Annotated in this window: 47 protein-coding genes (2 of these 47 running past the window's edge); 17 read left to right on the forward strand and 30 right to left on the reverse strand. The window is 67.9% G+C overall.

The features are described from left to right. The 3 genes from ABIC78_RS15890 to ABIC78_RS15900 all read left to right on the forward strand — a co-directional run. Positions 1–2,517, forward strand: the 3' portion of a protein-coding gene (locus ABIC78_RS15890; protein WP_354490731.1) for a glycoside hydrolase family 3 C-terminal domain-containing protein. It extends 81 nt beyond the left edge of the window; only the last 2,517 of its 2,598 coding nucleotides appear in the window; the start codon falls outside the window, past its left edge; the stop codon is at positions 2,515–2,517. 125 nt (positions 2,518–2,642) lie between these two features. Continuing rightward, positions 2,643–4,070 (forward strand): glycoside hydrolase family 125 protein, encoded by a 1,428-nt coding sequence (locus tag ABIC78_RS15895; protein ID WP_502915686.1) that lies wholly within the window; start codon positions 2,643–2,645, stop codon positions 4,068–4,070. Between the two features lie 48 nt (positions 4,071–4,118). Next, the gene (locus ABIC78_RS15900) at positions 4,119–6,062 is read left to right on the forward strand and encodes an alpha-L-fucosidase (RefSeq protein WP_354490733.1); all 1,944 of its coding nucleotides are present in this window, start codon (positions 4,119–4,121) and stop codon (positions 6,060–6,062) included. Here the strand turns inward: ABIC78_RS15900 and ABIC78_RS15905 are convergent. The 3 genes from ABIC78_RS15905 to acs form a co-directional block, all read right to left on the reverse strand. Continuing rightward, positions 6,040–7,590: a carboxylesterase/lipase family protein gene (locus ABIC78_RS15905; RefSeq protein WP_354490735.1), complete on the reverse strand. Its 1,551-nt coding sequence runs from the start codon at positions 7,588–7,590 to the stop codon at positions 6,040–6,042. The genes ABIC78_RS15900 and ABIC78_RS15905 overlap by 23 nt on opposite strands. Positions 7,591–7,728: 138 nt before the next feature. Beyond that, entirely contained in the window at positions 7,729–8,916 is a 1,188-nt protein-coding gene (locus ABIC78_RS15910; protein WP_354490737.1) for a carbohydrate porin, read from the reverse strand. Positions 8,917–9,478: 562 nt separating this feature from the next. Continuing rightward, positions 9,479–11,428, reverse strand: coding sequence for an acetate--CoA ligase (gene acs, locus ABIC78_RS15915; protein ID WP_354490739.1), 1,950 nt, complete (start codon positions 11,426–11,428; stop codon positions 9,479–9,481). 276 nt (positions 11,429–11,704) lie between these two features. Between acs and ABIC78_RS15920 the strand changes: the two genes are divergently transcribed. The 3 genes from ABIC78_RS15920 to acpA all read left to right on the forward strand — a co-directional run bounded on the left by ABIC78_RS15920 (position 11,705) and on the right by acpA (position 15,538). Next, positions 11,705–12,352, forward strand: a complete 648-nt coding sequence (locus ABIC78_RS15920; protein WP_169041743.1) for a DUF3237 family protein — start codon at positions 11,705–11,707, stop codon at positions 12,350–12,352. A 47-nt stretch (positions 12,353–12,399) separates the two neighbouring features. Then, the gene (locus ABIC78_RS15925) at positions 12,400–13,701 is read left to right on the forward strand and encodes a Xaa-Pro dipeptidase (protein ID WP_354490741.1); all 1,302 of its coding nucleotides are present in this window, start codon (positions 12,400–12,402) and stop codon (positions 13,699–13,701) included. Positions 13,702–13,894: 193 nt separating this feature from the next. Next, a complete protein-coding gene (acpA, locus tag ABIC78_RS15930) occupies positions 13,895–15,538 on the forward strand; it encodes an acid phosphatase (RefSeq protein WP_354490743.1) in 1,644 nt (547 codons plus the stop codon). 24 nt (positions 15,539–15,562) lie between these two features. On the opposite strand, the gene ABIC78_RS15935 is transcribed toward acpA, so the two are convergent. The 3 genes from ABIC78_RS15935 to hemC form a co-directional block, all read right to left on the reverse strand. Continuing rightward, positions 15,563–16,435, reverse strand: coding sequence for a hypothetical protein (locus tag ABIC78_RS15935; RefSeq protein WP_354490745.1), 873 nt, complete (start codon positions 16,433–16,435; stop codon positions 15,563–15,565). Between the two features lie 94 nt (positions 16,436–16,529). Then, positions 16,530–17,207 carry a uroporphyrinogen-III synthase gene (locus tag ABIC78_RS15940; RefSeq protein WP_354490747.1) on the reverse strand — a complete coding sequence of 226 codons (678 nt, stop codon included), beginning with the start codon at positions 17,205–17,207 and terminating at the stop codon, positions 16,530–16,532. Then, the gene (hemC, locus tag ABIC78_RS15945; protein WP_309806079.1) at positions 17,207–18,160 is read right to left on the reverse strand and encodes a hydroxymethylbilane synthase; all 954 of its coding nucleotides are present in this window, start codon (positions 18,158–18,160) and stop codon (positions 17,207–17,209) included. Before hemC ends, ABIC78_RS15940 begins: the two co-directional genes overlap by 1 nt. A gap of 45 nt (positions 18,161–18,205) precedes the next feature. On the opposite strand from hemC, the gene tsaD reads away from it, so the two are divergent. From tsaD to ABIC78_RS15960, 3 genes are read left to right on the forward strand one after another with little or no spacing between them, the layout of a single operon-like run. After that, positions 18,206–19,258 carry a tRNA (adenosine(37)-N6)-threonylcarbamoyltransferase complex transferase subunit TsaD gene (tsaD, locus tag ABIC78_RS15950; protein WP_354490750.1) on the forward strand — a complete coding sequence of 351 codons (1,053 nt, stop codon included), beginning with the start codon at positions 18,206–18,208 and terminating at the stop codon, positions 19,256–19,258. Then, positions 19,255–20,268 (forward strand): NAD(P)H-dependent glycerol-3-phosphate dehydrogenase, encoded by a 1,014-nt coding sequence (locus tag ABIC78_RS15955; protein ID WP_354490752.1) that lies wholly within the window; start codon positions 19,255–19,257, stop codon positions 20,266–20,268. The genes tsaD and ABIC78_RS15955 overlap by 4 nt, the downstream gene beginning before the upstream one ends. Continuing rightward, on the forward strand, positions 20,261–21,781 hold the full coding sequence (locus tag ABIC78_RS15960) for a lipopolysaccharide biosynthesis protein (RefSeq protein ID WP_354490753.1): 1,521 nt from the start codon (positions 20,261–20,263) through the stop codon (positions 21,779–21,781). The genes ABIC78_RS15955 and ABIC78_RS15960 overlap by 8 nt, the downstream gene beginning before the upstream one ends. A gap of 19 nt (positions 21,782–21,800) precedes the next feature. Here the strand turns inward: ABIC78_RS15960 and rsmA are convergent, their stop codons facing one another. The 13 genes from rsmA to ABIC78_RS16025 form a co-directional block, all read right to left on the reverse strand. Next, positions 21,801–22,655 (reverse strand): 16S rRNA (adenine(1518)-N(6)/adenine(1519)-N(6))-dimethyltransferase RsmA, encoded by an 855-nt coding sequence (gene rsmA, locus ABIC78_RS15965; RefSeq protein ID WP_354490755.1) that lies wholly within the window; start codon positions 22,653–22,655, stop codon positions 21,801–21,803. After that, positions 22,622–23,626 carry a 4-hydroxythreonine-4-phosphate dehydrogenase PdxA gene (gene pdxA, locus ABIC78_RS15970; RefSeq protein ID WP_354490757.1) on the reverse strand — a complete coding sequence of 335 codons (1,005 nt, stop codon included), beginning with the start codon at positions 23,624–23,626 and terminating at the stop codon, positions 22,622–22,624. Before pdxA ends, rsmA begins: the two co-directional genes overlap by 34 nt. Positions 23,627–23,807: 181 nt before the next feature. Continuing rightward, positions 23,808–25,166, reverse strand: a complete 1,359-nt coding sequence (locus ABIC78_RS15975) for a peptidylprolyl isomerase (RefSeq protein ID WP_043611039.1) — start codon at positions 25,164–25,166, stop codon at positions 23,808–23,810. 246 nt (positions 25,167–25,412) lie between these two features. Next, positions 25,413–26,480 (reverse strand): polyamine ABC transporter substrate-binding protein, encoded by a 1,068-nt coding sequence (locus ABIC78_RS15980; RefSeq protein WP_062787271.1) that lies wholly within the window; start codon positions 26,478–26,480, stop codon positions 25,413–25,415. Between the two features lie 53 nt (positions 26,481–26,533). Continuing rightward, the gene (locus ABIC78_RS15985) at positions 26,534–27,877 is read right to left on the reverse strand and encodes a glutamine synthetase family protein (protein WP_022678250.1); all 1,344 of its coding nucleotides are present in this window, start codon (positions 27,875–27,877) and stop codon (positions 26,534–26,536) included. Positions 27,878–27,903: 26 nt separating this feature from the next. Beyond that, on the reverse strand, positions 27,904–29,247 hold the full coding sequence (locus ABIC78_RS15990) for an NAD(P)/FAD-dependent oxidoreductase (protein WP_354490760.1): 1,344 nt from the start codon (positions 29,245–29,247) through the stop codon (positions 27,904–27,906). A 103-nt stretch (positions 29,248–29,350) separates the two neighbouring features. After that, positions 29,351–29,881 carry a nuclear transport factor 2 family protein gene (locus ABIC78_RS15995; protein ID WP_171797774.1) on the reverse strand — a complete coding sequence of 177 codons (531 nt, stop codon included), beginning with the start codon at positions 29,879–29,881 and terminating at the stop codon, positions 29,351–29,353. 28 nt (positions 29,882–29,909) lie between these two features. After that, positions 29,910–30,260 carry a DUF3147 family protein gene (locus ABIC78_RS16000; protein ID WP_022678247.1) on the reverse strand — a complete coding sequence of 117 codons (351 nt, stop codon included), beginning with the start codon at positions 30,258–30,260 and terminating at the stop codon, positions 29,910–29,912. 380 nt (positions 30,261–30,640) lie between these two features. Further along, positions 30,641–31,756, reverse strand: coding sequence for an ABC transporter ATP-binding protein (locus tag ABIC78_RS16005; RefSeq protein ID WP_054130778.1), 1,116 nt, complete (start codon positions 31,754–31,756; stop codon positions 30,641–30,643). Positions 31,757–31,775: 19 nt separating this feature from the next. Then, positions 31,776–32,627, reverse strand: coding sequence for an ABC transporter permease (locus ABIC78_RS16010; RefSeq protein ID WP_062787285.1), 852 nt, complete (start codon positions 32,625–32,627; stop codon positions 31,776–31,778). After that, positions 32,627–33,496 (reverse strand): ABC transporter permease, encoded by an 870-nt coding sequence (locus ABIC78_RS16015; RefSeq protein WP_028658376.1) that lies wholly within the window; start codon positions 33,494–33,496, stop codon positions 32,627–32,629. Before ABIC78_RS16015 ends, ABIC78_RS16010 begins: the two co-directional genes overlap by 1 nt. A gap of 293 nt (positions 33,497–33,789) precedes the next feature. Further along, positions 33,790–34,512 (reverse strand): gamma-glutamyl-gamma-aminobutyrate hydrolase family protein, encoded by a 723-nt coding sequence (locus ABIC78_RS16020; RefSeq protein ID WP_354490764.1) that lies wholly within the window; start codon positions 34,510–34,512, stop codon positions 33,790–33,792. After that, positions 34,509–36,017, reverse strand: a complete 1,509-nt coding sequence (locus tag ABIC78_RS16025; RefSeq protein WP_354490766.1) for an aldehyde dehydrogenase — start codon at positions 36,015–36,017, stop codon at positions 34,509–34,511. The genes ABIC78_RS16020 and ABIC78_RS16025 overlap by 4 nt, the downstream gene beginning before the upstream one ends. 188 nt (positions 36,018–36,205) lie before the next feature. Between ABIC78_RS16025 and ABIC78_RS16030 the strand changes: the two genes are divergently transcribed. The 5 genes from ABIC78_RS16030 to ABIC78_RS16050 all read left to right on the forward strand — a co-directional run bounded on the left by ABIC78_RS16030 (position 36,206) and on the right by ABIC78_RS16050 (position 42,202). Beyond that, a complete protein-coding gene (locus ABIC78_RS16030) occupies positions 36,206–37,546 on the forward strand; it encodes a glutamine synthetase family protein (protein ID WP_354490768.1) in 1,341 nt (446 codons plus the stop codon). Continuing rightward, entirely contained in the window at positions 37,546–38,859 is a 1,314-nt protein-coding gene (locus tag ABIC78_RS16035; protein ID WP_354490770.1) for an NAD(P)/FAD-dependent oxidoreductase, read from the forward strand. The genes ABIC78_RS16030 and ABIC78_RS16035 overlap by 1 nt, the downstream gene beginning before the upstream one ends. Positions 38,860–39,058: 199 nt before the next feature. Then, complete coding sequence (locus ABIC78_RS16040) at positions 39,059–39,436, forward strand: c-type cytochrome (protein WP_054130773.1); 378 nt, start codon at positions 39,059–39,061, stop codon at positions 39,434–39,436. A 167-nt stretch (positions 39,437–39,603) separates the two neighbouring features. After that, complete coding sequence (locus ABIC78_RS16045) at positions 39,604–40,068, forward strand: (2Fe-2S)-binding protein (protein ID WP_054130772.1); 465 nt, start codon at positions 39,604–39,606, stop codon at positions 40,066–40,068. A 13-nt stretch (positions 40,069–40,081) separates the two neighbouring features. Continuing rightward, entirely contained in the window at positions 40,082–42,202 is a 2,121-nt protein-coding gene (locus ABIC78_RS16050) for a xanthine dehydrogenase family protein molybdopterin-binding subunit (protein WP_354490772.1), read from the forward strand. A gap of 106 nt (positions 42,203–42,308) precedes the next feature. Here ABIC78_RS16050 and ABIC78_RS16055 read toward each other — a convergent pair whose 3' ends face one another. From ABIC78_RS16055 to ABIC78_RS16080, 6 genes are read right to left on the reverse strand one after another with little or no spacing between them, the layout of a single operon-like run. Further along, positions 42,309–43,715 carry an efflux transporter outer membrane subunit gene (locus tag ABIC78_RS16055; RefSeq protein ID WP_354490774.1) on the reverse strand — a complete coding sequence of 469 codons (1,407 nt, stop codon included), beginning with the start codon at positions 43,713–43,715 and terminating at the stop codon, positions 42,309–42,311. Beyond that, positions 43,712–44,650, reverse strand: coding sequence for an efflux RND transporter periplasmic adaptor subunit (locus tag ABIC78_RS16060; RefSeq protein ID WP_354490776.1), 939 nt, complete (start codon positions 44,648–44,650; stop codon positions 43,712–43,714). The genes ABIC78_RS16055 and ABIC78_RS16060 overlap by 4 nt, the downstream gene beginning before the upstream one ends. Beyond that, positions 44,650–44,883 carry a DUF1656 domain-containing protein gene (locus ABIC78_RS16065; RefSeq protein WP_231627534.1) on the reverse strand — a complete coding sequence of 78 codons (234 nt, stop codon included), beginning with the start codon at positions 44,881–44,883 and terminating at the stop codon, positions 44,650–44,652. Before ABIC78_RS16065 ends, ABIC78_RS16060 begins: the two co-directional genes overlap by 1 nt. Next, positions 44,880–46,967: an FUSC family protein gene (locus ABIC78_RS16070; protein ID WP_354490778.1), complete on the reverse strand. Its 2,088-nt coding sequence runs from the start codon at positions 46,965–46,967 to the stop codon at positions 44,880–44,882. Before ABIC78_RS16070 ends, ABIC78_RS16065 begins: the two co-directional genes overlap by 4 nt. Before the next feature lie 19 nt (positions 46,968–46,986). Continuing rightward, positions 46,987–47,670: a type 1 glutamine amidotransferase domain-containing protein gene (locus ABIC78_RS16075; protein ID WP_354490780.1), complete on the reverse strand. Its 684-nt coding sequence runs from the start codon at positions 47,668–47,670 to the stop codon at positions 46,987–46,989. Positions 47,671–47,705: 35 nt separating this feature from the next. Then, positions 47,706–48,128 (reverse strand): organic hydroperoxide resistance protein, encoded by a 423-nt coding sequence (locus ABIC78_RS16080; RefSeq protein ID WP_022677311.1) that lies wholly within the window; start codon positions 48,126–48,128, stop codon positions 47,706–47,708. A 125-nt stretch (positions 48,129–48,253) separates the two neighbouring features. Here ABIC78_RS16080 and ABIC78_RS16085 point away from each other — a divergent pair, with 125 nt between their 5' ends. The 3 genes from ABIC78_RS16085 (at position 48,254) to ABIC78_RS16095 (ending at position 51,576) form a co-directional block, all read left to right on the forward strand. Next, on the forward strand, positions 48,254–49,156 hold the full coding sequence (locus tag ABIC78_RS16085) for a LysR family transcriptional regulator (RefSeq protein ID WP_062787298.1): 903 nt from the start codon (positions 48,254–48,256) through the stop codon (positions 49,154–49,156). 64 nt (positions 49,157–49,220) lie between these two features. After that, positions 49,221–50,252, forward strand: coding sequence for a histone deacetylase family protein (locus ABIC78_RS16090; RefSeq protein ID WP_354490782.1), 1,032 nt, complete (start codon positions 49,221–49,223; stop codon positions 50,250–50,252). Next, positions 50,245–51,576, forward strand: a complete 1,332-nt coding sequence (locus ABIC78_RS16095; protein WP_354490784.1) for an APC family permease — start codon at positions 50,245–50,247, stop codon at positions 51,574–51,576. The genes ABIC78_RS16090 and ABIC78_RS16095 overlap by 8 nt, the downstream gene beginning before the upstream one ends. On the opposite strand, the gene ABIC78_RS16100 is transcribed toward ABIC78_RS16095, so the two are convergent. The 5 genes from ABIC78_RS16100 to ABIC78_RS16120 form a co-directional block, all read right to left on the reverse strand. Then, positions 51,564–52,643: a tyrosine-protein phosphatase gene (locus tag ABIC78_RS16100; protein ID WP_354490786.1), complete on the reverse strand. Its 1,080-nt coding sequence runs from the start codon at positions 52,641–52,643 to the stop codon at positions 51,564–51,566. The genes ABIC78_RS16095 and ABIC78_RS16100 overlap by 13 nt on opposite strands. After that, positions 52,643–55,069 carry a TonB-dependent receptor gene (locus tag ABIC78_RS16105; RefSeq protein WP_354490788.1) on the reverse strand — a complete coding sequence of 809 codons (2,427 nt, stop codon included), beginning with the start codon at positions 55,067–55,069 and terminating at the stop codon, positions 52,643–52,645. Before ABIC78_RS16105 ends, ABIC78_RS16100 begins: the two co-directional genes overlap by 1 nt. A 153-nt stretch (positions 55,070–55,222) precedes the next feature. Then, positions 55,223–55,651, reverse strand: a complete 429-nt coding sequence (locus ABIC78_RS16110; protein WP_171792810.1) for a hypothetical protein — start codon at positions 55,649–55,651, stop codon at positions 55,223–55,225. A 126-nt stretch (positions 55,652–55,777) separates the two neighbouring features. Then, complete coding sequence (locus tag ABIC78_RS16115; protein WP_171792809.1) at positions 55,778–57,061, reverse strand: TolC family protein; 1,284 nt, start codon at positions 57,059–57,061, stop codon at positions 55,778–55,780. Then, positions 57,061–57,087 carry the final stretch of a DUF3240 family protein gene (locus ABIC78_RS16120; protein WP_054130760.1) on the reverse strand. 273 nt of this gene lie beyond the right edge of the window, so only the last 27 of its 300 coding nucleotides appear in the window; its start codon lies beyond the right edge, outside the window — the gene reads right to left on this strand; it ends in the stop codon at positions 57,061–57,063. The genes ABIC78_RS16115 and ABIC78_RS16120 overlap by 1 nt, the downstream gene beginning before the upstream one ends.

Genomic DNA, 57,087 nt, shown 5'->3' on the forward strand with positions numbered 1-57,087 from the left:
GTTGAGCAGCAAGTGGCCGCCGCGCTCAAGGGCGTGAGCCTGGAACGCAAGGCGGCGCAGTTGCAAAGCACGGCGCCAGCCGATCCGGGCCTGGGCCTGCCGGCTTATGACTGGTGGAACGAAGGGCTGCATGGCCTGGCGCGCAATGGCGTGGCCACGGTGTTTCCCCAGGCGATTGGCCTCGCCGCCACCTGGGACCCGGCGCTGATGGAGCGGGTGGGCACGGTGGTTTCGACCGAGGCGCGGGCGCGGTTCAATGCGCAGCCGGCCAGCGCCGATCGCCGCATCTACCAGGGCCTCACCATCTGGTCGCCCAATATCAACATCTTCCGCGATCCGCGCTGGGGCCGGGGCCAGGAGACCTATGGCGAAGACCCGCTGCTGACCGGCAGCCTGGCGGTGGGCTTCATCCACGGTTTGCAAGGGCCAGACCTCGCGCATCCGCGCGTGATTGCCACGGCCAAGCACCTGGCAGTCCATTCCGGGCCTGAAGCCGGGCGCGACAGTTTCGATGTCGATCCTTCCCCTCAAGACCTGGAATGGACCTATCTGCCGCAATTCCGCATGGCCGTAACCCAGGGTCATGCGTTGTCGCTGATGTGTGCCTACAATTCCCTTGCCGGCATGCCGGCCTGCGCCAACGATGCGCTGCTCAATCAGCGCGTGCGCAAGGACTGGGGCTTTACCGGTTTCATCGTGTCGGATTGCGATGCCATCGGCAATATCTGGCAGTTCCACCACCATGCCTATGACGCGGCAGAGGCATCGGCAGCAGCGATCCGGGGCGGCACCGATTTCAACTGCGGCACGGCCTATTCCGCCTTGCCCGACGCAGTGCGGCGCGGCCTGGTGAGCGAGGCCGAGGTCGACCGCGCGCTGGTGCGTTCGCTCAGCGCGCGCGCACGGCTGGGCATTGCTTTCAACCAGCCCGATCCCTGGCGCGCGATCAAGCCCGATCAGGTCGATACGGCCGATCACCGCGCCCTGGCCCTGGAAGCGGCGCGCAAGGCCATGGTCCTGGTGCAGAACAACGGCGGCGTCCTGCCGCTGAAACCGGGGGTGAAGCTGGCGGTGATCGGCGCCAATGCCGATGACCTGGGCTTGCTCGAGGCCAATTACCACGGCACCGCCGCCGCGCCCGTGACCCCGCTCGAAGGGCTGCGCGCGCGCTTTGGCGCCGATCACGTGGTCTATGCGCAAGGCTCGGTCCTGGCCGAAGGCGCGCCGGTGGTCCTGCCCGAAACCGCGCTTGCTGCCGATGGCAAGCCGGGGCTGGCGGCCGAATACCGCGATGCGATGGGCAAGCTGGTGCTGGCCCGCCAGGATCGCCGCATCGATTTCAACCTCACCCGCGCCGCGCCGGCCGGCCTCGATCCGGCGCGGTTCAGCGCGCGCTGGCAAGGCATGCTGGTGCCGCCGGGGCCGGGTGCCTGGCGCCTGGCGATCGATGCGCCGCAATGCTGGAAGGATTGCCACCGCCACGATGACGTGGCGCTGTGGGTGGGCGGCAAGCAACTGCACGCCGGCCCGCTGGGCAAGGCGCGCGTGGAATTTGCGCTGACCAGCGATGGCACGCCGCAGCCGATCCGGCTGGAGCTGGAACACTATGGCGACGATGAAGGCCTGCGCCTGATGTGGGTGCCGCCTGCCGGCGCGGAAGAGGCCAAGGCCGTGGCCGTGGCCAAGGATGCTGACGTGATCGTGGCGGTGCTGGGCCTGTCCCCCGATCTTGAGGGAGAGGCGCTGCAGGTGCAGGTGCCCGGCTTTGTCGGCGGTGACCGGTCAGAGATCGAACTGCCCGAGCCGCAGGCGAGGTTGCTGGCAAACTTGCGCGCCACGGGCAAGCCGGTGGTCGCCGTATTGGCCACCGGCAGCGCCATCGCCATGGATGAAACCCTGGCCGATGCCGTGCTGGTGGCGTGGTATCCGGGGCAAGCCGGCGGCACGGCGCTCGCCGATATCCTGTCGGGCGCCAGCAATCCTTCGGGGCGGCTGCCGGTCACGTTCTATCGCCACACCACCGATCTGCCCGCCTTCGTCGACTATGGCATGAAAGAGCGGACCTATCGCTTTTTCTCCGGCACGCCGCTGTGGGGCTTTGGCCATGGCCTGTCCTATACCCGCTTTGCCTATGCCAACCCGGCCGTGAAGGCGGCCGATACGAAGAGCCCGGTCACCCTCTCGGTGCGCCTTGCCAACCAGGGCAACCGCGCGGGCGAAGACGTGGTGCAGGCCTATGTCGTGCCGCCGATCCCTGCGCACGAGGCCGTGCTGACCGAGCCCGTGCTGCAACATCAGCTGGCCGGTTTCGCCCGTGTTAACCTGGCACCGGGCAAGATGCAGACGGTGACGCTGACGCTCGATCCGCGCAGCCTGTCGGTGGTTGATCGCCGGGGCACCCGCCGGGTTCTTCCCGGCGCGTACAAGGCGTGGATCGGCGATGGCCAGCCGGGAGACGGGCCGGGCACCTGGGTGGAATTCACCCTGGCCGGCCAAGCGCAGGAGATGCCGAAGTGACCAAAGCCACCAACCCCCATGCCGCAGCGCTGGATCGCCGCTCGCTGGTCAAGGGTGCGGCGGCGCTGGCCACGGCCGGCTTCGTGGCCAGCCAGCCGGCGCGGGGCGCCGTGGCGGCGCAGGCCATTCCGCCGATCGCCGCGCCGCCCACTCCCGCCGCCCAGGCGCCCGCCGCCGCAGCCCCGGGCACGGCACCGGCCCCGCTGGGCTTTGCCGCGCGCCCGCCCAAAGTGCAGCGCCGCTTCACCAGCCCGGCGGTGGAGGAAGAGATCACGCGCGTTTCGGCGATGATCGCCGATCCCAAGCTGCGCGCGATGTTTGCCGCCTGCTATCCCAACACGCTCGATACCACGGTGGAACTGGGCCTGGTCGATGGCCGGGTCGATGCCTTTGTCATTACCGGCGATATTCCGTGCATGTGGCTGCGCGACAGCAGCGCGCAGCTGCTGTCCTACATCCACCTCGTGCGCAAGGACGCGCACCTGGCCACGCTTTTTCGCGGCGCCATTGCCCGCCAGGCGCGTTCGGTCCTGCTCGATCCCTATGCCAATGCGTTTATGCGCGATGCCACGGCCAAGACCAACCTGCCCTGGGCCCTGGAAGACCAGACGCAGATGAAAACCGGCGTGGCCGAACGCAAGTGGGAGGTCGATTCGCTGTGCTGGCCGATGCGCCTCGCCTATCGCTATTGGCAGGCCAGCGGCGATACGGCCCCGTTCGACAACATCTGGGTTTCGGCGCAGCAGGCGATCGTGCGCACGTTCCGTGAACAGCAGCGCAAGGACGGGCGCGGGCCCTACAGCTTCCGCCGCACCAGCGATCGGCCCACCGAAACGCTCGGCCTTGATGGCTATGGCGCGCCGACGCGGCCGGTCGGGCTGATCCACAGCGGCTTCCGCCCGTCTGACGATGCCTGCATCTATCCGTTCCTGATCCCGTCCAACCACTTTGCCGTCACCACCCTGCGCGAGATGGCGCTCGTCGCCGAAGGCGCGGCGGGCAATGCCGCGCTCGCGGCCGATGCGCGCGCGCTGGCCGATGAAGTGGCTGCTGCGCTCGCCAAGTGGGGCACCATGCGCCTGCCCGATGGGCGGCAGGTCTGGGCCTATGAAGTCGATGGTTTTGGCAACGCGGTGTTCATGGACGATGCCAACGTGCCCTCGCTGCTCGGCCTGGCCTATACCGGTTGTGTCACAGCCGATGATCCGCTGTGGCAGGCCACGGCGGCGGCCTGCTGGTCAGACGCCAATCCCTATTTCTTCAAGGGTTCGGCGATCGAGGGGATCGGCGGCCCGCACGTCGGCCTGGGCCAGGTCTGGCCGATGAGCCTGATCGTGCGCGCCATGTCGTCCAGCGATCCGGCGGTGATCGCACCGCTGCTGCGCCAGCTGCGCGATACCGACGCTGGCACCGGCTTCATGCACGAGGCGGTCGATTCCAACAATCCGGCCCAGTTCACCCGCAGCTGGTTTGCCTGGGCCAATGGCCTGTTCGGCGAAATGATCGTGGGCCTGGCCGATCGCCTGCCGGCGGTGCTGGCCAACCCGCTCTGACCTTTCGCGCGGCGCTCCGCGCGCCGCGCCTTTCCCCAAGGATTGCCCATGGACCTGTCCCGCCGTCGCTTCCTGTCGCGCTCTGCTGCCGCGGGCGCGGTTGCCCCCACGCTGGCCGCTGCGCCGGCACTGGCTGCCACCCCGGCGGCCACGGCACCCACACCCTGGGGCGCCACGCCGTCGCCGCGCCAGTGGAAGTGGCACCAGCGCGGCATGTATGCCTTCGTCCATTTCTCCATGAACACCTTCACCGGCAAGGAATGGGGCTATGGCGATGAAAAACCGGAATGGTTCAACCCCACCGATTTCAGCGCCGACCAGATCGTGCTGGCCGCCAAGTCTGCCGGGATGACCGGGGTGATCCTTACCGCCAAGCACCATGATGGCTTCTGTCTGTGGCAGACGCAGCTGACCGAGCATTCGATCCGCAACAGCCCCTACAAGGGCGGCAAGGGTGATATCGTTGCCGAAATGGGCGAGGCGGCGCGCCGCCATGGCCTGTCCTATGGCCTCTATCTCTCGCCGTGGGATCGCAACCATCCCGAATATGGCCGGCCCGCCTATGTCGATTACTACCGCGCGCAACTGACCGAGCTGTGCACCCGCTATGGCAAGCTGTTCGAGGTGTGGTTCGACGGTGCCAATGGCGGCGATGGCTATTACGGTGGCGCGCGCGAAACCCGGCACATCGATGCCCCGCGTTATTACAACTGGCCTTCGATCATCGCTCTGGTGCACCAGATGCAGCCCGATGCCTGCACGTTCGATCCGCTCGGCGCCGATATCCGCTGGGTGGGCAACGAGGATGGCGTGGCCGGCGATCCCTGCTGGCCGACGATGCCCAACAAGCCCTATGAACAGGACGTGGGCAATTCCGGCCTGCGTGGCGGCGAAATCTGGTGGCCGGCCGAAACCGACGTGTCGATCCGCCCCGGCTGGTTCTATCACCCCGATGAAGACACCAAGGTGAAAAGCCCCGAGCGGCTGGTGCGCCTGTTCGACGAATCCGTGGGGCGCGGCACCAATCTCAACCTCAACCTGCCGCCCGACCAGCGCGGGCGCCTCGCTGATCATGACGTGGCGGTGCTCGCCTCGTTCGGCGATGCCATGCGCGCCACCTTTGCCCGCGATCTGGCCAAGGGCGCGGTGGCCCATGCCAGCGCGGTGCGCGGTCCCCGCTTTGCCCCGGCCGCCGTGCTCGATGGCCGGGCCGAAACCTATTGGTCCACGCCCGATCGCGTGCACACCCCCACGCTCACGCTCGATCTGGCGCCGGGGACGCGGTTCGATGTGGTGCGCGTGGCCGAATACCTGCCGCTCGGCGTGCGCGTCACCCGCTTTGCCATCGAGGCCGAAATCGGCGGGCAGTGGCAGCGGCTGGCGGAAAAGGAATGCATCGGCGCGCAACGCGTGGTGCGCCTGCCCGCGCCGATTGCGCCCCGCCGCGTGCGCCTGGTGATCCTCGATGCGCCGGCATGCCCCGCCATCCGCGAGTTTGCCCTGTTCAAAAGCGTGGCGCCGGTGCCGGTGGCCGCGCCTGCGCCGCGCAGCAGCGATGTGCTCAGCACGCTGGGCTGGCGCGTGGTCGATGCCAGCGCGCCGGGCGCGCAGGCGCTGCTCGATGGCGAGGTCGAAACGCTGTGGACTCAGCCGGTGCCCACCGCCGGCCACCCGGCCACGGTCACGCTCGATATCGGCCGCGCCGTCACGCTGGGCGGATTCAGCCTGACCCCGCCGCGCCATCTGGCACCCGATGCGACGCCGCCGCGCGGCTATCGTGTGGAGACCAGCCTGGACGGGCAGGCCTGGCAGGCGCAGGGCGAGGGCGAGTTTTCCAATATCGCCTATGCCCTGGCGACGCAGCGCATCGGCTTTGCCGCCCCGGTCCAGGCGCGCTATTTGCGCCTGGCGTTTGCCCAGCCGGCGCTGCCCGATCGCGCCGTGCTGGCGATTGCCGGAGTGGGCGGGTTCAGCGGCGCCTTGCCCCGCTGACCGGCTCCATCGGCGTTTGCAGCCACAGCATGCGTTCGGCGCCGTCGGGATCGTTCTCGACGGTGCTGATGCGGTCGAACACCATGGTGGCGCGGGTGGTGGCGTCAAAGCGCGGCCAGGCCGGCATGCCCGATGATCCGGGCGCCCCGCCTTTGACAAAGGCGACCATCGCCTCGTGCCAGGCTTCGGCAATCGGCTGGTCCGCCGCCGAAAGGCCAAACATCTGCGCCATCGATGGCAGTGTCACGTGGTCGAACGTCAGCGGCAGGTCGAGCACGTGGGGACTGTGTCCCTTGTAGGGGCCACCCGGCGCCGGCAAGGCCAGGCGATAGCGCCACACCGGCGCGCCGCGTGCGGCATGGGCCTCGGCCAGGCGCAGCGTGGGCATGCCATATTCCTCGGCCGTCAGCAGGCGCCAGTGGCGCTGGGCGTCGGTCCATTCGGGAAAGGCGCGGGCATAGGCGCGGTTGAGCGCGGTCATCCGCGGCATCGGCTCGGTCGATACGCTTTGCGACCAGATCGGCCGGCTGGCCTGCACCTCGTTCAGGAACAGGCGGCTTTCGTTGGCATTCGATCCGGTCAGCAGTGGCACGCGCGGCGCGCGCCCCTCGATCACGCGGGCCAGCGGCGCCTGGGGCAGGAACGCGCCATCCACCGTCGGTCGGAACGGCAGGCCCTGTGGCCAGCCCTTGCGCGCGGCCACTTGCGCTTCGACCAGCGCGGGGAAGGGCGCCACCAGCAACCGCTCCACCCCGCCCAGGCGCGCCACCACGGCATTGGCAAAGATCGCGGCGGTGGCGGGGATATGCACGGTCTGCGCCCCGCCGCTGAACACCATGGCGCGGGCATAGAGCCCATCGGCCGCCGGCGTGCCGAGCAGCGCGCAGACATTGCGCGCGCCCGATGATTCGCCCGCCAGCGTTACCGCGCGCGGGTTGCCGCCGAATGCGGCGATATTGTCCTGCACCCAGCGCAGGCCCAGCACCAGGTCACGCAAGCCGTTGTTGCCGCTGCCGGCATAGGCGCGGCCCAAAAGATGGCCCAGTTCCATGAAGCCCAGCGCGCCGAGGCGATAGTTCAGCGTCACGCAGACCACGCCATGCGCGGCAAAGCGGTTGCCGGCGATCACCTCCCACCCGCTCCATCCGGTTTCGTTGCTGCCGCCGTGCACGAAGACCATCACCGGATAGCGCCCCGGTGCCGCCGGCGCCCAGATGTTGAGCTGAAGGCAATCTTCCGCCTGGACGGCGGGCAGCGGGTCCATTCCGGCCGGCTGCGGCGCGGCGCGCGCCGGGCGGGTGGCATCCCATTCGCCTTGCCAGGGCCGGGCCGGGCGCGGCGCGGCAAAGCGGGCGGCGGTGCCATAGGGGATCCCGGTGAACACGCGCATGCCATCGGCCATGCGGCCACGCACCACGCCGCTGCGGGTGGTCACGCGCAGGGTGTCGCGGGCGGCATGCGCCAGTTGGGGCAGGGCCAGCGTGGCGGCCATGCCGCCCAGCGCCCGGCGCCGCGTCATCAGGGGCATGCGTCGATCAATCCCTTGTCCGTTCAGGCTATCATGCCTCTTACCCGAAAGGATCGGAAACGTTCCACCCCGGCCGGCGCAGGCGCACCCGCTTTTGCTCGCCCTTGCCCCATGCGCAAGGGGCAGGGCGAGTTTTGCCTAGCGCGCCCAGGCGAGCTTGAACCGCATGCCCCAGACCAGGGCAGAGCGCAGTGCCGGATTCCAGCCGGGGTGGATCACGTATTGCAGTTCCGGTTGCAGCGTCAGCCAGCGCGCCACTGGCCGCGCCGCCGTCAGCTCCAGCGCGGTTTCATGGGCCCGCGCCACCACGGCATCGGGCAGCAGCGCGGCGCGCGCGCGGCTGCCGAGCCGGGCATGGGCCATGGCCACCCCCAGTTGCCAGGCGCCCGCCTCGCGCACCACGCCGGTGCCAAGATAGCAGCTGATCGGATTGCTGCGCGCATCCGCCAGCCCCAGCCGCACCCAGCCGTGCCAGCGCGGTGCCAGCAGCCCTTCGATCAATACATAGCCGCCCTGCGAGTGGGCGCTGTGCCCTGCATCGTCCACGCGCGGCAGCGGCCGGGTATAGCGCCACACGCCCACCTGCACTTCGCCCTGGCCCAGCGGAAACTCCACCTCGCCGATCAGCAGCGCGCCGGTCGTGCCGGGCAGGCGCAGGGCGGGTACATGGTCGTTGGCCACGCTGCCAGCCTGCGCGTCGAACGCGCCCAGGCGCAGCGTGGTCTTGCCTGCGGTGCTGGCGGTAACCAGCGCGCCGCTCACCGTCATGGGAAAGATGCCGGGGCCGTTGGGGCCGCTTTGCGCCAGTTCGGCGCCAGTGCCGTGACTGGCGTGGACGAAGAGGGCGCCCACGCTCTGCACGTCGAACTCGGTGTTCACATCGATCAGGCCCACCTTGGTGGCAATCGCCAGCGGCGCGGCATTGTCGCTCGCCTGCCAGCGCACCCAGGCTTCATACAGGTGATGGCGCCCTGGCGCCTGGATGCTGCTGATGCCCTGCGCATCGCCCACCCACGAATCGGAAAAGACCGGCCCATGCACGGCGATCATGTCGATATGCGCGGTCAGCCGCGACACACCCAGCGCACCGCCATCCACGTCCACCCAGGCATCGGCCCGCGCCGCCAGCCCGCCACCGCGCGCCACACCGCCATCGGCAATATCCAGGGCATCGGCCACATAGCTGGCGCCCAGGCCAATCAGCCGCGCCGGTGGCGTATCTGCTGCCCAAGCCGTCTGCGGCAGGGCCAGCATCAGGCCAAGCAGCGCGGTGGCGCGGGACAGCCGGTGGCGCCTGGGCCGCGCCGGGGGAAGGGATCTGCACATGCCGCACAGTCTGCGGCATTGCCGGCCAAGCCTGGATGGATGCCGGGCTGCGCAGAAACGCGCATCGCGGCAATGCGGAAGGCGGCATTAAGCTGCCGTTGACCGGCAAGCCCATGCCGCCACCACAACAGCCGCTGCCGCCCCGCTGAAAATTTCAGCCTGCTGAAGTGTTGCAACCCTGCATCAGATCTTGTCAAAGAATAGGTATGCACTTTTGGGCTAGCACGTCTGGCTTGAGCCGCTATGATGACAAGGCATAAGACGGGACAAGCCCGGCGCGGCGGTGGGAGAGGACGCCGTAAAAAATCCCTGCGCCGGGTGAACCTGCCATCAAGCCGCGATTGCCATATAGTGGCGCGAAAATCGGGCTTTTTACGCAAAATCTACGGTTTACCGCACGCCCCGCGCTTCATGCTTCGGGGCGTTTGCGCTGTGCGAATCGGCGTCGCGTCGACCGTGCCAATCGCGTCAGGCCATATGCCAGCGCCCCCGTCACTGCCCGGCCCGTTGGGGGCACCGTGCAGTGGCGGGGGCGCGGCAAACGCGGCGCTAACCGGCGGGCTTAGGCCGTGGCCAGCACCGGGCGATTGGCGATGAGGTTGTCCACCACCGAAGGATCGGCCAGCGTGGAGGTATCGCCCAGCGAGCCCAGGTCATTCTCGGCGATCTTGCGCAGGATGCGGCGCATGATCTTGCCCGAACGCGTCTTGGGCAGGCCGGGGGCGAACTGGATCACGTCGGGCGTGGCGATCGGGCCGATCTCGTGCCGCACCCAGGCCACCAGTTCGCGGCGCAGCGCCTCGTCGGGCTCCACCTCGGCATTGCAGGTGACATAGGCATAGATGCCCTGGCCCTTGATCGCGTGGGGCATGCCCACCACGGCGGCTTCGGCCACCTTGGCATGGGCCACCAGCGCGCTTTCGATCTCGGCCGTGCCCATGCGATGGCCCGATACGTTGATCACGTCGTCGATGCGGCCGGTGATCCAGTAATAGCCGTCCTCGTCGCGGCGGCAGCCGTCGCCGGTGAAGTACCAGCCCTTGAACGTGGTGAAATAGGTCTGGAAAAAGCGCTCGTGATCGCCCCACACCGTGCGCATCTGGCCCGGCCAGCTGTCGCCGATCACCAGGCAGCCATCGGTTGCACCTTCCAGCACCTGGCCATCGTTGTCGAGCAGGGCGGGCTGCACGCCGAACATCGGCTTGCTGGCAGAGCCCGGCTTCAACGCCGTGGCGCCGGGCAGGGGGGTGATCATCGCGCCGCCAGTCTCGGTCTGCCACCAGGTGTCGACGATCGGGCAGCGGCCTTCACCCACCACCTTGTGATACCATTCCCAGGCTTCGGGGTTGATCGGCTCACCCACGCTGCCGAGCAGGCGCAGCGATTGGCGGCTGGTCTTGTGCACCCATTCGTCACCCTCGCGCATCAGGGCGCGCAGGGCGGTGGGGGCGCCATAAAAGATTTCCACGCCGAACTTGTCCACCACCTGCCAGAACCGGCTGGGATCGGGAAAGTTGGGCACGCCTTCGAACATCACCGTGGTCGCGCCATTGGCCAGCGGGCCATAGACGACATAGGAATGGCCCGTGACCCAGCCGATATCGGCCGCGCACCAATAGATCTGCCCCGGGCGATAATCGAACACGTACTGGTGCGTCATCGCGGCCCACACGGCATAGCCGCCGGTGGTGTGCAGCACGCCCTTGGGCTTGCCGGTGGAGCCGGAAGTGTAGAGGATGAACAGCGGATCTTCCGCGTTCATTTCCACCGGCGCACAATCTGCGCTCTGCTCTGCTACGGCCCGCGCCCAGGGCAGATCGCGGCCTTCCTGCATCGGCACATCGGCGCCGGTGCGGGCCAGGACCACTACGGTATCGACCGCAGGGCAATGCGTCAGCGCTTCGTCGACGTTCTTCTTGAGCGGCACGCGCTTGCCGCCGCGCAGGCCTTCATCGGCGGTCAGCACCACGCGGCTGTCGCAATCCTCGATCCGCCCGGCCAGGGCATCGGGCGAAAAGCCGGCAAAGACGATCGAATGGATCGCACCGATCCGCGCGCAGGCCAGCATCGCCACGGCCGCTTCGGGCACCATCGGCAGGTAGATCGTCACCCGGTCACCGGCGTTGACCCCGCGCGCCTTGAGCAGGTTGGCCAGGCGGCACACATCGGCGTGCAGTTCGCGATAGGTGATCGCGCGCGATGCATCGGTCGGGCTGTCGGGCTCCCACAGGATCGCCACGGTATCGCCGCGCTCTGCCAGGTGGCGATCGAGGCAATTGGCCGAAAGGTTGAGCGTGCCATCCTCGAACCAGCGAATGCCGAAATCTTCCTCGTGGAAGCTGGTGTTCTTCACTTTGGTGAACGGCTTGATCCAGTCGATCCGCTGCGCTTCCTCCGCCCAGAACGCATCGGGTTCCTCTACCGAGCGACGGTGCATTTCCAGATAGCGCGCTTCGTCGATCAGGGCGTTCTGGGCCCAGTCGGCGGGAACGGGATAAATGGCTTCGGCCATATGCGGAACCCTCTCGATGTGTTTGTCGTGCGCTGTGCGGGCGACGTGATGCTTGCCTCACGCTAGCCGCTTGGGCGCCTCTGTGCCAGTTGGATATAAGTCTACCATGCCGCAGGCGCGAGATGGCCGGGCGCGCTTGCACGCACGTGCCGTGTGCCGGGTGTCGCAACATCGAAACAATCCGCCGCGCATCTCCCAAATGGAAGGTGCGTAGGCAGCGTCCATGGGTGCACCACTTGGCCCAAGGCCTGTGGGGATCGCAGGCCAAGGAGGATCATGATGACGCTTTCCCGCCGCAATGCCCTGGGTGCGATCGGTGCCGGCCTGCCGCTGGCAGCTGCGGCCACGCGCGCGCTGGCTGCCCCCGTGGTGCCGCCCGCGCCCTTGCCGGTGCCGGCGGGCGCGGCCGGCCACGAACCATCGGCCCCGCCGCTGCCACCGGGCGGCGCGCCGCCGATCTATGACAAGGTCGGCATGGAATGGGTGATGGATATCCTGCCGTTCTGTTCGCAGCCCGAATACATGGGCAGCGCCCAGGACCAGGTGGCGTCAGACGGCTATCGCAACGATGTCTGGCCGATCATCGGCGGCGTGTTCCAGGGCCGGGGGATTAAGGGAACGGTGATCCCCGGCGGTGGCGATTTCCCGGTGGTGCGCCCCGATGGCGTAGTGGTGGTCGATGCGCTCTATCGCCTGAAAACCGACGATGGGCAGCAGATCATCATCCACAACAAGGGCTTGGGCTATACCGAGCAGAAGTATCGCCTGCTGCCAACCTTCGAAGTGCCGGGCGCCAAGTATGCCTGGCTGCGCGAATCCGTGTTCGTCGCCACGCTGACCTTTCCCATTCCGCCATCGATCAAGGCGCCCGATTTCGGCCCCAATGCCAATGGCCGTCTGATCCAGGTTTTCCGCATGACCTGACGCGAAAGGCACTCCCGCTGCGATGCCAGAGGCGCTAGGCACAGACCATGCTCGTCCGCTCGCTTCTGCTCGCCGCGCTTTGCGCCTCTGCCACTCCCGCGCTGGCGCAAGCGGCACCAGACAGCACCGTTTATGTGCGCGCCGGGCGCCTGGTCGATCCGGAAACCGGCCAGGTTCTGACCAGCCGCCTGATCCGGGTGGAGCAGGGCCGGGTGGCGGCGATCACTGCCGATGGCCCCGGCGCGGCGGCGATCCCGGCGGGCGCGCGGGTGGTGGACTGGAGCGGCTATACCGTGCTGCCCGGCCTGATCGACATGCACGTGCACCTGGCCGACATGGACCAGTCGGACAACGTGGCCGAGCCGCTGCTGCATTCGGCCATGGAAATCGCCTATGTCGGCGCGCGCAATGCCCGCACCACGCTGATGGCCGGCTTCACGACGGTGCACAATTGCGGCAATTTTCGCGCCTACGCCGATGTGGAACTGCGCAATGCGATCAACCGCGGCGATGTGATCGGTCCGCGCATCAGCGCGGTGGGCGCCTATGTGACGATTCCCGGCGGCGGCGGCGAAGTGACCGGCTTTGCCCCCGATGTGGAAGTGCCGGCCGACATGCGTGCCGGCGTGGTGGCTGATGCCGCCGATACCACGCGCAAGGTCAACGCGCTGTTCCAGCATGGCGCGGATTCGATCAAGCTGATCGCGACGGGTGCCGTGCTCGCCCAGGGGACGGAGCCGGGCCAGCAGGAACTGAGCGAGGACGAGATGCGTGCCGCGGTCACCGTGGCCAAGGCGCGCGGATCGTGGGTTACCGCCCATGCCCACGGTGCCGCCGGCATCAAATCGGCCATGCGCGCCGGGGTCAAGGCGATCGAGCATGCCAGCCTGATCGATGACGAGGGCATTGCCATGGCCAAGGCCAAGGGCGTGTGGCTCGACATGGATATCTATGATGGCGACTATATCGCCGACTATGGCCGGGCCCACCACTGGCCGGCCGACATGCTGCGCAAGAACGACGATACCACGCAGGCCCAGCGCGATGGCTTTGCCAAGGCGGTCAAGGCCGGGGTCAAGCTGTCGTTCGGCACCGATGCCGGGGTCTATCCCCACGGCCTCAACGCCCGCCAGTTCAAGTACATGGTGCGCTATGGCATGACCCCGATGCAGGCGATCCAGGCCGCCACCACGGTTTCGGCCGATCTGCTCGGGTGGAGCAAGGACGTGGGCGCGCTGTCGCCCGGCCACTATGCCGACATGATCGCGGTCAAGGGTGATCCCCTGGCCGACATTTCGGTGCTGGAGCATGTCGATCACGTGATCAAGGGTGGTGATGTGGTGAAGTGAGCGCGCGGCTTCCACCCCCGGCCCCTCTCCTCTGAAGAGGAGGGGCGGAATTACAATATCTTATGCCCCCTCCTCTTCAGAGGAGGGGGTTTGGGGGTGGTGGAAACCTGGCCCCAAGCTATGCTTGGACAGACGCTGCCCAAGTCTCTATTCCAGCGGCCGATTCCTTCCCCCAACGGAAAAAAGCCCCAGCATGAGCGACCAATCCGACAAGCCCGCCGGCCCCGCCCTCGATCGCCGCAGCCTTTTGGCCGGGCTTGCCATTACCGGCGCTGCCGCAGGGGTTGATGCCGCGGCTGCCGCCCCGCGCGCCGGGGCCGGAAGCCGCGCCAAGGTCGATGCCGCGCTGCGCGCCAAGATCGATACGGTCGTGGTGATCTATGCCGAAAACCGCAGCTTCAACAATCTCTTCCCTGATTTTCCGGGGCTGCAGCAGCCGCTTGCCGCCGTGCCGGTGGAGCGCACCCGGCAGCGCGATCGCGATGGCCGCGTGCTGGAAACCCTGCCCAAGGTCTGGGAAGGCATGGTGCCTGACAAGCAGGTGGTGGAGCACGCCGAGTTCCATATCGACGAAGACGCCATCACCGGCCTGGCCAATGCGCCCTTTGCGCTCAAGACGCCCGAAGGCGATCCGCTGCCCCATGGCGTGGTGACGCGTGACCTGATCCACAGCTTCTACAACAACCAGTGGCAGATCAACGGCGGGCGCAACGATGGCTTCGTCGCTTGGGGCGATAGCGGCGCTTTGGTCATGGGCCATTATGGCGATGTTCGAGCCAACCTGCGGCTGTGGCAGGTGGCGCGCGAATTCACCCTATGCGACAATTTCTTCATGGGCGCTTTCGGCGGCTCGTTCCTCAACCACCAATACCTGGTTGCCGCCACGCCGCCCTATTACCCGGACGCTGACAAGAGCCCGGCGAAAGATCGCGTGGTCAAGCTTGATCCGGCCTACAGCGATCCGCCGCGCCCGCTGCTCAAGCCCGGTACGCCAGCCAGCGCGATGGATGGCCCGGTGCGCTTTGTTGCCGATTCGATCACGCCCGATCACCGCGCGGTCAACACCATGCTGCCGCCCTATCTGCCCACCTACCAGGCCGATCCGGCCCGGCCGGGGATGGCCCTGGTCACTTCGCAGACCCTGCCGCCGCAGACCCATGCCCATATCGGCGATCGGCTGACCGAAGCTGGCGTGGAGTGGGCGTGGTACGCCGGTGGCTGGGACGAGGCGATGGCAGGGCGCGCCAATAGCGCGGCGTTTCCCTCCCGCCCCAATTTCCAGCCGCATCACCAGCCGCTCAACTATTTCGCCAACCTGGCGCCGGGCACGGCGGCGCGCGAACGCCATCTGCGCGATGGCGGCATGGGCGAAACCGCGCGCACCAACCTGTTTCTGGCCGATGCCGCGGCGGGCAAGCTGCCGGCCGTCACGTTCTACAAGCCGCAGGGCAACCTCAACATGCACGCCGGCTATTCCGACGTGGATGCCGGCGATCGCCATATCGCCGGGGTTGTCGATGCGCTGCGCCGCTCGCCGCAGTGGGACAAGATGCTGGTTATCATCACCTTCGATGAAAACGGCGGCTGGTGGGACCATGTCGCTCCGCCCAAGGGCGATCGCTGGGGGCCGGGGACGCGTATTCCCGCGCTGATCGTCTCGCCCCACGCGCGGCGCGGCCACGTCGATCACACTGTCTATGATACCGGCTCGATCGCGCGCTTCCTGGTGCGGCGCTTTGGCCTCAAGACCCTGCCGGGCCTGGTCGAGCGGGACAAGGCGATGATCGCCGCAGGCGGACCGCCGCCGGGCGACCTGACCGGCGCGCTGATCGTCTGATCAGCGCTGCCGGCGCCGCGCCGCTCAGGCGGCGGTGTCGGTCTGCGCGGCCTGCGGTGCTGGGCTGGGCGTTGGCGTGGGCTGCGGCGCGGCTTGCGCCGGGGCCTGGCCGACAGGGGCTGCCACCGGCGGCAAGGCCTGCGGCGCGGGCAGCACCATCGCGGCGGTTTCCAACTGGTCGAGCGCATGCTGCGCGGCCACCCAGTCGCGGGCATGGGCCAGCCACTCGGTGGCGGCATCCTTGCCCGGCATGCGCTCCACATCGCTGATCGCGGCGTCGACACGGCCACCGGCCAGCGCCAGGCGGGCATGATCGGCCCGCGCCTCGGGCGTGGCGTTGGGGCCTTCGTCGTGGCGGATCACGAACAGGCCGGCGATCTGGCCCGAAATCCAGTCCCAGGTATTGCCGCGCGGGGTCTTGCCCATCAGCTGCGGCTCGATCCCCGCCAGCTCTTCCGACAGGTTGCCCAGCGTGACCGGATGCGCGGCGGCGGCAATGACGCGGTCCACCGCGCCCGGCTGGCTGGCGCCAAAGCGCACGCGCAGCTGGTTTTCCAGGATGCCCAGCGGCTGGCCGCGCTCGATGGCGCGGCGCGCGGCAAAGGCCACCAGCAGCGCTTCGGCGCGGCTGGCCTGGCCGGCCGCGGCATTGGCCTGCTGGTTTAGTTCGGCCAAACGTTGCTCCAGCGCGGAAACCTTGGCCGATGTGCTGGCGAGCACGGCATCGCTCGCCGCGCTGCTGGCAGCGGCCACGACCGCTTCGGAGGCAACGGCGGCGGGTACATCGCCACTGGAACTGGCCATCGGGCCCAGGTCAAGCCGCAGCCAGCCTTCGCGCGCGGCGAGCCAGGCACCGGCGCCGCCCAGGGCGAGGATCACGATCAGCACCAACCCCACCAGCAACCGTCCCCCGCCACGGCGGCGCGGCGGATTTGTTTGTGCGTATGGCGTATCCTGCATCAATCTTTTTCGCTTGTTCGTGGCCCCGAAGTCACAGGTTCTGGCACATTTGCCGGGCCAGCGCCAGCAATGGTTGATCGCGCCGCATTGCGGAAATTTCAACGGCTTGCCAGCCCACGCCGGCCATCTGCGCGATTCGTGGCGCCAGGCAGGCCAGGCCCACATGGCCGCGCGCCAGGCCGAGCCGGCTGCATTCCTCGGCAAAATGGCGCGCCGCTTCGCCCGAATGCAGCGCCACCACGCAAGGGTCGCGCAGCAGTGCTTGGGCTGCGGGCGCCAGGGGCAGCGGCTGCGCGGCATAGAGCGTGACGGTATCCACCACTACGCCCTCGGGCAGGGCGAGCGGCACTGGGTCAGCGCCCGACAGCCGCAGATAGCGCCCTGGCGCCAAGCCCCGCGCCACGTCGGCCAGGCCGCCTTCGCCGGTCTGCGCCACGGCAAAGCCTGCACCTTGCGCTTCGCGCGCGGTTTCCGCGCCCACGGCCAGCACGGGCAGGGCGCGAAGGGTGGCCAGGTCTGGCCCGCCCAGGCGAAAGAGATTGGCGCTGCCCGCCAGGATCGCGGCATAGCCGGCCGGATCGGGCGCCTGCCACGCTACCGCCTGCATCGCGAACAGCGGCGCACCCAGTGCCTCCAGCCCCAGCGCCTGCGCAGCGGCCACGCTCGCGGCGTTGCCGGGCTGCGGCCGCAGGACCAGCAGCGGACGCATCAGCCGCCGTGGAAAAAGGCGGTGATGCCCTCGGGCGCGCTGGCGAGCAGGCGGCGGGCGAGTTCGAGCGGCGTGGCGGTGTCGCTGGCGGCAAAGCGCGCGCTGTCTTCCACGCGCAGCGCGCCATCGGGGCTGAACAGCGCGGCGCGCAGTACCAGGTCATCGCCCTCGGCCGTGGTCAGCACCGCGATCGGGCTGTGGCATGTGCCGCCAAGGCCGGTCAGCAGCGCGCGTTCGGCGCGGATCGCGGCATGGGTCGGGCCATGGTCGATCGCGGCGAGCAGCGCGCGCACGTCCTCGCGCGCGGCCAGGCATTCGATGCCGATCGCGCCTTGCGCCGGGGCGGGCAACCATTCCTCAGCCGGCAGCACATGGCCCACGCCGGTTTCGCCCAGGCGTTGCAACCCCGCCGCCGCCAGCAGCGTGACATCAGCCTCACCCACCTGCAGCTTGGCGAGGCGCGTGGCGACGTTGCCGCGAAACGACACGATTTCCAGATCAGGCCGGGCGTGCAGCATCTGCGCGGCGCGGCGCGGCGCGCTGGTGCCCACCTTGGCGCCGGGCGGGATGGCGGCAATGCTCGCCGCCCCCACCAAGACATCGCGCACATCGGCGCGCGGCAGCACGGCGGCGATGGTGATTTCTTCTGGCCGGATGGTTTCCACATCCTTCATCGAATGGACCGCGAAATCGATCTCGCCGTGCAGCAGCGCGGCGTCGAGTTCCTTGGTCCACAGCGCCTTGCCGCCGATTTCGGCCAGCGGGCGATCCTGGATGCGATCGCCACTGGCCACCTGCGGGCACAGCTCCACCGCACTTTCGGGCCAGCCGTGCGCCGCGCACAACCTGGCGCGGGTTTCCTCGGCCTGGGCCATGGCCAAGGGCGAGCGGCGGGTGCCAAGGCGCAACGGTTTGTCGGGCGCCTGCGACGGGTTGTGAGACGGGTTGATCATGCTTGGCTTGCCGTAAACGGGATTATCTCTAAGGGAAAGCTCCGCATGGCCCTGATCCTTGGCATAGAATCCTCGTGTGACGAAACCGCCGTTGCCGTTATCGACGGCAGCGCCACCACGCTTGCCGCCCGTATCGTGGCCCAGCGCATCGCCTCGCAGGATGACGCGCATCGGCCCTATGGCGGGGTTGTGCCCGAAATTGCCGCCCGTGCCCATGCCGATGTTATCGCCCCGATGGTGGCCGCCACGCTGGCCGATGCCGGGCTGACGCTGGACGACATGGACGCCATTGCCGCCACGGCCGGGCCGGGCCTGATCGGCGGGGTCATGGTTGGGCTGGTCACGGGCAAGGCGCTGGCCATGGCCAGTGGCAAGCCACTGATCGGTATCAATCATCTCGAAGGCCACGCGCTCTCGCCGCGCCTGGCAGAGCCCGCCTTGGCCTATCCCTATTGCCTGTTGCTGGTCTCGGGCGGGCATTGCCAGATCCTGGAAGTCATGGGGCTGGGCCGCTATCGCCGCCTGGCGACGACGATCGACGATGCGCTGGGCGAGGCGTTCGACAAGACGGCGAAGGTGCTGGGCCTAGGTTATCCCGGTGGCCCGGCGGTAGAGCGGCTGGCGCGAGAGGGCGATCCCCGCGCCGTGCCGCTGCCGCGTCCGCTGGTGGGCAGTGGCGAACCCCATTTCTCGTTCGCCGGCCTCAAGAGCGCGGTGCTGCGCGCGCGCGATTCGGGCGCTTATGCCCCGGCCGATCTCGCCGCCTCGTTCCAGCAGGCGGCGATCGATTGCGTGATCGATCGCACGCGCGGCGCCTTGGCGCAGTGCGTGCCGGGGATGACCGCGCTGGTCGTGGCCGGTGGCGTTGCTGCCAATGCCGCCTTGCGCGCCGCGCTGGAAGGGCTGGCGGCGCAGGCCGGCCTGCCGCTCGTGGCGCCCCCGGTAAAGCTGTGCACCGACAATGCCGCGATGATCGGCTGGGCCGGGGCAGAACGCTTCGCCCTGGGGCAGGCCGATCCGCTCGACCTGCCGGCCCGGCCGCGCTGGCCGCTTGACGATAACGCCGCACCCGTGCGCGGCGCCGGGGTCAAGGCATGAGCGGCGGCCCTGGCGCGGCACCGGCAATCGGCGTGATCGGCGCGGGCGCCTGGGGTACGGCCCTGGCGCAAATGCTGGCCAGCGACGGACGCCACGTGGCGCTGTGGGCGCGCGAGGCAAGCCTGGTCGCCACGATCAACCGCGAGCGCCGCAACCCCACCTATCTGCCCGGCGCGGAACTGGCCGAAACGATCACCGCCACCAGCGATCTGGCCGCGATGGCCACGCTGCCGGTGCTGCTGTGGGTTACCCCAGCGCAGTTCCTGGGCCAGGTGCTGTCTGGCCTGCCCGATTATGCCGGCGATCTGGTGCTGTGCGCCAAGGGGATCGAGGCGGGCAGCGGCCGGCTGATGGCCGAAGTGGCGCACGCCGCCGCGCCTGCCGCGCATGTCGCGGTGCTGTCTGGCCCGACCTTTGCCCACGAGGTAGCCGCCGGCCTGCCCACGGCGGTGACGCTGGCCTGTTCCGGTGGGGAGGCGCAATGGCAGCGGCTGGCCCCGGCCGTGGCGCGGCCCACGTTCCGCCCCTATTATTCGGCTGACGTGATTGGCGCCGAAATCGGCGGCGCGGTCAAGAACGTGCTGGCGATCGCCTGTGGCGTGGTCGATGGGCTCGGCCTGGGGCAGAATGCCCGTGCCGCGCTGATCAGCCGCGGCTTTGCCGAAATGCAGCGCTTTGGCCTGGCCATGGGTGCGCAGGCCGAAACGTTGGCCGGGCTATCCGGGCTGGGCGATCTCGTGCTGACCTGTTCATCGGCATCGAGCCGGAATTTTTCGCTGGGCAAGGCGCTGGGCGAGGGCCAAAGCGCGTCTGAGGCGTTGTCAGGCCGCAACACCGTGGCCGAAGGGGCGTACACCGCGCCCGTGCTCGCCGATCTTGCCCGCCAGAAGGGAATTGCCATGCCGCTCGTCGATGCGGTCGTTACCCTGGTGCGTGGCCAGGCGCCTGCCCGGGATGTCGTCGCCAGCCTGCTGGCGCGGCCCTTGCGTGCGGAACGCCCGCTTGGCTGATCCGGCTCTTCCCGCAAACCCGACCGACGCGCAGGCCGAACAGGCCGATATTGCCGCGCTGGCCAAGGGTGGGCGGACCAATTTCTTTGGCTTCGTGCTGCGCCTGGCGGCCAGTGTGCCGTTCCTGTTCATCGCTGGGCGCCTCTATGGCGCGGCCACGCTCGGGCGCTATGCCTCGGCCACGCTGGTGGTGGAACTGGCGGCGCAGCTCGCCACGCTCGGGCAAAAGCGCGGCCTGGCCCAGCAGCTGGCCAAGGAAGATCGCGCCAGTGCCACCACCGTGGCTGATGCCCTGCTGCTGACCACGCTGGTGTCGGTGCTGTGCGGGCTGCTGTTGTGGCTGGTGCCGATCATGATGTTTCCCAGCGGGGACTATACCCCGGTGGAACGCCTGCTGCCGGTGGCGATCCTGCCGCGCGCGCTGGGCGATGTGGCGCTGGCCGCGCTGGCCTATCGCTTTGACGTGGGCGCCACCGTGCGTGCCCGCGCCGTGGTGGAGCCGTGGACGCAGTCGCTGGCCGCTGGTGGCCTGTGGCTGGCCGGCGCCTGGTGGCTGCCACTGCGCGAAAGCGGGCTGATCCTGGCCTATGCCGCCGCGATGCTGGCGGCGATGATCACTGCTTTCGTGCCCCTGGTCAAAAGCTATGGCCTGCCGCGCCAATGGGCACCACGCCCCGGTGCTCTGCTGCGCCTGGCCAACCGCAACCTGCCGCTGGCCGGGGCCGACGCGGTGGAATGGGGCACGCGCAAGCTTGACCTGTTCATCCTCGGCACGTTTGCGCCGGCCGCCGTGGTCGGCATCTATTACGTGGCGCAGCAGGTCACCACGCTGCCGCAAAAGCTCAAGACCAGTTTCGAGCCGATCCTGGGCCCGGTGATCACCCGCAACCTGCGCGAGAACAACCTGGGCGCGATCGCCCGTCAGGTGTGTCAGGTGGGCTTCTGGATCACCGCTGCGCAGGCCGGCATCGCCCTGGCGCTGGGTCTGCCGGGCAAGGGCGTGATGGGCCTGTTCGGGCCGAATTTCGTGGCCGGCACTGGCTCGCTCGCGCTGCTGCTGGCGGCTGAAGTGGTGGCAGCGCCCGCCGTGGTGAGCGAGGCGGCGCTGATCTATGTGGCGCGGCTGCGCAACTGGTGGATCAGCCTGGGCACGATCGCGCTGCAGGCCGGGCTGACCGTGGGCCTGATCGTGGCCGCGCGCGAACTGGGCTATGACGGCACGGTAGAGGCGATGGGCGCTGCGCTCGCCCTGGTCATTTCATTGGGCCTCGCCTCGCTGCTCAAGTCGCGCCTTTTGGGCAGCATCCTGGGCCAGAAGATCAGCAACTGGCGCTGGGCGCTGCTGTGGGCGGCAGTGCCTGCGGTGGGCGTGGGCATGCTGGCGCGTCTGCTGCCGGAATGGATCGAGGTCAGCCTGGGCATTCCGGCGATCCTGGGCGTCTATGGCCTGGTGATCTGGCGGCGCGGCTTTGGCCCGGAAGACCGGGTGCTGTTCCGCAAGCACAAGAACTGAACGTCCTCGTTCCGTTTGTTCAGGACAGAATGCGGGCAATCGCCACGAAATCGGCCACATCCAGTGTTTCGGCGCGGCGGGAGGGATCGATGCCCAGCGTTTCCAGGGCAGCGAGCGCGCCGGGCACGCCCTTGAGCGACTGCCGCAGCATCTTGCGGCGCTGGCCAAATGCCGCCTCGGTCACGCGTTCCAGCATGCGGGCCGAAACGCCTTCGGGCATGGTCGCGGGGGTCACGTGCACCACGGCCGACATGACCTTGGGCGGCGGGGTGAACGCGCTGCGGTGCACTTTCATGGCAATGCGCGGCGCGGCGCGCCATTGCGACAGGATCGCCAGCCGGCCATAGGCATCGCTGGCGGCGGCTGCGACGATGCGCTCTGCCACTTCCAGCTGGAACATCAGCGTCAGGGAAAGCCACTGCGGCGGCCAGTCCTGCCCCGAAAGCCAGCCGGTGAACAGCATCGTGCCGACATTGTAGGGCAGGTTGGCGATCACGTGCCACGGCGCGTCGAACAGGGTGGCGGGATCGATCTTGGTCGCGTCGCCCTCGATCACGCGCAACTGGCCGGGAAAGGCCTCTGCCAGTTCGGCCAGGGCCGGCAGGCAGCGCTTGTCCATCTCGATCGCGGTGACATTGGCGCCGGCGCGCAGCAGGGCACGGGTCAGGCCGCCGGGGCCGGGGCCCACTTCCAGCACGTTGGTGCCCTTGAGCTTGCCGGGAATGGCGGCAATGCGCGCCAGCAACTGCTCGTCGAACAGGAAGTTCTGGCCCAATGCCTTGGACGCGAGCAACCCATGGCGGTTGACCACATCGCGCAACGGCGGAAGATCGGGCAGGCTCATGCCCCGGCCGCAGCGCGGCGCACGGCGCATTCCCCGGCCATGCGGATCGCCGCGATCATCGCGCCCGGGCGCGCCTGGCGGCTGCCGGCGATGCCAAAGGCAGTGCCGTGATCGGGTGAGGTGCGGATGATCGGCAGCCCCAGCGTGACATTGACGCCATCATCGAAATCGAGCGCTTTCAACGGGATCAGCGCCTGATCGTGATACATGCAGATGGCCACGTCGTAGGTCGTGCGGGCCTGGGCATGGAACATCGTGTCGGCCGGCAGCGGCCCGTGCGCGGCAATGCCGGCGGCCTGGAGCGCGGCAACGGCGGGGGCGATATAGCTGTGGTCCTCATGCCCCATGCGGCCTTCCTCGCCGGCATGCGGGTTGAGCCCGGCCACGGCGAGGCGGGGATGGGCGATGCCGAAATCGCGCACCAGCGCCCGCGCGGTAATCGCGCTGCGCCGCGTGATCAGCTCGGCGGTGATCATGCCGGGCACGGCGTGCAGCGGCACATGCACCGTGACTGGTACGACCTTGAGCGAAGGGCCGGCCAGCATCATCACCGCGTCTTCGGGCGCGACGCCGCTGGCCTGGCCGACAAATTCGGTTTGCCCAGGGTGGTTGAAGCCAACGCTGGCCAGCCGGCTCTTGGATACCGGTGCAGTGACCAGGGCCGAGGTTTCGCCCGCCACGGTCAATTGCGTGGCGGCGTCCAGCGACTCGAGCGCCAGCATCGCGCCCTCGTCGGTGGGCTGGCCAGGGGTATAGCCAGCATCGCCCAGGTCGAGCACCGGCAGGGCGGAACCGAACGTCGCGGCCGCCTCTTCCAGGCTGCCCACGGCGCGCACTGGCACGTCGAGCCCGCGATGGCGCGCGGCCTGGTCCAGCACGCGGCGGCTGCCCACGGCCACGAACGGCTCCAGCTGCGCCATGTCGCGCAAGATCCACGCGGCCGCGATCAGTTCGGGGCCGATGCCGGCAGGATCACCCTGGGAGATGGCGATGGGGTTCATGGGCTGGCGCTATCGGCTTTGTGGGTGGAGGGGTGGGATGTTGCGGGTTGGAAGCAGTCGTGGTGCGTGGTTTCCACCACCCCCAAACCCCCTCCTCTAAAGAGGAGTGGGCTTCATGTTCGCCTCCCCCTCCTCTTGAGAGGAGGGGGTCGGGGGGTGGTGGCGGCTTTGCGCCAACAAATCAGTTATACTCAATCACCGCATCGCGGCGCAGGTCGCGCAGATAGGTCTGGGCGCGCTTGTTCACGCGGTCGTCTTCCATCTGCGACTGCATTTCTTCAAAGCTCGGGCCATCGGCCACCTTGGGATCGTCGCGGCCGCACAGCACCAGCACGCGCACGCCGTCTTCGATCGATCCGAACGGCGGGGTCGCCTCGCCGATCGAGAGCTTGAGCATCGAATCCTGCAGCGCGGCGGGCAGGTCGCGCGCCTTGACCTGGTCGTTGGTGACGACCGAGGCGCCGATGCCGGCTGCGGCCGCATCGACCTGGCCGCAGCCGTGGATGGTCTTGACGGTGGCGGCAAAGGTCGCGGCCTTGGCCGCAGCATCCTTTTCCGTGGTGCCCTTGGGGAAGCTGAGCGACATCTGCTTGAGGCTGAGCACGGCGTCGCGCGGATCGGCGGTCAGCACCTGTCGCTTGTCGATCAGATAGAGGATCGAATAGCCGCCGGGAATTTCCACCGGCCCGGCAAGCTGGCCCGGTTGCATCGACGTGGCGACATTGGCCAGATCCTGCGGCAACTGGGCCAGGCGGATCCAGCCCAGATCGCCACCCACCGCAGCGGTGGAGGCTTCGGAATACTGCCGCGCATAGGCGACGAAGCTGCCGCCCTTCTTGAGCTGGTCAACGATCTGGTTGGCGTTGGCCATGACCTGCTGGCGGTTGGTATCATTGGCCGAAAGATAGATTTCGCCGATGCGGTATTCCTCGGTGCCCTTGGCCGCCTTGAGGCGGTCCATCATTTCGCGCACTTCGCCGTCAGACACGTTGATGAACGGCTGGACGTTGCGGCGCAGCAGGCGCTGCCACGACAGTTCGCCACGGATCTGCCGCTTGAGCGAAGCCGCCGAAGAGCCGATCGAGGTAAGGTACTTGTCGAGCGCGGCCGGGTTCTGGCCGAAGTTCTGCTGGGCCACGCGTTCATAGGTCTGGTTGACTTCGTCATCGTCCACGTCGACGCCGGCCGACTTGGCCTCTTGAATCTGCAGCGTTTCGTCGATCAGGTTGCGCAGCACCTGCAGGCGCAGGCGCTCCTGTTCCTCGGCCGAAACCTTGCCGCCGTTGGCATTGACGATCAGCGCCAGGCGCTGGTCGATATCGGTGCCGGTGAGGATTTCGCCGTTCACGATTGCGGTGGCGCGGCGCACGTTGGGATCGCTCTTGCCAAAGATCTGCACGTTGGCGGGAATGTTGAGCTGGCCCGAGGCATCGGGCGCGCCACCGGCGGTTTGCGCCTGGGCCACGCTGCCGGCCACCGGCAGGGCGGCCGTGGCGGCAAGACCCAGCGCCAGGGCGGCCCGGCCGCACCAGTGACCCATACGAATATCACGGCGCATCTGGAACTGGGGCAGCCGGGTGATGGACTTCATGGCGATCCGAACTTCCTGTCAGGCAACATGCGAATTGGGCTGCATGCGAAATGGTGCGTCGATCCCGGGCCTGCATTGCCCCGGCTTAACCCACGCTGAGTGGCGGCAAGCGGCCGGGAATGCAACGCCGGAATTGGCCGGTTGGGGGAAAACTTTGCGGGAAACGTGGCCAAAGGCGGGATTTGGCGGGCCTAATCAGCCCGCCCGCACCTGGGTCATCGCCTGCTCATAGCGGCTGTTCATCTCTTGCCCGCGATAGCGCGAATATTCGCATGCCGCGAGCGCTGCGGCGGGCGGGAAGATCACCTGGCTGTTGCGGTAATCATCGGGCATCAGCGCCAGCGCCGCCTGGTTGGGCGTGGGATAGCGGATGGTGCGGGCAATGTCGGCCCCGGCCTTGGCGCCCAGCACGAAATCGATGAAGGCATAGGCCAGATCGGGATTGGGCGCATTGCGGGGAATGCACAGCCCGTCGCTCGCGAGGATGCCGCCTTCGCGCGGCACGACGAAGGCCAGGTCGGGATCGTCGCGCATGACCTGGGCGATATCGCCATTGTATTCGATCACCAGGTCAACGTCGCCCGCCAGCAGCAGGTCCTGGCCGTTGTCGTCATGAAACGCGGCGATATTGGGCTTTTGCTTGAGCAGCATGGCCTTGACCTGGGCGATCACGGCGGGATCGTTGGTATTGGCCGGGTGGCCCAGGTATTTCGCGCCGATCTCGAACAGCTCGCTCGCTTCGGCGAGCAGGGCGATGCGCCCCTTGTAGCGATCGGAATCGAGCACCCATTTCCAGCTGTCGGGCACGCCATCGACCTTGGACTTGCGATAGCCGATGCCGGTGACGATCCAGGTATAGGGCACCGAGACGCGGCGGCCGGGATCGAACGGCGGATCGAGGAACTGCGGCGCGATGTTCTTGAGGTTGGGGATCTTGGCGTGGTCCAGCTCGGTCAACATGCCGGCCGCGTGCATGCGCTCGACAAAGTCGTTCGACGGCACGATCACGTCATAGCCCTGGTTGCCGCTGCGCAGCTTGGCGAAGAGTTCATCGTTGTTGGCAAACAGGCTGATATTCACGCCAGCGCCAGCGGCCTTGGTGAAATCGGCCACGGTGTTTTTGCCGATGTAGGTATCCCAGGTGTAGAGATTGAGCGACCGCGCCGGCTTGCCGCGCGAACAGGCGCCCAGCGCGCCGGTAAACGACAGGCCAATGCCGGCAAGGCCAGCCTGGCGCAGGAACATGCGGCGCGAATGGACCATCTTCGTTCAATTTCCCATGCGGCGTGACGACACGGCGGGGGGATGGCGCCCGATCACGCTTTGAGCAAGAGGTGATCGCGTTCCCATGACGAGATCACCTCGTCATAGGCGGCCAGTTCGTTGAGCTTGATCTCGTAGAACGCCTTGATGAACTGCTCGCCCAACAGGTCGATCACCGGCTGGCAATCGATCATCTGTTTGAGTGCGGCATCGAGGTTGCGCGGCAGGGTGCGCTCCTCGTCATAGGCGTTGCGGGTCATCAGCGGCAGCGGCTCGATCTTTTCCTGAAGGCCGATATAGCCGCAGGCCAGCGTGGCGGCGATGGCGATATAGGGATTGGCATCGGCGCCGGGCAGGCGGTTTTCGATGCGCGTGCTGCGCGGTCCACTCACGGGAATGCGCAGGCCGCAGCTGCGGTTGTCGAGGCCCCATTGCACGTTGATCGGCGCGCTGTGGGCCGGGCGGATACGGCGGAAGGAATTGACGTTGGGCGCAAACAGCGGGACGACCTGCGGCAGATAGCGTTGCAGCCCGCCGACGAACCAGCGGAATTCCGGGGTCAGCCCGCTTTCGGTGCCGAACAGGTTGTTGCCGCCCGCGTCCACCGCCGAAATGTGCAGGTGCATGGCGCTGCCCGGCTGGCTTTCCATCGGCTTGGCCATGAACGTGGCATAGACCCCGTGCTTGAGCGCGACCTGGCGCACGATGCGCTTGAAGATCACCACCTGGTCGCACAGCGCCACGGGATCGCCGTGGTTGAAGTTGATTTCCAGCTGCGCCGTGCCGCCTTCGTGGATCATGGTGTCGAGCTGGAGCGAGGCGATTTCCGAATTGTCGTAGATTTCCTCGATGATGTCTTCGTATTCGGTCACCGATTCCAGGCCATAGGGCTGGGGCGAGCTTTCCGCGCGCCCCGAGCGCCCGCGCGGCGGCTGGATCGGCAGATCGGGATCGGAATTGACCTCGGTGAGGTAGAATTCCAGTTCGGGCGCCACGACCATCTGCCAGCCCATCGCGGCATATTTGGCCAGCATGCGCTTGAGCACGTGGCGCGGCGCCACTTCAAACGCGCTGCCATCGCGGTGCAGGGCATCGGCCACGACAAAGGCTGTGGGGGTGCGAAAGCCCGGTGCCACGCAGATCGAATTGATATCGGGCAGCAGCGTCACATCGGGATCGCGATAGAGGAAATCGTCCTCGTCGGTATCGGCGTAGTCACCGGTGATGGTGACGGAAAACACCGAGGAAGGCAGGCGCAGGCTCATGTTGCCGACCGAGGCGATGAACTTGTCGGCCGGCCACACCTTGCCGCGCACCACGCCATTGATATCGGGGACGAGGCACTCGACCTCGCTGATGCGTTTTTCGCGGATCCATTCGGCAAAGGCTTCGGTCATGGGATCACTCGCTTGGAAGAAGGGGTTCAGAGACGGTCGCGCAGGGCAAAGAAAGTCATCGCGGCGGCCATGGTCGGCCAGCGCAGCAAGGTGCCTCCGGGAAAGCGGGGCGTGGGCAGGCGGCGTACCAGATCGAGCGCGGGCGCGGGCAGCCCGGCCATGGTCGCGCCAATTTCGCCACCCAGCCACGGCGCCAGCACCACGCCCAGCCCGGAAAACCCGCTGAGCGACCACAGGCCGGGCATGACCTGCGCGGCATGGGGCAGGCGATGCGGGGTGATCGACAGCGTGCCGCCCCAGGCATGGTCGATCGCCACATCGGCCAGTTGCGGAAAGACCCGCAGCATATGCGGCCGCACGAACGCGGCGATATCGGCCGGCAGTCGCCAGGAATAGCGTTCTCCGCCGCCGAACAGCAGGCGGTGATCGGGCGTGATACGGAAATAATAGACCACGAAGCGCGAATCCGACACCGCCTGGCCGCCAGCGATCAGCGCAGCCGCCCGCTCTGGCCCGAGAGGCGCGGTGGTGGCGATGAAGTTGTTGATCGGCAGGACATGGGCATCGACCTCCGGTACCAGGCCCGTGGCATAGCCGCCGGTTGCCACCAGCACCTGGCCCGCGCGCACCGTGCCGCCGGGCGTGGTCACGCGCCAGGCCTGGGCCGTGCCCGGCGGGCCATCGGGCGCAATGCCGGTGCAACGGCTGTGCGGATGGATCACTGCCCCCGCCGCGCGGGCAGCGCGCGCCATGGCGAGCGCCAGCTTGAGCGGGTGGAGATGGCCGCCGGCCATATCCAGGCTGCCGCCATGATAGGCCTGGCTGCCGACCAGGGCGCGAATGTCGTCACGGCCCAGCGGGGTTAGCGCGCCGTGGCCATATGCCTCTTGCAGAAAGCGCACCTCGGCATGGGTCTGCGCCACCAGGCCGGGCTTGTGATCGGCGTGGATCAGCCCGGCGCGAAAATCGCAACCGTCGGGATCGTGCGCGATGAGCCGGTCGAGGTGGTCGCGCGCGTGGCGGGCCATGGCCCACATTTCGCGCGCACCGTCGCTGCCGAGGTGGCGCGCCAGCCAGTGCTGGTCCTTGTTCCAGCCAAGGTGGACCTGGCCGCCATTGCGGCCCGAGGCGCCCCAGCCGACAGGCCCGCTTTCCAGCAGAACGACCGATCGCCCGGCCTCTGCCAGCCGCAATGCGGCACCCAGACCTGTGTAGCCCCCGCCGATGATGCAGGCATCGGCCTGCACATCCTGGTCCAGCGCCGTGCCAGCAAAGGCCATGGGCGCGGTGGCGGCGTAATAGGACGGCGGATAGGCCCGCACATCCTCGCCGGTTGGTCCTGCCCGCTCGATGGATCGAGGCGTCAACATTGCCTGTGGTTCTACCCCATGCGGCAAGGGGCGACAAGCGAACGCGCTGGGGGTTTGGCTGCCAGGCCGGTGCATGCCATGCACCGGCCTGGCGCGCCGAATCTTACGGCGCAGCGTCAGCCAGGGTGGCGCCATCCCAGTGTTCATCGGCCTTGCCATCGACAAAGCGCCACATGTCGAACCAGGTGGTGGTATAGGTCTTGCCCGGATTCTTGGGGTCCTTGAGCGTGCGCACCATGCTCACGACCACGCGATCGCCCTCGGCCGTGACCGCGGCGACCGGGGTCGCCATGTGCGCCGGGCATGCCTTGGGCTGCACCTTGACCACCTGGGTGAAGAAATGGACCACGGTATCGCGGCCCGAGGGCACCATCGGGTTGTGCTGGTGATAGGCCGGAGTAAGGTATTGATCCGCCTTGTCCCAATGCCCGCATTCCAAGAGGTCTTTGACGATATGGAGCGCGGCCTGCTTGTTGCGGTTGAGCACCGGATCAGGGCTGGTGAACAGGCTTTCGGGATCGGGCACCGCCACCACCGCTTCCTGGGCGTGCACGGGCGTTGGCAGAGCGGCCAGGGGCACGGCGGCCAGCGGCAGGGCGAAAAGGCCGGCGGCGGTCAGGGCATGGCGTAGCATCGTTGGCTCCCTCCTTACGAAAACGGCGTTACAGCGGCAGGCCCAGCCGGGGGCCGATCCAGACCATCAGGCTGTAGAGCGCAATGGTCAGCGCGCAACCAGCCAGCAGCGCCGACCAGAACCCGGCGCCGTGGCGCAGCAGGGCCGGGATCAGCAGGAACATCGGCAGCGAGGGCAGCACATACCAGAACGTGGCCCCGGCATGGGCCGCCATGTTTTCGGCATCGGGGCGATCGTGCCACAGCCAGATCATGCCGATCACCGACACCAGCGGGAGCGACGCAATGAGCGCGCCAAAACCGGGATAGCGCTTGGCAAGGGTGGAGGCGGTGGCGATCAGCACGCCGGAAATGGCGGCCTTGAGAGCAAGCTGCAACATGGTGCGCCGGTGTTAAGGCAGCCGCGCCGCGTTGCCTAGCGCTGCTTGGCCAAATGGGGTGCTGGCAAGCGGCGAGGATCGGTGGGTAGCTGCTGCTTGTGCCGCCATTGCCGCATGGAACAAGCTGGACCCCGGATCAAGTCCGGGGTGACGATAAGTACATATATTCTCTCAAATTCCTCGTCACCCCGGACTTGATCCGGGGTCCCGCTGCCCTGTTGGCGCTTGCCACGTCCGAAATTGAGCGATTGCCTACATATTTGGCTCGCGCAGAGGCGCTCTTAAATCTCTGCGCCTCAGCGCCTCTGCGCGAAACACTTTTTCCTATATCGTTGATAGAAATATAAATCTCTATCTACTCATGCAGCCCAACACCGCGATCAGCCCAGCAGTATGACCGGGGCCTTGGTGTTCCAGCTCAGCCACACGGCCTCGCCCACGGGCAGGGCGGAGACGAGCGAGCGTTCGCCGTTGGCGCGGGCCACCTTGAAGGTTGCGCCGCTGGCGGTTTCCACATCGTAGAGCGTCTGGCTGCCGAGGTAGGCGGAGCGCACGATCGTGCCGGCCACCACGTTGGCCTGTGGGCAGGCATCGGGGCCGGCCGGGCGGCCTTCGCTGGCCGGAGTCATCGTGATCTTTTCCGGGCGGATGCCGGCCCACACTGGGGTGTCGGGCGCGCCGGTGACGCCGTGGCTGACGAAGATCGGTACTTCGAGACCAGGTGCGGTCACTGCGGCGTGATCCCGCTCGTCGACGCTGAGGCGGCCTTCGAACATGTTGATGGTGCCAATGAAATCAGCCACGAACCGGTTTGCGGGGTATTCATAGAGATCGCCCGGCACGGCCACCTGCTGCAGGCGGCCCCGGTTCATCAGCGCGCAGCGGCTGGCCATGGCCAGCGCCTCGTCCTGATCGTGGGTGACCATCACGAACGTGACGCCGACATCGTGCTGGATCTGCGCCAGTTCGGCGCGCATCGCATCGCGCAGCTTGGCATCGAGCGCGGACAGCGGCTCGTCCAGCAGCAGCACCTTGGGCTTTTTCACCAGGGCGCGGGCGAGGGCAACGCGCTGACGCTGCCCACCCGAGAGCTGATCGGGCTTGCGGTGGCCAAACTCGTCGAGCTTTACCAGGCGCAGCGCCTCGGCCACGCGGGCGTCGCGCTCGTCCTTGGCGACGCGATCGATCTTGAGGCCATAGGCGACGTTTTCGGCCACGGTGAGGTGCGGGAACACGGCGTAGGACTGGAACACCATGTTGACCGGGCGGCGGTTGGGCGGGGTGGTGCTCATGTCCACGCCGTCGATCAGGATGCGGCCTTCGGTCGGGGTTTCCAGGCCCGCCAGCATGCGCAGCAGCGTAGTCTTGCCGCAGCCCGATGGGCCGAGCAGCGAGAAGAATTCGCCGCGTTGGATATCGAGGCTGACATCGTCCACCGCGATGAACGAGCCGAACCGCTTGGTCACGTTCTCGAACTGGATGAGAGGCTGGGTCATGGGAAAGTCCTGTGTGAAATCAGTGGCCCTGGGCCAAGTCGCGGCCCTGCAGCTTCATGCCGATGGCGGTGAGCGCGATGGTGATGAGCATGAGCACGGTCGAGGCGGCGTTGACCTCTGGCGTGACGGAGAAGCGCACCATCGAATAGATCTTGACCGGGAAGGTCACCGTGTTTGGCCCCGAGGTGAAGAAGGTGATCACGAAATCATCGAGGCTGAGCGTGAAGGCGAGCAACCCGCCCGAGATCAGCGCCGGGCGCACATGGGGCAGCAGCACATCCCACAGCGCGCGCAATTCGCTGGCGCCCAGATCGCGCGCGGCCTCTTCCATCTCGCGGTTGAAGCTGGCGAGGCGCGCGCGCACCACCACGGCCACGAAGGGGAAACTGAACGTGATATGGGCGATGATGATCGCGCCCAGATCGAACGGCCAGACCAGATCGCGCGGCCAAGGCACGATCTGCCCGAAGAACACCAGCATCGCCACGCCCATGCAGATTTCGGGCACCACGATCGGCAGGGTTACCGCGCCATCGAACAGGCCCTTGCCGGGAAAGCGGAAGCGCCACAGCGCGATCGCGGTGAGCGCGCCGAGCACCACGCTGAACAGCATCGAGATGAACGCGATGGTCAGCGAATTGGTAAAGGCATCGATCAGCGCGGAATCGTTCCACATCGTGCCGTACCAATCGAGCGTGAAGCCCTCCCAGCGGATGGTGCGGCGGCTGTCGTTGAAGCTGAACACCACCAGGCTGGCCAGCGGCAGATAGAGGAACAGGATCACCGCGCCCACCCACAGGCGCAGCGGCCAGCGGCGACTGTATTCGAGCGGGCCAGGCTTGCTATCGAGCGGCTTGGAGGCAGTGGCCATCAGGCGTCTCCCTGCGGGCGGGCGCGGGCGGCGCGGCGATCCTGGATCGCGCGCAGGCCCATGGCCAGGAGCGTGAGATACATCAGCATGAACGACAGCGCAGCGCCGAACGGCCAGTCGTTGGCACGCTTGAACTGCCGCTCGATCACGCTGGCGATCATCTGGCTGTCAGGCCCGCCGAGCAGATCGGGCGTGAGGTAGGAGCCGAGCGCGGGAATGAACGTGAGCATGATTGCCGAGAGGATGCCCGGCTTGGCGATCGGCACGATGACCTTGAAGATCGTGGCGATGTGCCCGGCGCCCAGATCGAGGCTGGCCTCGATCAGCGAGCGGTCCATGCGATCGAGCGTGGAATAGAGCGGCAGGATGATGAAGGGCAGGTGCACGTAGACCAGGCCGACGATCACCGCGAAGTTGGTGTGCAGCATCTCGACCGGGCCAAACCCGAACAGGCCGAACATGTCGTTGATGTAGCCCTCGGTGCGCATCACCGCCATCAGGGCATAGGTGCGCACCAGCAGGTTGGTCCAGAACGGCAGCATGATGCCCAGCAGCAGCAGGATCTTGCCGCGATCGCTGGCAAAGGTCATCGCCAGGGCATAGGGAAAGCCGATCACCAGGCACACCGCCGTGGTCACCCCGGCAAAGACCAGCGACTTGGCAAAGATCAGCAGATAGACCGGATCGAATACGCGCACGTAGTTGTCGAGCGTGCCGGTCACGGCCACTTCGGTCAGTCCCAGGGTGCGGCCAAAGCTGTAGGCCCAGATCACGCTGAGCGGAACGACGAAGAACAGGGTGATCCAGGCGGCCGGCGCGGTCAGCACGGCCCAGAAGGCGCGCCTGCTGGTGTTCGATGCGCTGCTCATCGCCGGGCGGTTCCCATGGTTCGTGGCCTCATGCGTCCTGGCCTCATCGGTGGCAATTCCCCAGTTTGCGCGGCCCCGCGAAGGGCCGCCGGGCGCCGCGGGCACACGCCAAGACGGCGCCCGAAGCGGGTGGTTGAACATGCCTGCCTGCGTGACGCCCGTTTTTTGGTGTGCGTCGGGTTTATGCTATTGCGGGGTAACCCCGTTATCTGCGATCACACTTATGCGCGGGAACCGGCCCGGTCAATCGCAAATCGCTGTGGCGCGAATGTGCCCGCCCGCGCCGGCGTTCGTCAACCACCGCGCAGCACCTGGCCCAGCCGGGCAAAGAACCAGGCCGAGGCCGGGTTGCGATCGGCATCCCATTCCGGGTGCCATTGCACCGCCAGCACCTGCGCCGCGCCGACTTGCGCCGAAAAGGCCTCTACCAGTCCATCGGGTGCCACCGCTTCCACCGTCAGGCCCTGGCCCAGCGTGGCCACGGCCTGGTAATGCACGGAATTGACGGTGATCGTATCGCCCAGCGCGGTGGCCAGGATGCCGCCGGGGGTGAGGTTGACCGGGTGGGTCTGGGCAAACATCTCTTCCAGGCTGGCGCCATCGGGGGCGTGGTGCCTGACCGGGCCATCGCCGGGCAGGGTTTGCAGCGTGCCGCCGAACGCCACGTTGAGTTCCTGGAAGCCCCGGCAGATGCCGAATACCGGCTTGCCGGCGCGCAGCATGGCATCGCCCAGCGCCAGCGTGGTGGTATCGCGCGCGGGATCGAACGGCCCGTCACCGGCGCTGGCGCCATAGCGCCACGGCTCCATGTTGGAGGGGCTGCCGGTGAGCAGCAGGCCATCGAGCCGGCCGGCGAGCGCGGCCCAGTCGGTCAGGCCGGGCAGGGCCGGGACCAGCACCACGTCGCAATCGGCGTGGGCGGCGGGCGCGCGCAGATAGCGGTCGATTACGCCGTGCACCGGTTCTGGCCCGCCGCTACGCAGGCAGCACGAAACGCCCAGCAGCGGCCGCGTCATGCCGGCAGCACTCCGAGCGAGGACAGCGTGGGCGTGGAAATGGTGACGGACTTCATGTCGGCATACTTGAACAGCGCGTGCAGGCTGCGGTCGCGGCCAAAGCCGGATTGCTTGAACCCGCCAAACGGCATGGTGATGTCGCACGCGTCCCAACCGTTGACCCAGACCAGGCCAGCGCGCAGGCGCCGGGCAAAGGCGTGGGCGATATCGATCGAGCCGGTCCACAGGCCCGAGGCAAGGCCATATTCGGTGTCGTTGGCAAGGGCGAGCGCTTCTTCGGGGGTATCGAACGGCACCACCGCCAGCACTGGGCCGAACACCTCTTCCTGGGCCAGGCTGCTGGCGTTGCTGACGGCATCGAACACGGTGGGATCGAGATAGAACCCGCCGGTTTCGCTGCGCGCGCGGCTGCCGCCCAGGCGCAGCGCGGCGCCTTCCTGCTGCGCGCGGGCGATGCGGGTGAGCACGCCTTCCAGCTGCTTTTCACTGATCACCGCGCCCAGTTGCGTCGCCGGATCGAGCGGATCGCCGGGGCGGATGGTGCGGGCCACGGCCAGTACCTTTTCGACGAATTCCGCGTGGATCGAACGCTGCACCAAAAGCCGCGATCCGGCGGTGCAGACCTGGCCCTGGTTGTAGAAGATGCCCCAGGCCGCTGCGGCTGCCGCGCGATCGAGATCGGGATAGTCGGCAAAGACGATGTGCGGGCTCTTGCCGCCCAGCTCCAGGCTGACGCGCTTCAAGTTGCTGTCGGCCGAATAGCGCATGAGCTGGCGGCCGACCGGGCCCGAGCCGGTGAACGTGATCATGTCGACATCGCGGTGCAGCGCCAGCGCGGCGCCGGCGTCCTGGCCCGTGCCGGTGACGACATTGAGCACGCCATCGGGAATGCCGGCCTCGAGCGCGAGTTCGGCAAAGCGCAGCGCGGTGAGTGAGGACAGTTCCGATGGCTTGACCACCATCGAATTGCCCATGGCGATGGCCGGCGCGATCTTCCACATCGCCATGAGCAGGGGGAAGTTCCACGGCACGATCGCGCCGATCACGCCCAGCGGATCGTGCACGGCATAGCTGAACTTGTCGGGGCCGGTGGGGCCAACCTCGCCATGGATCTTGTCGATCGCCTCGGCATAGAAGCGCAGCGTGCCGAGCGCGAGCGGCACGTCGACATTGCGGGTGTCGCTGATCGGCTTGCCCGAATCGATGGTTTCGAGAACGGCGAATTCCTCGGCGGCAGCCTCCAGCTTGTCGGCCAGCGTCAGCATCAGCTTCTTGCGCTGGGCCGGCTTCATGTCGCGCCATTGCCCGCTTTCAAAGCGGCGGCGGGCAGTGGCCACGGCGCGGTCGATATCGCTGGCATCGCCCGCCGGCAGGGTGCCGATGACCTGGCCAGTGCCGGGGTTGACAGTGTCCAGCGTGGCGCCCGAAGCGGCCGCAACGCTGGCGCCGCCGATCACGTGGTGGGCCGGCAGGCGGCTGGGCAGGGTGGGCGGGGCACTGGTCATCGTCTGGTTCATCCGGCTGGTGCAATGTGTGATCACTAATAGTCATTGTGGCCCGTGGTGCAAGGTCTGGCAGCCATGCCGCCTGTGTATTTCCCGGCGTCGAAAGAGCGGCTGTAAGCGGAAAAGCACGTGGCAATCCGACGATCCGGGCTGGACAGGGCGGCGGGCTTTTCATATGTGATCACACCATGACACAAGAAACCGCCTCGTCCTTTGCCGCCTGGCTTGCCGCCCATCCTGAAGTGACCCGGGTGGAAGCCTTTCTCACCGACGTGAACGGCGCGCCCAAGGGCAAATGGCTGGTGCGCGACAAGGCCGTGGCCCTGGCGGCCAAGGGCCTGCCGATGCCGCTTTCGGTCTTTGCCCTCGATGCCTGGGGGTGTGACGTGGCGGGCGCGGGCCTGGCATTTGGCACGGGCGATCCCGATGGGCTGTGCTGGCCGGTGACCGGGCGCTGGAGCAAGGCGCCGTGGCTGGGCGAAGACAGCGCGCAGGTGTTCCTGGGCATGGTCGACAAGGATGGCGGCCCCGTGGTGGCCGATCCGCGCGGGATGTTGCAGGCCCTGCTGGCGCGCTATGCCGCGCGGGGGTTGACCCCGGTGGTGGCGACCGAACTGGAGTTCTACCTCTATCGCCTGGAAAACGGCGTGCCGGTGCCGCCCGATGGCAATCTGCGCCGCAACGACACGCTCTCGACCACGGCGCTGTCTGCCCATGCCGCACTGTTCGACGAGATCATGGCGCTGGCCCACGCCATGGGCATTCCCGCCGACGCGGTGATCAGCGAGGCGGGGCCGGGGCAATACGAACTGAACCTGCTGCACCGCGCCGATGCACTGGCCGCGGCCGACGATACCGTGCTGATGAAGCGCATCGTGCGCGCGCTGGCGGCGCACCACGGGCTGGGCGCGACGTTCATGGCCAAGCCCTATGGCGATTGTTCGGGCAGCGGCATGCATATCCATGCCAGCCTCAACGATGCAGCGGGCAAGAACGTGCTGGCCAAGCCCGAGGGCGGCCCGGCCGACATGCTGCTGCACGCAGTGGCCGGCCTCTTGGCGGCGATGCCCGAAACGATGCTGGCGTTTGCGCCCAACTACAACTCGTTCCGCCGTTTCCGGCCCGATGCCCATGCGCCGGTCTCGGCCAGCTGGGGCATCGATGACCGCTCGGCCGCGGTGCGGGTGATCGTGGGCGATGCCAAGGCCACGCGGATCGAGCATCGCATTTCCGGGGCAGACGTGAACCCGCACGTGGCCATGGCGGCCATGCTGGGTGCGATGCTGCAGGGGATCGAGGACGCGGTGATGCCGCCTTCGGCGCAAGACCCGCTGCATCCCGGCGCCGGCGCGCCGCTGCCGGTGGAATGGGGCGCGGCGCAGGCTGCCTTTGCGGCCTCTGAACGCGCGGCGGGCATGTTCGGCGCGCGCTTCCGCGATATCTTCCTGGCCTGCAAGCAGCAGGACCGCGCCGCGTTCCTGGGCCAGATCGACCGCTTTGAATACGATACCTACCTGGGATTGCTGTGATGGACATGGCGGTGCCGGGCCTGCACCAGGCGGCGCCCTATGCCGGGATGCCCACCTGGTATGCCGCCAGCGCCAACCCGGCGCCGCAGCGGCCGGTATTGCAGGGCGCGCAGCGTGCCACGGTCTGCGTGATCGGGGCCGGGTTCACCGGCCTTTCGGTGGCGCTGGAGCTGGCCGAAAAGGGCATCGACGTGATCGTGCTGGAAAGCGAGCGCGTGGGCTGGGGCGCATCGGGCCGCAATGGCGGCCAGCTGATCAACGGCTATTCGCGCGGGCTTGACGTGCTGGAGGCGCGGCACGGCCCAGCCGTGGCGCGCGCGCTGGGCGCAGTGGCGCTGGAAGGCGCCGCGATCATCCGCGACCGCGTCGCGCGCTATGGCATTGCCTGCGATCTGGTCGATGGCGGGCTGGGCGTGGCGCTGACCGCCAAGCAGATGCGCGCGCTGGAGGACGAGCAGCGGGTCTGGGCCGCGCATGGCCATGCCGGGATCACCGTGCTCGACCGCGAGGCCCTGCGCGCCCATGTCCAGAGCGATCGCTATGTCGGCGGCATTCTCGATCCGCTGCGGGGGCATTTCCATCCGCTGAACTATCTGCTGGGCGAAGCCACCGCGTTCGAGCAGCTGGGCGGCCGTCTGTTCGAACACAGCCGCGTGATCCAGGTGGACGACAGCGGCCCGCGCCCGCGCGTGGTCACCGCGCAAGGCGAAGTGATCGCGGATACCCTGGTGGTGTGCGGCAATGCCTATCTCGGCAAGACGCTGCCCTGGCTATCGGGGCAGATCATGCCGGTGTCGAGCCAGGTGGTGACGACCGAGCCGCTGGGCGAGCTGGCCGCGCAGCTCTTGCCCAGCAATGCCTGCGTGGAGGATGCCAACTACATCCTCGACTATTTCCGCCGCACGGCCGACGGGCGCCTGCTCTATGGCGGCGGCATCGTCTATGGCGGGCAGGACCCGGCCAGCGTGGAAGCCAAGATCCGCCCCGGTCTGATCAAGACCTTTCCGCAGCTCAAGGACGTGAAGCTGGAGTTCGCGTGGAGCGGCACCTTTGCCATGACGCTGAGCCGCATGCCGCAGATCGGCCGGCTTTCGCCCAAGGTGTTGTATTCGCATGGTGACAGCGGCCACGGCGTGACGACCACGCAATTGCTGGGCCGCCTGCTGGGCGAGGCGATCTCCGGGCAGCATGCGCGCTTTGACGTGTTTGCCGATCTGCCGCATCCGCCGTTTCCCGGCGGGCAGCGCTTTCGTGCGCCGCTCTCCACCCTGGGATCGCTGTGGTACACGCTGCGCGATCGGCTGGGGGTGTGAGCCGCGCATATGGCCGGCGTTGCGCTTGAATTGATGCCTGAATCGGTGGCTGAATCGATGGACCTTTGCGGGTCGATCGTGCACTATTGCCTGGTTGGTGGCGGTCCTGTCCGGCCGAGCGCCTTCGATCCCACGTTACGATCCCGCTGCCACTCCGTGGCCGGGATATCCGCGATCAACACCTGAAGGACGGTCGATAATGCGTCGTATCCCCCTGTTCGTTTCTGCCCTGGTGGGCCTGGCCGCAGCCGTGACGGCGCCTGTGGCCCATGCCCAGAATGCCGCTGCCGGGGCCGCCATGTTCAAGCAGCAGTGCCAGATGTGCCATGTCAACACCGCCGGCGCCAAGGGCTTTGCCGCGCCCAACCTGTGGGGCGTGGTCGGGCGCCAGGCCGGTTCCACCGCGTTTGCCTATTCCACCGCGCTCAAGAATTCGGGCAAGACCTGGGATCCCAAGACGCTGGACACCTTCCTGACCGCGCCGGGCAAGCTGGTGCCGGGCACGCGCATGGTCGTCGCCATTCCCGATGCCAAGAAGCGCGCCGACGTGATCGCCTATCTCAAGACCCTGCACTGATGCCCGCGATGGCGTAAGATGCGCCCCCTCATCGTCACCCCGGGCTTGACCCGGGGTCCCGCTGCCCTTTGAGGCTGGATGAGCAAAAAGCGGGATCCCGGACCAAGTCCGGGATGACGACGAGGGAGCAAACGCCAGACCACGCCCATTAGACCGGAGCACCGCATATGCCCGTTTCGCTGACAATCGATGGCAAGCAACGCACCCTGGCCGTGGCGGAAGACATGCCGCTGCTGTGGGCGTTGCGCGATATCGCCGGGGTGACCGGCGTCAAGTTCGGTTGCGGGGCGGGCCTGTGCGGCGCGTGCAGCGTGCTGGTGGACGGGCAGCGCCTGTTTGCCTGCCAGACGCCAGTGGCCGATGTGGCCGGCAAGGCCGTGACCACGATCGAGGGACTGACTGGCCAGCCGCTGGGGCAGGCCCTGGCAGCCGCCTGGGAAGAGCTGGACGTAGTGCAGTGCGGCTATTGCCAGCCCGGGCAGATCGTGGCCGCCGCCGCGCTGCTCAAGGCCAATCCCAAGCCCGATGATGCCGCGATCGATGAAGGGATGAGCGGCAATATCTGCCGCTGTGGCACCTATAACCGCATCCGCGCCGCGATCCACCGCGCCGCTGACACGATCAAGGCCTGAGGGGGGAAGACCGATGACCACGCCCATCGCCACCCCTTCGCGCCGCGCGTTCCTTGCCGGATCGGCTGTGCTGGCCAGCGCCCTGGTGGTGCCGCTGCACCGCGCGTTGAGCAGCGTTCCCGCCGCCCAGCTGGCGGCCAATGGCTATCTTGCGGTGCTGCCTGATGGCGCCGTGTCGCTTGCCCTGCCCAAGACCGAAATGGGCCAGGGCATCATGACCGCGCTGACCATGCTGGTGGCCGAGGAACTGGGCCTGGCGCCCAGCGCGGTCAAGGTGTCGATCCCGCCGGCCGACCGCGCCCGCTTTGCGCCGATCGATACTACCACGGGTGGCTCTACGTCGATCCGCGAGCTGTGGAAGCCGCTGCGCCAGGCCGCTGCCAATGCGCGCGCCGCGCTGGTGGATGCGGCGGCGCGGCAGTGGAAAGTCATGCCCGATGGCCTGACTCTGGCCGATGGCGCGGTGGTAAATCCGGCATCGGGCAAGCGGCTGGGCTTCGCCGCGCTGGTCGCCGATGCCGCTGCGCATGTGCCGACCGACGCCACGCCCACGCCGCGATCTGCCTGGAAAGTGATCGGCAAGGATACCCGCCGGCTCGATTCGGCGGACAAGGTGCGCGGCACCGCGCAGTTCGGCATCGATGTGAAAGTGCCGGGCATGAAGATTGCCACGCTGGCGCAATCGCCGGTGTTCGGCGGCAAGCTGGCCAGCCACAACGCCGCAGCGGCCAAAGCCGTGCCCGGCGTGGCAGACGTGATCGCGCTGGACGACTGCCTGTTCGTGACGGCTGACAGCCTGTGGACGGCCAAGAAGGGCCTCGAGGCCGCCGCGCCGACCTGGAACGAGGGCGCCAATGCCGGGCTGGACCAGGCCCAGGTCGTGGCCGCGCTCGATGCCGCCGTGTCCAAGCCGGGCGTGACGGCCAAGGCCGAGGGCGATCTGGCCCAGGCCCGCGCCGGCGCCGCCAAGACCGTGGAAGCGCTTTATCACCAGCCGTTCCTGGCCCATGCCACGATGGAGCCCGGCAATTGCACCGCCCATGTCACGCCGCAGGGCGTCCAGGTGTGGACCGGAACGCAAGTGCCCAGCGATTGCCGCGCGGCAGCGGCGCGCACGGCGGGCGTGGCCGAAGACAAGGTCCAGGTGCACAACTTCCTGATGGGCGGTGGCTTTGGCCGGCGGCTGGAAACCGACATGGTGGAGCGCACGGTCAGCCTGGCGGCCAAGGTGCCCTATCCGGTCAAGCTGGTGTGGACGCGCGAGGAGGATATCCAGCACGACATGGTGCGCCCGGCCTATGCCGATCGCATCAGCGCCAGCCTGGACCAGGCGGGCAAGGTCACCGCGTGGGAGCATCGCATCGCCGGATCGGCGGTGATGGCGCGCTTCCTGGGCGACAAGTTCAACGGGGTGGACGATGATGCCGTCGATGGCGCGATCGCCCCGCTCTACCCGGCCAAGGCGCGGCTGGTTACGTTCAAACAGGTGGAAAGCGCCATGCCCACCGGCTGGTGGCGTGGCGTGGGCGGCCTGCGCAATACCTTCGTGATCGAAAGCTTTGCCGACGAACTGGCGCTGGCCGCCGGACAAGACCCGCTGGCCTGGCGCCTGGCGCAGATCACCGATCCGCGCGCACGGGCGGTGCTGCAAAAGGCCGCCGCCGAGGCTGGCTGGGGCAAGGCGCTGCCCAAGGGCGAAGGGCTGGGCCTGGCCGTGCTGCATATCTGGGACACCTGCCTGGCGGCGGTGGCCCATGTGAAGGTCGATGCGCAAAAGCAGATCGCTGTGCCGCAGGTGACCGTGGCAGTGGATTGCGGCCCGGCGATCAACCCCCTGGGGGTGAAGGCGCAGATCGAAGGCGGGGTGACCTTTGCCCTGTCGGCCGCGCTCTATGGCGGGGTGACGCTGGAGAAAGGCCGTATCGCGCAGTCCAACTATAACGACGTGCGCCCGCTGCGCATGAACGAGGCGCCGCGCGTGATCACCCACGTGATGCCGACGGACAACGCGCCAGGGGGCATGGGCGAGCCGCCCGCGGCGGTGATCGCCCCGGCGGTGGCCAACGCGCTGTTTGCCGCCACGGGCAAGCGGGTGCGGCAGGTGCCGTTGCAGGCCGGGTTCGAGGCGGCCTGAGCCGACAGGCTTGCGTGGGGCCCCGGATCAAGTCCGGGGCGACGAAAAGGGTATTGGGCTATTCATCGTCACCTCGGACTTGATCCGGGGTCCCGCTTTCTCTGCTTTACCAGCCGCCGCCGAGCGCCAGGAACAGGTTGACCTGGTCGTTGGCCAGTTCCACGCGCGAATTGAGCACGGCGGCTTCGGCGCCGATCACGCCCTGGCGGCCACCAATGTCGCTGGTGATGGCAGCGCGGCCGGCCTCGCGCAGGCGGCGGGCTTGGTCGGACGCGGTGCGGGCAGAGGCCAGCGCTTCATCCAGCGCGGCATGGCGATCATGGTTTTCGGCATAGGTGGCGAGTGCCGTTTCGGTTTCGCGCAAGGCGCCGAGCACCACGCCATCGAAATGCGCGAGCGCGGCATCGGCACTGGCATCGGCGGCCTTGACCCGCGCGCGGGCGCCGGCGCCGGGGATCGACCAGTGCAGCAGCCCGCCGATCGACCAGCGATTGGCTGCCGGCAGCCCCAGATCCTTGACGAAGCCGGTGGAGCCGGCGGAAAGGCCGATGCCGATCGAGGGATAGAGATCGGCCGTGGCCACGCCGATGCGCGCAGTGGCGCCGGCCAGTTGCCGCTCTGCCGCGCGCACATCGGGGCGGCGGCGCAGCAGGGCCGCGCCATCGCCCACCGGCAGCGGCGTTTTCATCTCGGGCACGCTGCGGCAGCTTTCCGCCTCGCGCGGGTAATCGGCCGGCACTTTGCCGGTGAGCGCGGCCAGGCGATAGAGCGCAGCTCGTGCGGCGGCGCGATAGGTGGGCAGAGCGGCCTGCGCCTGGGCCAGGCGGCCTTGCGCGGCGGTAACATCGGGAGCGGCGCTGCGCCCGGCCGAGACCAGGCGGCGGTTGATATCGACCAGATGCCCTTGCAGGGTGATCGCGCGCTGCGCCAGGTCTTCGGCGGCGTGGGCGGCACACACGCCGACATAGGCCCGCGCCACATCGGCCGCGACGGTGACCTTGACCGCATCCTGCGTGGCGGAGATCGCTTCCTCATCGGCACGGGCGGCCTCAATCTGGCGGCGGATGCGGCCGAACAGATCGATCTGATAGCTCATTTCCGCCCCCACATCGCCGATATCGGCAACCGGCAACTGCTCGTTCTGCAGATAGGACTGCCCCGACAGGCGCGCGTGCTGCCCCCCGGCCGAAACCCCGAAATCCACTTCCTTGCCGCCTTCGGCCACGGCCGTGACGGCGCGCGCGCGGGCTAGGTTGGCCGCGGCCACGCGCAGATCGGTATTGGCGGCCAGCGCCTGCTCTTCCAGCCCATCGAGCACGGGATCATCATAGAGATGCCACCAGCGCGCCGGCAGCGGATCGGCCGTGGTCAGCGCGGCGGAGGCGGACTGGAATGCGCCCTGCGCCGCCGGCCGCGTGATCGCTGCATCCTTTGGCAAGTGGTAATCGGGGCCAACTGCCTTGCAGCCGGCCAGTGCCAGCATGGCCGAACCGATCAGGAAAAGGCGCTTCACCGGGTGTTCTCCTGCTTGTCGGGCGCGAGGGTGACCGAGGCGGTGCGCCCGGCGATCAGCGCGACATTGGCCGGGCGTTCATCCAGGGCGATGCGCACCGGCACGCGCTGGGGCAGGCGCACCCAGGAAAAGCTGGGGTTGATCGAGGGCAGCATCGAGGCGCTGCCAGTGCGATCGTGATCCTCGATCGCCATCGCGATCGAGGTGACATGGCCCTTGAGCAGGCGATCCTCACCCATCAGGCGCACGGTGGCGCGCTGACCAACGTGGACATGGGCCAGCTTGGTTTCCTCGAAATAGCCCTCGATGCGCAGCGAGCTGTTGTCGACCAGCGCCATCACCGCCTTGCCCGGCGCGACATAGTTGCCCGGGCGCAGCGTCTGGTCGGAAATCGTGCCATCGACCGGGGCGCGCACGGTGGCGCGATCGAGGTTGAGCCGGGCCATCTCGCGCTGGCTTTGCGCGGTTTCCAGCATGACCTGGGCAGCGGCGACCTGGGCCTGGGCGTCGGCCACCTTGGTTTCGCTCTGCTGCGTCACTTCCAGCGGCACCAGATCACCCAGGCCACGGTTGCGCGCCGCCTCGCGCTGCGCCTCGGCCAGGGCGACGCGGGCGCGGGTGATCCCGGTGCGGGCCTGGGCGATGGCATCGTCGGCCTGGCGCACGGCCAGGGCATAGCGCGCGGTGTCGATCTGGAACAGCACGTCACCCTTGTGCACCGGCTGGTCGTTGACCACGGCGACCTGGGTGACCAGGCCCTGCACATCGGGTGCCACCTGCACCACATCGGCGCGCACGCGGCCATCGCGCGTCCACGGATCGGCCTGGTAATGCAGCCACAGCGAACGCGCGCCGATGGCCGCGACGATGACGATGGCGCCGGTCACGCCGATCTGGACGGTCTTGCGAAAGGTGGGGGAAGCGAGCAGCGACATCAGAGCCATCCATTGATCAACTGGGGAAAGCGCACGAGCAGCGCCCAGAATGCCACGAACATGGCAGTATCGAACAAGACCGGGTGCCAGACCCAGCGGTAGAAACGCAGCGCCACCAGCACGCGGTGCACGATCAGCGCCAGGATCAGCGCGACCGTGGCGGTGACCGGCGCCGAAGCCACGAAGACTTCGCCGAACATGTATTCGGAAAAAGCAGGCGTCGGCGGGTTCATGCCAGTGGCTCCACCACGGCGGGGGCTGCTGTCAGGGGCAGGACCGGGCCGGGGCTATTGGGGAAAAGATTGCGGCGCAGGGCGATCAGCGCGGCGATGGCATGGGGCGCATCGGGCGCATCGGGGTGGCCAAAGGGCAGCGGTGGCGGGCGCACCGGGCCGCCTTCCTTGAGGATGAGGCGCAGCGCGCGATCGATACGGTGCTGCAGCCGGGCGTCGGCCGGGGGTGGGGCATCGGGGCGCCAGGCGCGGAAATAGCGGGCCGCCTCGCGCAGCAGGCTGGCCAGCGCGCGCTGCTGGCGCAGCGGCGCGGCGGCGCGGGCGTGCTGGATCGCCACCAGGTTGATTGCCAGGCGCACCTCGCGCAGCGCGGCCTGCGCCGCCAGCGAGCCAGCGGGATCAGCGCCCAGGCGCTGCGTCAGCAGGGCTGTCTGGTCGATCACCCGGCCCAGTGCCAGCGCGGGATCGGGCGGCGTGGCGGTGGTGGACAGCCGCACCAGATCGCGTTGCAGCGCGCGCAGCAGGCGGGCGATCGCCACGTCGGTGCCCAGGTTGCGCAGGCCGGCGGTGAACCCTGCGGCCAGGACAACGGCCAGGACCTGGCCGATGTTGCTGTTCACAAAGCGTTCGAAATCGGGGTGGAAACTTTCCTGAATGGCCAGCGCGCTGCAGAACCCCATGGCCATGGCAGTGGCCTGGCCACCCAGGCGGGGATGGGGAATGAACGCGGCGATCGCCAGCAGGGTGGGCGCCATGACCAGTGCCATCACGGTGAAATCGTGCACATAGGGCAGCACTTCGAACAGGTAGATGCCCGCCAGCGGCACGCCCGCGCAGATCGCCACGCCAAAGCGCAGGATCACCGGGATGGGATTGTCCATCGCGGCAAACAGGCAGCAGAACACCGCCGTCATCGCCGCTGCGCCCGCGCCATCGGCCCAGCCGGAATAGATCCACAGCGCGCAGCAGGCGATCACGGCCACCGACGCAGCGATGCCCGCCATCAAGGCATGGCCCAGATCCTGGTGCAGGCGCAGCGCGGCGCGCGGGCTGCGCAACGAGGCGGGCAGCGGCTGGCGCGGATCGCGCAGGTGGTCGAGCGCCTGGCGGCAATCGGCCAGCAGCGTCACCACCTGGGCCAGGCGCACGCGATAGCTGGTTGCCAGCAGATCGTGCCAGGATTGCGGGCGTATGCTTTCGGGCACGGCGATCGCCGGGCGATCGAGCGCGGGGCAACCCGCCGCGATCCAGGCGCGGGTGGCGGCCTGGGCACTTTCCAGATCGGGATCGGCGCAGGCATCTTCGGTGGCGATGGCGCTGCGCCGGTCAGACAGGCCCGAGAGCAGCGGCAGCAGCACGAGCATGCGTTCGAGCAGCGCGCGCAGCGTGCCGGTCATCTCGCGCCAGTGCGAGGTATCGTAGGGCACATGAATGGCCATCAGCGCGCAATCGACCACGTCGACGGCCAGTTGCTGCTGTTCGCGCGGGGCACGGCGCGGGGCGCCGCCGTCATCGGCGCTGCGCACGCAATCGGCGAGCCAGGCTTCGGCATCGCCCAGCCAGCGTTCCAGCCGCGCGCCCAGCGGCACGGCCACCGATTGCGGCAGGAACAGGCTGTGGGTGAGGGTGGCGGCAACGATCCCCAGCGTGATTTCGGTAACGCGGGCAACCGCGGTATCGAACACGGCATAGGGCTGGTTGACCGAAGGAAAGGCGATGATCGCCGCGGTATAGCCGGCGAGCATCAGGGTATAGGACCGTGCCGAGCGATCGAGCAGCGACACGGTGAGACAGCCCCCCACCCACAGCGCCAGCACGGTGGAGAGGATCATCGGCGTATCGACTAGCACCGGCACCACGGCCACGGCAAAGACCGCGCCGACAAACGTGCCGATCACGCGGTAGATCGCCTTGGAGCGGGTGGCCCCGGCCAGCGGATTGGAGACGATGAACGCGGTCGTCATCGCCCAGAACGGGAACGGCAGCCCGACCCACAGCCCGATCCACAGCGCCAGAAACCCCGCCGCCACGGTCTTGGCCGAAAACAGCAGGGGTTGCACCCAGGCTTTGGGAAACAGAAACATGGGATCGGGCTGCTTTCGTTCAGGCCGCTTGCAACTGGCGCAGCAGGATGCGCGCCACCGCTTCGGAACTGGCCGGGTTCTGCCCGGTTACCAGGTTGCCGTCTTCCAGCGTGAACACGCCCCAATCCGGACCCTTGCGATAGTCGCCGCCCTGTGCCGTGAATTCATCCTCGATCAGGAACGGCACCACCTGGGTCAGGCCAACGGCCTCTTCCTCGCTGTTGGAAAAGCCGGTGACGGGGCGGCCGGCCACGATCGGGCGGCCATCGGCGCCCTTGACGTGGCGCAGCGCGCCGGGGGCGTGGCAGACCAGGCCGAGCGGCTTGCCGGCGCGATCGAAGGCTTCGATCAGGGCGATGGACACCGGGCTTTCCGCCAGATCCCACAGCGGGCCGTGGCCGCCGGGATAGAACACCGCGTCAAAGCCGGCGGCATCGACATCGGCCAGCGGCGTGGTGTGGGCCAGCGCCTGCTGCGCGGCAGTATCGGCACGGAAGCGTTCGGTGGCAGGCGTCTGGGCATCGGGTTCATCGCTGCGCGGATCGAGCGGGGGCTGCCCGCCGGCGGGCGAGGCCAGGACGATCTCGGCCCCGGCATCCTTGAACACGTAATAGGGGGCGGCAAACTCTTCCAGCCAGAAGCCGGTCTTGTGGCCAGTGTTGCCAAGTTCGTCGTGCGAGGTCAGGACCATAAGAATCTTCATGGATTTACTCCAGAGCGGCTGGCCGATCGAAGCGATCATGCCAGCGAAAGATGGACAGGGACATTCCCCATGATCGCCCGGCTATAAGGGCAGGCCCCATGGGCGGCCTCCATCAACGCACGAGCGCGTTTTGGATCCATGCCGGGCAAGGATACCGCCAGCGTGATGCCCAGGCCAAAGCCGCCTTCGGGGCGGGGCGCCAGGCCCACCGTGGCGGTGACGCTGGCATCGCCGGGAAGCGGCGGATGATTCTGATTCTTCAGCGTTTTCATCGTGCTGAGGAAACACGCGGCATAGCCTGCGGCAAACAGCTGCTCGGGATTGTTGCCATGGCCACGGCCGCCCAGTTCGGCGGGAAGATCAAGCCAGGCATGCAGCGTGCCATCGCTGGTCGCAACCTGGCCTTCGCGGCCGCCATGCGCGCTGGCGCTGGCCTGATAGAGGCAATCGGTGAGCATGGACGGGTCTCTCAAGCGGCAGAACCGGGGCATTGGCCGTTGGCACAGGGCATCTAGGCGCGAACGCGACGCCGCGCCAAGAAGCGTTATGGCCAACATCCATAAAATTCCTTATGGATTGCGCTATGTCGCTCAACCGCCTGCGCGCCTTTGTCGAAGTCTATCGCCAGCGCTCGTTCACCACGGCGGCGCGCAACCTGGGGCTGACCCAGCCGGCCATTTCCCAGCAGATCGCCAGCCTGGAAGAAACCATCGGCCGGCCGCTGTTCGAACGGCACGGGCGCGGGGTGGTGCCCACGGGCACGGCCGACGAACTGGCATCGGACATTGGCGATCGGCTGGACCAGGCCGAGGCGGCCCTGGCGCAGGCCCGCGCGCGATCGGCCCTGCTGGCCGGGTCGATCCAGATCGTCGGGCATCCCGATTTCCTGTCGGAAGTGGTGGCGCCGCAGCTGGGCACGCTGCTGGAAAGCGGCATTCGCGTGCGCCTGCACGGCGGCACGCGGGGCGAGATCGAGCGCATGCTGATCCATGGCGAGGCAGACCTGGGCGTTTCGGGATTTCCCGCCGCAGACCGCCGCCTGCGCGGGGAGCATTTGCGTGACGAGGCGACCCGCGCCGTGGCAGCGCCTGCGGTGGTGGCGCGGCTGCGCGCGGCGCTGGCCGCGGGGACGGATCTTGCCACGTTCCTGGCCGGGCTGCCGCTGCTGTCCTACGGCCTCGATTACCCGCTGATCGACAACTGGCTGCGCCACAATGGCCTGAACCCCGAACTGACCACGCCGGCGATGGTCGGGCTGGACGTGCGCAGCCTGCGCGGTCTGCTGATGGGCGGGCATGGCTGGACGGTTTTGCCCGAATATCTGTGCCGCGCGCATCTCGAAGCCGGCGACCTTGCCGATATTCCCGGCACCGCCGCCGGGCAGGATCACCTGAGCTATCACCTGCTGTGGTCGCCCGCCGCGCTGCGCCAGCCGCGCGTGGCCCACGTGCGCCATGCGCTGATCTGGCGCCTTTACCAGCAATAGGCGCTTGTCATCGCGGGTGATTGCGCCATGATGCTGCGATCACAGCGGTCGTGGCGGGGGCACCATGTTGACGATCCACAGCGACGACCATCGCCTGCATCACGGCGCGGGCGAATTCTATCGCGGGCGGATCGTGCCCTGCTTTGAAATGCCGGCGCGGGTGGAGCAGATCCTGGCCAGCGTGGCCGGGCGCGGGCTGGGCCCGGTGGTGGCGCCGGTGCGGCACGGGCGCGCGCCGGTGGAGCGGGTGCACGCGGCCGACTATGTCGATTTCCTGGCCAGCGCCTGGGACGAATGGTGCGCGCTGGGCGAAATCGGCGATGCCTTGCCCTATGCCTGGCCGGCGCGCGACCTGCGCGCAGACCGCGTGCCCGCTCACATCGATGGCAAGCTGGGGTTCTACAGCATCGATGCCGCCGTGCCGATCACGGCTGGCACGTGGGCGGCGGTTCAGGCCAGCGCAGACTGCGCGCTGACCGGCGCGGCGGCTGTCTTGGGCGGAGAGCGCGCCGCCTTTGCCCTGTGCCGCCCGCCCGGCCACCACGCGGGCCCGCGCGCGATGGGCGGCTTTTGCTATCTCAACAATGCCGCGATCGCGGCGCAGGCGATGCGCGATGCCGGGGTGGCCAAAGTGGCCGTGCTCGATGTCGACTATCACCATGGCAATGGTACGCAGGCAATCTTCTATGACCGCGCCGACGTGTTCTTCGCCTCGCTCCACGGCGATCCGGCGGTGGAATACCCGTTCTTTGCCGGCTTTGCCGATGAAACCGGCAGCGGCGCCGGGCAGGGGTGCACTCTCAACCTGCCATTGCCCTGGGGCACGGCGGCCGGGGCCTACCTGGCCGCGCTCGATACAGGCTGCGCGGCCATCGCGGCATTCGGCGCGCAGGCGCTGGTGGTGTCGCTGGGGGTCGATACCTTTGCCGGCGATCCGATCAGCCATTTCAAGCTGGCGAGCGCCGATTTCACCCGCATCGGGGCGCGGGTGGCGGCGCTGGGCCTGCCTACGCTGTTCGTGATGGAAGGCGGCTATGCCGTGGGCGACATCGGCACCAACGTGGCCAATGTGCTCGAAGGCTTTGCCCATGGCTGATGGGGCCGGCACGGGAGCTGGGCTGCAGGGCCGATTGGGGTTCTGGCACCTCATTGGCTATGGCCTGGCGCTGATTGCGCCATCGGCGCCGCTCAACACGCTGGGCGTGGTCTGGGGCAAGGCCCACGGGCTGATCGCGCTGTCCTATCTCTTGGGCGGGCTGTGCATGGCTTTCACCGCCACCAGCTATGCCGTGATGGTGCGCGAGGTGCGCAACGCAGGATCGCTCTATGGCTTCGCCCGCGCCGCGCTGGGGCCGTTTGCCGGATTCATGGGCGGCTGGATGATCCTGCTCGATTACCTGCTCATCCCCTCGCTGGTCTATGTGATCATGGCCGTGGCGCTGGGCCAGTTGATGCCGGATGTCGACCGCGCGGTGTGGATCGTGGCGCTGCTGGCATTCACCACCGCGGTCAACTGGTTCGGTATTCGCTCGACCAGCGTGTTCAATGCGGTGAGCGTCATCAGCCAGATTGCCATCACCGCCCTGTTGGTGAGCGCGGGGATTGTCTTCCTGGGGCCGGAGCAGGCGTTTTCGCCGGCACCGGTCTGGGCCGATCCGCTGCCCTGGCGTGGGGTGCTGGCGGGCACGTCGGTCTGTGTGCTGAGCTTCCTGGGCTTTGATGCGGTATCGACCCTGGCGGAAGATACTGCCGATCGCAGCGGGCGCACGCTGGGCCGGGCGATATTGGCGGTGCTGGCCCTGGCCACGGTGTTTTTCGGCCTTTCCACCTGGGTTCTGGGCAATGCCATGGTCGGGCGGCACTTTGCCAGCCTGGAGGCGGCCCATTACGATGTGGCGGGCATGCTGCTGGGTGGCTGGGCCCGGCCGGCGCTGGCCTGGTTCACTGCGCTGATGGTGGGCTTTACCAATGCCCTGCCGATGCAGGTGGGCGTGGCGCGCGTGCTCTATGCCATGGGGCGCGATGGCCAGGTGCCCGGCGCCTTTGCCCGGCTGCACCCGCGCCACAACACGCCCTGGGTGGCGATGCTGGCCACGACGGCCCTGTCGCTGGTGGTGGCGCTGGCGTTTCGCGACGCGCTGGATTTCCTGGCGACGCTGGTCAACTTTGGCGCGCTGACCGGGTTTGCCCTGCTGCACGTGTGCGTCTTCGTGCATTTCCGCAAGTCGGCGCGGCGCAACCTGGCGCTCCACGTGGTCTCGCCCGTGGTCGGCCTGGCGGTAATTGCCGCGATCCTTACGGGCATGGGCGCCTGGGCGCTGCTGCTCGGCTGCGGCTGGCTGGTCCTGGGGCTGGCCTGGTGGCAAGGGGCAGCGCGCCATGCGCCGCCCCCGGCCAGCGATCTGGCCTATTCGGTATAGGCCTTGCGCAGTGCGGCGATATCGGCGGCGCTGACACCGGCCACCTTGTCCAGATACCCTTCGACCGAGCCATAGCGCGTGTCGATCTCGTCCAGCGCGCTGGCGAGGAACGTGCGGCCATCGGGATCGTGCAGCGGTTGCGGCCGGGCCATCGCCGGGTTGGCCTGATAGCCGGCAAACAGCCGGGCGACCGGATCGCTGGCGGCGGTGGCCGCGTCGATGCGGGGCATTTCCCATTCCGGACGGCGCAGCGCGGTAGACAGGTCATAGTCCTGAAGGATCACCGCGCGCGGCGTGCCCAGCGCCGAGAGGATCAGCGCGGTCATGAACCCGGTGCGATCCTGCCCCGCCGAGCAATTGTATTCGATCGGGCCGTCATGGGCCTTGAGCCGGTCGAACACCAGGCGCACCTGCGGCGCCAGCAGGGTGGGGAACTGGCGATAGAGCGCCCCGCCATTGCCGGTGACCTTGCCGTGGTTGCCGGCAAACAGCGCCATCATCGAATAGGGCACCGCATCTTGGTGGATCTGGTCCGCCAGGCGGGTGGGCGCCAGGCGGCGTTCCTCGTCAGAGCGCAGGTCGACCATCGTGGTCAGGCCGAGGCCACGCACCATGGCGATATCGGCCGGCGATAGCAGCGGCGTGGCGCCCGACCGATAGATCAGGCCCCAGCGCACCGTCTTGCCATCGGCAGCCGGATAGCCGCCCAGATCGCGAAAGTTCGATCCCTGTGCCAGGGGCAGCATGCGTTCGGCCACCGTGGTGACGCGGCCATCAGACCGGTCGCGCAGCAGCACGTAGGGGCGCGGCGTGGCTGCGGCCCGCACCTTCGCATGGCCGCTGCGCACCGCGCGCGCCACGGGCCGCGCGTTGGCCAGCGGGGCATCGGGGCGGGTCGCCAGATAGACATCGACCGGACCGCTGGCCTGCCAATCGACCAGCAGCGTGGCGGCATCGCTGCGGCTGGCGATGGCATCATGGGCGCGGGCCAGTGTCTGCGGGGCGAGCGCCGGGCTGGCCGCCAGGACCAGCCCGAGAGCCCAGGCGCCAAGATGGGTGCGGCGCATCAGAACCGGACCTGTGCTTCCACGCCCCAGGTGCGCGCTTCGTTGAAGAAGCCATAGGTACCGACCAGCGCGCTCGCCGCCTTGTAGAACATATGCTGTTCGTTGAAGATGTTGCGGCCCCAGACCGAGACCTGCATCTTGGCGCCGTTGGCGCCCAGGGCAATGTCAGCCAGGCCGATGCGGCCATTGAACGTCACGCTGGCATCGCCCTTGGGCTGGGCCAGAGTGACAGCGCCCGTGGCCGTGTTGAAGCCGGGATCGACGTAGTTGGCGTAGAACCCGCTGTCATAGTTGGCATCGAGATGCAGGCGCAGTTCCGCTGCAGCCACCGGCAGGGTGACGTCCACCGTGCCACTGGCGGCATGCTTGGGCGTATAGACCTGGTAGATCGGGATCGGGGTGGTGATGATCACCCCGTTGGCCTGCGGAAACGGGTTCGACGTATTGGGGATCTTGACGCTGGTATAGGCATAGCTGGCGCCCAGCGTCAGCTGCGGGATGGGCTTGACCGTGAAATCGGCCTCGATCCCCTTGAGACGCCCAGTGCCCGGCGCATTGTGGGTTTCGGTGGTGGTGCGGGTGGTGTTGAGCAGGTTGCCCTGGGCATCATACTGCAGATAGTTGGCGCTGAAATCGAGCTGGATGTTCTTGTAGGTGCCGGTGTAGGCGGCCACGTTGAAGCGGGCGCGCTTGTCCCAGAATTCGGTCTTGGCGCCCAGTTCGAACATCGAGACGGTTTCGGGATTGAACGGGGCATAGGTGAGCGAGCGCGAGTTGGCCCCACCCGATTTGTAGCCCGTGCTCCACTTGCCATAGAGATGCACGTCTTCGCTGGCATCGATCGCCAGGTTGATCATCGGATCGACGCGTGACCAGCTGGCGTCGAGCAGGCGCGGCGCGGTGACGCCGTTGACCGAAGGCGTGGCGCCGTTGACGGTGAACAGCGAACCTTCCTTCTTGTCGTGCGTCCAGCGCGCGCCCAACGTCAGGTGAAAGATGTCACCAGCCAGATCGGGGGTATAGGTGCCCTGGCCGAACACGCCCACGCTGGTGGTGGTGACGTGGCTGGCGCGGTCGATGGTAATGCCATCGTAGGTAACATAGGGGATCACCGTGGTGGCGCTGCCGGCGGCATCGGAGAAGGCCATGGTGTAGAACGCCTGGGCGTTGTCCTGGACCTTTTCCTGGTACCACATCGCGCCGGCCACGAATTTCACGCGGTCATAATCGCCCAGCAGTTGCAGCTCTTCGCTCGCCTGGTTCTGACGGAACTGGGCCAGGCTGTAGCGCGAGAACTTGGCGCCGGTGAAATTGCCGGTGGCGCTGATCGCGCTGGTCGTGGCCGAGCCGTTGTCATACTGCGACTGGGTCAGTTCACGGTATGAGGCGATCGACTTGACCTGAAGGTGCGGGTCGAGGTGCCATTCCAGCAGCAGGCGGTGGCCATGGGTCTTGCCCACGCTGGGCTGCTGCGTCACGCCGACGGCGGCCACGCCCACGCGGTTGGGTTCGAGCGGATAGGCGACGGGGCGCTTGAGCGTGCCGGCGCTCACCGTCTGGGCATAGAGCGGGCTCGATGCGTCGTAGGACGTGTCATAGGCATAGTCGGCGCTGAAATCGGGCGTGGGCGTCCACAGCACTTCGCCGCGCAGGCCGCGCTTGGTGTAGAAGTTGAAATCGGTCTGCCCGGCCAGCGGGTTCTTGACCAGGCCATCGCGGTGCGACACCACGCCATCGATCTTGGCCGCCAGGTTGCCCCACTTGGGCAGATCGACATGCAGCTCGCCCTTGTAGCTGCCATAGTTGCCGGCGCCGACCAGGGCATTGGCGTGGAATTCGCCGCTGGGCTTCTTGGTCACGATGTTGATCGCGCCGCCTTCGGTGTTGCGGCCAAACAGCGTGCCTTGCGGGCCTTTGAGCACTTCGATGTTCTCGATGTCATAGAGCGCGGTGCCCAGGCCCTGGGCGCGGCCGAGATAGACGCCATCGACATAGACGCCCACGCCCTGGTCGCGCGCGGGCTGGTTGCTGTCGGACAGCACGCCGATGCCGCGGATGTTCATGATCAGCGCCGAATTGCGCGAATAGAACGGGGCGACGCGCAGGCTGGGCACGCCGCCGGATTGCAGATCGACCAGTGACTGGATGTGGCGATCGGCCAGGGCCTGGGCATTGAGCACCGAGATGGCGATCGGCGTCTTCTGCAGGTCGGTCTTGCGCTTTTGCGCGGTGACGACGATCTGGTCGAGCGTGCTGGTCAGCGTGGGGTCTGCCACGGGGGCAGGGGCCGGCTCCGGCGCCGGTTCGGCGGCGGCCGCATGCGCCAGGACGGGCAGGGCGGCGCCGGCAAGGCAGAGGGCAAGGGCGCTGGCCGTGCGCAGGGCATGCGGGCGCGCACCACGGTGCGTGGCGTTCTGGATAGGCATGGAATGGTTCCCTCACTGGTGTTGGCGCGGCCAGTACGGTGAGGGAATGTCAGGCAGGTGACGCTCTGTGCTGGTTCGTCACTGCGCTGCAACAAGCCGGAAATTTTTTGCAGTTGCGGGCTTTTGGTCCTGAATCTCGGTCAGGCGTGGCAATCAGGCGCGGGGTTGAAAGGCGATGGTCACCTGTTGCGGGGCGGTGCCATCCAGCGCTGCGGCGCTCGACCCGGTGCCCGTCAGCCCGGGCAGCGCCACGGTGCAGGCTTCCTGCCAGCGGTGCACATCGCAGCGCGCGCTGGCGACCGTATCGCTGGTCGCGCCCGCAAGGCGATAGCGCGCCACAAGCTGGCCTTGGCGCACCTTCGCGGTCTGCACGCCATGGCGGATCATCGCCACCACGGCCAGGTGATCGCCATGCTGCACGACGCGCGGCGTGGCCACAACCACGCCGGCCGGCGGCGGCGCCAGGCTGACCACCGGCAGAATTGCCGCCGTCTGCGCCGCCACGGGCAGCGCGCCCGCGCCGAGCAGCAGCGCGACCAGCGGGATAAGGGCGGGGTGGGGGCAGCGGGGCAAAGCGTTCATGGCGGGTTCCACGGGGACAGGGGTAATCAGACCATTTCTTCCAAGCCGGACCGGCAGCGGGAGTCAAATTCGCTAACCACGTTGCAAACGCGCTGCACCGTTGCGGGACAGCGCGGCGGGCAATCGTTAGGCCGGATGCTCGTCGGTGTCTTCGTCTGCCCAGATCACGTGAGAATCGATTTCCAGCTTGATCAGGCTGCGGATTGCGGCGCTGCGTGCGGCCACTTCCAGGCGCGCTGCCTCATGCGCCTGGCGGCGGGCGAGCAGGGCATCGGCCAGGTCGATCGCACCCAGTTGCTGCCCGCGCGCGGTGCGCGTGGCGGCCTGCGCGGTGGAGCGGGCCGAGGCGGCAATCCCTTCCCACGCGCTACGGCGGCCGCGGGCATTGGCGAGGTCGCCATCGGCCATGGCTTCCACTTCGCGGCGCACATTGGCAAGGTCGAGCAGGCCGGCGCTGGCCTGGGCGCCGGCTTCCTCGGCCAGGGCCTTGCGATAGCCACCACCCAGTGGGATCTGCAGCACCAGGCCGCCGCCGCGCTCCATCCCGCCGCGTTCGCTGAAGGCGCGAAAGCCCACGCTGGGATCGGCGGTGCGATCGCGCTCTGCCCGTCGCGCCAGGGTGCCCAGCCGCGCCGCCTCGCGATCGGCCGCGCCGATTTCGTGGCTGCGGGCGATGACCAGATCGCGCAGCGTGGCAAGGTCATTGGCCGGCGTGGGCACCTCGCCCAGCGCGGGTGGCTGATCGGGCAGGGGCAGGTCGGGGAAGTTGGCAGCCAGCAGCGCGCGCGCCTCGTTCATGTCGGCCGCGCTCATCGCGGCGGTGCCCTGCGCCTGGTCGCGTGCGGCGCGGGCCTGGTCCACATCGAGCGCGGCGGCATCGCGCAACTGCTGGCGGCGGGTGACCGCAGCCAGGGCTTCATCGAGCACGGCGACATTGGCGAGATCGACGCGGTGCAACTCGCCCGCGGTCAGCCAGTCGAACCATAGCTGCGAGAGCAGCAGCGCGGTCTGGTGGCGGCTGTCTTCCATGCGGTTGTGCGCCACGTCCACGCCCAGCACCCCGGCCTCGCGATCGAGCGCGGCCTTGCCGGGCAGGCGGATGGGGCGCAGCACCTGGGTATCGAATTCGGCATAGCGGCGCTCGTTGGTCACGTCGCGCGTCTGGATCGTGCCCGTCACCAGCACTTCGTGTGTGCCCTTGGCCAGCGCATTGGCAGCGGCGCGCGCGGCGGAAACGCGCTGCCCGGCGGCCGAGACCGTGGGGTGGTTGTCCAGCGCGGCCACCACCACCGCTTCGGGCGGCAGGTTGGCCGGCGGCACTTCGGGCAGTGGCGCGGCCCAGGCCACAGTCGGCAGCACGACCGCTGGCAGCAGGGCGGCGGTGAGGAGAAGGCAAGCCAAGCGGCGCATCAGGCAATCCTGCCGTGGGAATGGAG

The organism is Novosphingobium sp. 1529 (assembly GCF_040544855.1).
Classification (GTDB): domain Bacteria; phylum Pseudomonadota; class Alphaproteobacteria; order Sphingomonadales; family Sphingomonadaceae; genus Novosphingobium; species Novosphingobium capsulatum.

Excerpts from the sequence above, each read along its gene's own strand:
- ABIC78_RS15900 (WP_354490733.1), top strand. The coding sequence starts at position 4,119 with ATGGACCTGTCCCGCCGTCGCTTCCTGTCGCGCTCTGCTGCCGCGGGC.
- ABIC78_RS15905 (WP_354490735.1), bottom strand. The coding sequence starts at position 7,590 with ATGCCCCTGATGACGCGGCGCCGGGCGCTGGGCGGCATGGCCGCCACG.
- ABIC78_RS15910 (WP_354490737.1), bottom strand. The coding sequence starts at position 8,916 with ATGTGCAGATCCCTTCCCCCGGCGCGGCCCAGGCGCCACCGGCTGTCC.
- acs (WP_354490739.1), bottom strand. The coding sequence starts at position 11,428 with ATGGCCGAAGCCATTTATCCCGTTCCCGCCGACTGGGCCCAGAACGCC.
- ABIC78_RS15920 (WP_169041743.1), top strand. The coding sequence starts at position 11,705 with ATGATGACGCTTTCCCGCCGCAATGCCCTGGGTGCGATCGGTGCCGGC.
- ABIC78_RS15925 (WP_354490741.1), top strand. The coding sequence starts at position 12,400 with ATGCTCGTCCGCTCGCTTCTGCTCGCCGCGCTTTGCGCCTCTGCCACT.
- acpA (WP_354490743.1), top strand. The coding sequence starts at position 13,895 with ATGAGCGACCAATCCGACAAGCCCGCCGGCCCCGCCCTCGATCGCCGC.
- ABIC78_RS15940 (WP_354490747.1), bottom strand. The coding sequence starts at position 17,207 with ATGCGTCCGCTGCTGGTCCTGCGGCCGCAGCCCGGCAACGCCGCGAGC.
- hemC (WP_309806079.1), bottom strand. The coding sequence starts at position 18,160 with ATGATCAACCCGTCTCACAACCCGTCGCAGGCGCCCGACAAACCGTTG.
- tsaD (WP_354490750.1), top strand. The coding sequence starts at position 18,206 with ATGGCCCTGATCCTTGGCATAGAATCCTCGTGTGACGAAACCGCCGTT.
- ABIC78_RS15955 (WP_354490752.1), top strand. The coding sequence starts at position 19,255 with ATGAGCGGCGGCCCTGGCGCGGCACCGGCAATCGGCGTGATCGGCGCG.
- rsmA (WP_354490755.1), bottom strand. The coding sequence starts at position 22,655 with ATGCGCCGTGCGCCGCGCTGCGGCCGGGGCATGAGCCTGCCCGATCTT.
- pdxA (WP_354490757.1), bottom strand. The coding sequence starts at position 23,626 with ATGAACCCCATCGCCATCTCCCAGGGTGATCCTGCCGGCATCGGCCCC.
- ABIC78_RS15975 (WP_043611039.1), bottom strand. The coding sequence starts at position 25,166 with ATGGGTCACTGGTGCGGCCGGGCCGCCCTGGCGCTGGGTCTTGCCGCC.
- ABIC78_RS15980 (WP_062787271.1), bottom strand. The coding sequence starts at position 26,480 with ATGGTCCATTCGCGCCGCATGTTCCTGCGCCAGGCTGGCCTTGCCGGC.
- ABIC78_RS15985 (WP_022678250.1), bottom strand. The coding sequence starts at position 27,877 with ATGACCGAAGCCTTTGCCGAATGGATCCGCGAAAAACGCATCAGCGAG.
- ABIC78_RS15990 (WP_354490760.1), bottom strand. The coding sequence starts at position 29,247 with ATGTTGACGCCTCGATCCATCGAGCGGGCAGGACCAACCGGCGAGGAT.
- ABIC78_RS15995 (WP_171797774.1), bottom strand. The coding sequence starts at position 29,881 with ATGCTACGCCATGCCCTGACCGCCGCCGGCCTTTTCGCCCTGCCGCTG.
- ABIC78_RS16000 (WP_022678247.1), bottom strand. The coding sequence starts at position 30,260 with ATGTTGCAGCTTGCTCTCAAGGCCGCCATTTCCGGCGTGCTGATCGCC.
- ABIC78_RS16005 (WP_054130778.1), bottom strand. The coding sequence starts at position 31,756 with ATGACCCAGCCTCTCATCCAGTTCGAGAACGTGACCAAGCGGTTCGGC.
- ABIC78_RS16010 (WP_062787285.1), bottom strand. The coding sequence starts at position 32,627 with ATGGCCACTGCCTCCAAGCCGCTCGATAGCAAGCCTGGCCCGCTCGAA.
- ABIC78_RS16015 (WP_028658376.1), bottom strand. The coding sequence starts at position 33,496 with ATGAGCAGCGCATCGAACACCAGCAGGCGCGCCTTCTGGGCCGTGCTG.
- ABIC78_RS16020 (WP_354490764.1), bottom strand. The coding sequence starts at position 34,512 with ATGACGCGGCCGCTGCTGGGCGTTTCGTGCTGCCTGCGTAGCGGCGGG.
- ABIC78_RS16025 (WP_354490766.1), bottom strand. The coding sequence starts at position 36,017 with ATGACCAGTGCCCCGCCCACCCTGCCCAGCCGCCTGCCGGCCCACCAC.
- ABIC78_RS16030 (WP_354490768.1), top strand. The coding sequence starts at position 36,206 with ATGACACAAGAAACCGCCTCGTCCTTTGCCGCCTGGCTTGCCGCCCAT.
- ABIC78_RS16035 (WP_354490770.1), top strand. The coding sequence starts at position 37,546 with ATGGACATGGCGGTGCCGGGCCTGCACCAGGCGGCGCCCTATGCCGGG.
- ABIC78_RS16040 (WP_054130773.1), top strand. The coding sequence starts at position 39,059 with ATGCGTCGTATCCCCCTGTTCGTTTCTGCCCTGGTGGGCCTGGCCGCA.
- ABIC78_RS16045 (WP_054130772.1), top strand. The coding sequence starts at position 39,604 with ATGCCCGTTTCGCTGACAATCGATGGCAAGCAACGCACCCTGGCCGTG.
- ABIC78_RS16050 (WP_354490772.1), top strand. The coding sequence starts at position 40,082 with ATGACCACGCCCATCGCCACCCCTTCGCGCCGCGCGTTCCTTGCCGGA.
- ABIC78_RS16060 (WP_354490776.1), bottom strand. The coding sequence starts at position 44,650 with ATGTCGCTGCTCGCTTCCCCCACCTTTCGCAAGACCGTCCAGATCGGC.
- ABIC78_RS16065 (WP_231627534.1), bottom strand. The coding sequence starts at position 44,883 with ATGAACCCGCCGACGCCTGCTTTTTCCGAATACATGTTCGGCGAAGTC.
- ABIC78_RS16070 (WP_354490778.1), bottom strand. The coding sequence starts at position 46,967 with ATGTTTCTGTTTCCCAAAGCCTGGGTGCAACCCCTGCTGTTTTCGGCC.
- ABIC78_RS16075 (WP_354490780.1), bottom strand. The coding sequence starts at position 47,670 with ATGAAGATTCTTATGGTCCTGACCTCGCACGACGAACTTGGCAACACT.
- ABIC78_RS16080 (WP_022677311.1), bottom strand. The coding sequence starts at position 48,128 with ATGCTCACCGATTGCCTCTATCAGGCCAGCGCCAGCGCGCATGGCGGC.
- ABIC78_RS16085 (WP_062787298.1), top strand. The coding sequence starts at position 48,254 with ATGTCGCTCAACCGCCTGCGCGCCTTTGTCGAAGTCTATCGCCAGCGC.
- ABIC78_RS16090 (WP_354490782.1), top strand. The coding sequence starts at position 49,221 with ATGTTGACGATCCACAGCGACGACCATCGCCTGCATCACGGCGCGGGC.
- ABIC78_RS16095 (WP_354490784.1), top strand. The coding sequence starts at position 50,245 with ATGGCTGATGGGGCCGGCACGGGAGCTGGGCTGCAGGGCCGATTGGGG.
- ABIC78_RS16100 (WP_354490786.1), bottom strand. The coding sequence starts at position 52,643 with ATGCGCCGCACCCATCTTGGCGCCTGGGCTCTCGGGCTGGTCCTGGCG.
- ABIC78_RS16105 (WP_354490788.1), bottom strand. The coding sequence starts at position 55,069 with ATGCCTATCCAGAACGCCACGCACCGTGGTGCGCGCCCGCATGCCCTG.
- ABIC78_RS16110 (WP_171792810.1), bottom strand. The coding sequence starts at position 55,651 with ATGAACGCTTTGCCCCGCTGCCCCCACCCCGCCCTTATCCCGCTGGTC.
- ABIC78_RS16115 (WP_171792809.1), bottom strand. The coding sequence starts at position 57,061 with ATGCGCCGCTTGGCTTGCCTTCTCCTCACCGCCGCCCTGCTGCCAGCG.